The sequence below is a fragment of the Streptomyces sp. NPDC003011 genome (assembly GCF_053591515.1).
On the sequence record NZ_JBSFTY010000008.1, the window covers coordinates 55,267 to 111,636 of the forward strand.

Below are 56,370 nucleotides of genomic sequence, written 5' to 3' on the forward strand. Positions count from 1 at the left end.
CCGCCGACACCCGGGCCACTCAGACCGAGGGCGTCGACGTCGCCAGCTACCAGGGCGCCGTCGCCTGGTCCACCCTGTGGGACAGCGGGGTCCGCTGGGCCTACGCCAAGGCGACCGAGGGCACCTCCTACAAGAACCCCCGCTTCTCGCAGCAGTACGGCGGTTCGTACGCCGTGGGCATGGTCCGCGGGGCGTACCACTTCGCGACCCCGGACAGCTCCGGCGGCGCCGCCCAGGCCGACTACTTCGTCGACCAGGGCGGCGGCTGGTCCAAGGACGGCCGGACGCTGCCCGGCGCCCTCGACATCGAGTGGAACCCGTACGGCGCCGCCTGCTACGGCAAGACCCAGAGCGCGATGGTCGCCTGGATCCGTGACTTCCTGGACCGGTACAAGGCGCGTACCGGCCGTGACGCCGTCATCTACACGGCCACCAGCTGGTGGACCCAGTGCACCGGCAACTACGCCGGCTTCGCCTCCGCCAACCCCCTGTGGATCGCCCGCTACGCCTCGACCGCGGGCACCCTCCCGGCCGGCTGGAGCACGTACACGATGTGGCAGTACACCTCCACCGGACCGACCGTCGGCGACCACGACAAGTTCAACGGGTCCGTGGAGAAGCTGTGGGCGCTCGCCCATGGCTGAGCACCTGACGCACGTGTTCGAGGAACTGGTGGCGAAACAGCGTGCGGCGGACCAGGCACACAACCGGGTCGAGGAACTGCGGCACTCGTTCGGCCCGCCCACGGAGCACAAGTGGACCCAGCAGCAGACCGCCACGTACGAGACCGCGTGGCGCGCCTGGCGCGACCTGGACCGTGACGCCCGCTCCACGCTCGCGGAGTACGCGAAGGAGCGGGGCCGGCCGCGGCAGGAGGTCCAGGCGGACGTGGAGGCGGCCGTGCGGCGTCTGGCACCGGAGTAGCCCGGAGCGGGGCGCCCCTGTTGCGGTATCGGCAACTTTGATTGCTCCTGCGGTCTGTCCCGGCGGACGCTTCCTGTGACGAACCGTCGTGATCCGTGCAGGAGGCGCCATGAACCCCGTCCGTCCGACCCAGGCCGCCGAGTTCTGGGAGGCCCGTTACCAGGGCGGCGACCGTATCTGGAGCGGCCGCCCCAATCTGCTGCTCGTGCGCGAGGTGAGCGATCTCGCGCCGGGCAGCGCGCTCGATCTGGGATGCGGTGAGGGGGCGGACGCGGTGTGGCTGGCCTCGCGCGGCTGGCGGGTCACGGGCGTCGACGTCTCGCGTACGGCCCTGGACCGCGCGGCCGGACACGCCGCCGACGCCGGCGTCGGCGACCGCATCAGGTGGGAGCGGCACGAGCTGGGCGTGACGTTCCCCGAGGGGTCCTTCGACCTGGTGAGTGCCCAGTTCCTGCAGTCCCCGGTGCCGCTGGACCAGGACGCGGTCCTGGCGCGGGCGGCCGGCGCGGTGGCGCCGGGCGGCACGCTCCTGGTCGTCATGCACGCCGGATGGCCGTCCTGGCAGCGGGAGGCGCCCTTCGACGTGGACTTCCCCACGCTCGATGGTGTGCTGACGGCCCTCGCGCTGCCGGAGGCGGGCTGGACCGTGGAAACCCTGGAAGCGGTACGCAAGCCGAGCGTCTCCCCCGAGGGGATCGAGGGCCACCGCGACGACAACGTGTGGCGGATCCGACGCACCGGCAGCTGACGCGCCGACGCCTCGGCGTCCCGGCGGTGCGGCTCCCGGGAGCCGGACTTCCCGGTGGCGCGGCCCCCGGGAGCCCCGGCCTCCCCAGCGGCCCGGTGCCTCAGCCCCGCTCCGTCATCGCCTCGCCCAGGATGTCGCGGGCCGCCTCCAGTGCCGCCGTGCGGTCGGCGGGTACCAGCCCGATCCGGGTGCGGCGGTCGAGGAGGTCGGCCTCGTCGAGTGCTCCCTCGTGGCGTACCGCCCACAGCAGTTCGGCCCGGGTGACGGGATGGCCCGGCACCGCGGGTTCGCGCAGCCGGAGGTCGCTCGCGCCGAGCGCGTGGACGGCCGCGGCCTCGGTGCCGTAGCGCATGACCAGGTGCCGGGGTGCCGGCACGCCGCCGAGGACGTGCGGTGCCGCGGCGCCGACGAGCGGGAGCGAGGCGGTGGGGGAGGGACCGGCGGGGAGGCGGCGGACGGCGACGGCGGTGTCGACGGCGTCCTCGGCCATCCGCCGGTAGGTGGTGAGCTTGCCGCCGACCACGGTGACCACACCGTCCGGTGAGGTCAGCACCGCGTGCCGGCGGGAGATGTCGGCGGTCCGGGCCGCCGTACCGGAGTGCGCCGAGGTGTCCAGCAGCGGGCGCAGTCCGGCGAACGCCCCCACGACGTCGGCGCGTCGGACGGGGACGTCCAGGACGGAGCCGAGGACGTCCAGCAGGAAGCCGATGTCCGTCTCGGGGGCCTCGGGCACGTCCGGGACGTCGCCCTCGACGGGTTCGTCGGTGAGCCCGACGTAGACCCGGCCGTCGTCCTGGGGCAGGACGAGGACGAAACGGCTGGTCTCCCCGGGCACCGGGATGTGCAGGCCCGCGGGGAGCGGGCCGAGGCGCTCCGCGCGCAGGACGAGGTGGGTGCCGCGCGAGGGCCGTATCCGGATGCCGTCGACCAGGCCGCCCGCCCACACGCCGGCGGCGTTGATGACCGCGCGGGCGCGGATGTGGCCCTCCTGGCCGGTGAGCTCGTCGCGTGTCCGGGCGCCGGAACCGGTGAGTTCCAGGGCCCGGACGCGGGTCAGGACGCGGGCGCCGTGTGCGGCGGCGGTGCGGGCGAGCGCGGTCACCAGACGGGCGTCGTCGGTGAGCCGGCCGTCCCAGGACAGCAGGCCGCCGCGCAGGCCGCCGGTGCGCAGCGCCGGAGCCAGGTGGCGGGTCTCCACCGCGGACAGCCGGCGCGGCGCGGGCAGGGTGGCCCGGGCCGTGCGGGCCGCCAGGCGCAGGGCGTCACCGGCCCGGAAACCGGCCCACGCCAGGGCGGCCTGACCGCGCGGCACCAGCCCGGTCAGCGGCAGTACGAACGGCTGGGCGCGGACCAGGTGCGGCGCGGTGCGCTCCATCAGCACCCCGCGCTCGACCGCGCTCTCGTGCGCCACACCGAGCTGCGCGGAGGCGAGATAACGCAGCCCGCCGTGGATCAGTTTGGAGCTCCAGCGGGAGGTGCCGAACGCCAGGTCGTGGGCGTCGACGGCGACGACGTCCAGGCCGCGGGCGGCGGCGTCCAGGGCGGCTCCGGCACCGGTCGCGCCGAGGCCGACGACCAGGACGTCCACGACGGGCCCCTCGACGGTGGCGGCCAGTTCGCGCGAGCGCCGCGCGGCGGACAGGGACGACGACCGGTCCGGCGACCGCTTCGAGGACCGGGACGGCGGGCCGTACGGCAGGCTGCTGGTCGGGCTCATGGGGTGAGGGTCCTCTCCAGGACGGTCCGCAGCTCCCCGAGGAAGGCCGCGCCGGTCAGCTCGGTGTCGTCCTCGTCGGTCATGGTCCGCAGCGACAGGGTGAAGGACTGCACGATCAGCAGTACGGAACGTGCCTGGCGCTCCACGTGGCCCGGGCGTACCGACCCGTCGGCGTGGCCTTCCCGCAGCGCCTCGGCGAGCAGTCCCAGCAGGGCGATCTGACTGGCGCCGCGCCGGTCCAGCACGTAGGGCAGGAGCAGTTCGGGATCGACGTCGACGATCTTGCGGAACAGAGGATGGGCGCGGAAGGCGTCCACCCCGGCGACCAGCCCGTCGACGATCAGCGTCCGCGCGTCCGCTCCGGGGCGCCGCCCGGGCATGGCCCGGGTGGCCACGCCGACCCATTCCCGGGTCATCAGGTCGCCGACCAGGGTCCGGACGTCGGGCCAGCGCCGGTAGAGGGTCATCCGGGAGACCCCGGCGCGGCGGGCCACGTCGGTCAGGGTGGTGCGGCGGACCCCGACGGCCAGGACGCAGTCGCGCACCGCGTCGAGGACCGCGTCGTCCGAGCTGTTGTGACGAATAGGCGTCATGTGTCACAGTGTAACGCCTCGCGGCCTTGAGCAGACCGATCGGCTCCACCAGGGACGCGAGCGCAGGACGAGGGCGGGGTGTTCCCGTGCCGGACCGACCGTGAGGACGACAGTCATGGACATGCTGTGGAGTGGCTGGGGTGACCCGGCCAGGGCCCGGCCGTTGCCGGACACGGTGGCCGGGCTCTTGCGCGACCTGCTCGGCGTCGAGGCGCGCGGCACGCAGCCGGTCGCCCTCGGGGAGATCACCGTCCCGCCCTCGCCCCTGTCCCCGGCCGCACGCCGGTCCCTGTCGGCCGCGGTCGGCGGCGAGGAACACGTGCACACCGGCGCGGAGACCCGGATCCGGCACACCCGCGGCAAGTCCACCCCCGACCTGCTGCGGATGCGGGACGGTGACGTCGACGACGTTCCGGCGGCCGTCGTCCTCCCGGCGGGCCACGACGAGGTGCTCGCCGTGCTGCGGGCCTGTGCCGGACACGGCCTGGCGCTCGTCCCGTTCGGCGGCGGCACCTCCGTGGTCGGCGGTCTCGCCCCCGGCCGGCGGCGCCCCTTCGTCGCCCTGGACCTGCGGCGCATGGACCGCCTGCTCGCCCTCGACCCGGTCTCCCGCACCGCCACCCTGCAACCCGGCCTGCGCGCCCCGCGGGCCGAGGCGCTCCTGGCCGAACAGGGCTTCACGCTCGGCCACTTCCCCCAGTCCTACGAGTGGGCCACCATCGGCGGTTTCGCCGCCACCCGCTCCAGCGGACAGGCGTCCGCGGGCTACGGCCGCTTCGACGAGACGGTCCTCGGCCTCACCCTCGCCACCCCCGAGGGCTCCCTGGACACCGGCCGCGCCCCGCGTTCGGCCGCCGGACCCGACCTGCGCCAGCTGATCCTCGGCTCCGAGGGAGCGTTCGGTGTCATCACGTCCGTGACGGTCCGGGTCCGCCCGGTCCCCGAGGTCCGCCGCTACGAAGGCTGGCGCTTCGCCTCCTTCGCGGACGGCACCGCCGCCCTGCGCCGGCTCGCCCAGGACGGGCCGCGCCCCACGGTCCTGCGGCTGTCCGACGAGACCGAGACCCTGATCGGCCTCGCCCGGCCCGAGACCCTCGGCTCCTCCCCGACGCCGCAGCCGGACGGCTCCTCACCCGCACCGCGGTCCGACGGCTGTACGGCCGTCGTCGGCTTCGAGGGCACGACGCAGGACACCGCGTACCGCCGGGAACGGGCCGCCGAGGTCCTGCGCGACTGCGGCGGAACGCCCCTCGGTGAGGAACCGGGACGGCGCTGGGCCGACGGCCGCTACGCGGCGCCCTACCTGCGCGACTCCCTCCTCGACGCGGGGGCCTTCGTGGAGACCCTGGAGACGGCGGCCTTCTGGTCCGGTGTCCCCGCGCTGTACGCCTCGGTCCGGGAAGCCCTCACCGGAACGCTCACCGACGCGGGCACCCCGCCCCTGGTCATGTGCCACATCTCCCACGTCTACGAGAACGGCGCCTCGCTCTACTTCACCGTGGTCTCGGCCCAGGGCGACGATCCCCTGGCGCACTGGGCCCGGGCCAAGCACGCCGCGAACGACGCGATCCTCGCCGCGGGCGGCACCATCAGCCACCATCACGGCGTGGGCACCGACCACCGCGACTGGTACGTCCGGGAAGCGGGCGCTCTCGGTGTCGACGCCCTGCGCGCGGTCAAACGCCGCCTGGACCCGGCCGGACTGCTCAGCCCCGGGGTGCTGCTGCCCGCGGACTGACCCGCACCCTGCCCGCGCCATCGGCCCTGGCCCATCGCGCGGGACCGGCCCGCGCCCAGGGGCGCCCTACGATCCCAGGGCCCGCACGCCCACGCTCCGCCCCGCACCCCGGCTCCCACCGGCCCCCGACCCCGTCAGCCCCGGAGGCATCCGTATGCGACAGTTCACCGCCGTCGTCAACCCCACCGCCGGTGGCTCCGCCGGCGCCGCGGCCCTGCTCGCGGTGGCGCGGCTGCTGCGGGAGGCGGGGGCCGGGCTGGACACCGAGTACAGCCGCAGCCTCGGCCACGCCCAGGACCTCGCCCGGCAGGCGGGGGAGCGGGGGCGGGTGGTCCTCGCCGTCGGCGGCGACGGCATCACCGGCCGGGTCGGCGGAGCCCTCAGCGGCACCGACGCCCTGTTCGGGATCGTCCCGGCCGGCCGCGGCAACGACTTCGCGCGGGCGCTGGGACTGCCCGCCGACCCGGACGCCCTGGCCCGGATCCTGCTGCGCCACCAGCCACGTCCGGTGGACACCATCGAGGTGCGTTCGGCGTTCCACGACCGCGCGGTCGTGCTCGGCAGCGTGTACGCCGGCGTCGACGCGGTGGCCAACCGCCACGCCAACCACGCGAGACTCCTGCGCGGCACCGCCTCCTACTACGCGGGCGGCCTCAGGGCGGTCGCCACCTGGCGGCCGGTGCGCTACCGGGTCACCGTCGACGGCGAGGAACACCCGCACACCGGCTACACGGTGGTGGCCGCCAACTCCGGCTGCTACGGCTCCGGCCGCGTCATCGCCCCCGACGCCCGCCTCGACGACGGTCTGCTGGACGTCGTACTGATCCGCGAGGCACCGCGCCGGCTGTTCTTCGCCCTGATGAACGAGCTCAGGTCGGGCACCCACGTCCGCCGTCCCGAGGTGCGCGTCCTGCGGGGCAGGGAGATCCGTGTCGAGGCGGACCGCGCGGTGCCCTACGGCGCCGACGGCGAGGTCGACGCGGTCCTGCCCGTCACCGTGAAGGTGCTGCCCGGGGCGCTGCGCGTGCTGTGCTGAGCCGCCGGGCGGCCGGCGCCGGCCGCCCGAACCGGCGTGATCCGGTCACCGACGGCGGTTCAGACGGGGCGGTTCAGGCGGGGCGGTTCAGGCGGGCGGTTCAAGTGATCGTCTCGCCGTCGTGGGTCCCGCCCTGGCAGCGCACCGTGTACGAGTTCGTGCCCGCCCCGTCCGCCGTGACGATGATCATGCCGCCCCCCTGGACGCAGTCGCTCGCGGAGATGTCGGCCGGCCCGTGCGCGGCACCGCGGCCGGCGGGACCGTGCGCAGGCGGCCCGGCGGCCTGAGCGGAGCCGGCGGACAGCACCGCCACGGTCAGCGCCGCGGCCAGGACATGGGGCGACACGTTCATGGGGGTCTCCTTCTCGTCTCCTGCGCACCAGTGCCCTACCAGCGTCACCAGTGCGGCCGCTCGCCGCTACCGGCGGCGGGCCACGTGAGGGACCCCGAGCCGGCGCGGTGTCCGGCGTCACGGCGACGGGCGGCCGGCGACTCAGCCGGTGAAGAACTCCGCCAGGGCGTCGGCCAGCGGCCCCGGAGCCTGCTCCGCCACGTGGTGCCCGGAGTCGATCCCGTGACCGCGTACGTCGTCGGCCCAGTTGCGCCAGATGGCCACCGGATCGCCGTAGAGCTCCTCCAGGTCGTCCCGCAGCGACCACAGCACCAGTGCCGGGCACCGGATCCTGAGGCCCGCGACCCAGTCGGCCTCCTCGTCCCGCGCGTCGACGGTGAGACCGGCGCGATAGTCCTCCAGCATGGCCCGCACCACGTCGGGATCGCGGGTGGCGGCGCGCCATTCGTCATGGTTCTCCTGGCCCATCTCCTGCGGGTCACCCCGGTACCAGCTGTCGGGGTCGGCGGTGATGACCCGTTCCGGGATCTCCGGCTGGGCGAAGAAGAACCAGTGCCACCACCGCGTGGCGAACCGCGCGTCGACGCGCGCCAGGTGCTCCGTCAGCGGCAGCCCGTCCAGGAAGGCCACCCGTGACACGGCCTCGGAGTGGTCCAGGACCAGGCGCAGGGCGACCGGGGCGCCCCGGTCGTGTCCGGCCACCCCGAACCGGTCGTGCCCGAGCGCCCGCATCACCCGCACCATGTCCCCGGCGACGGCGCGCTTGGAGTGGGCGGAGTGGTCCGGGGTGGGCGCGGGCCCGCGCGAGCGGCCGTACCCCCGCAGGTCGGGGCAGACGACCGTGAAGCCGCGCGCGACCAGCCGCGGCGCGACGCGATGCCAGGTCGCCGACGTGCGCGGATGACCGTGGAGCAACAGGAGCGGCGGGCCCTGTCCGCCGTGCCGGACGAAGATCTCGGCCTCGCCGACGTCGATGGTCGTGGCACGGAAGCCGTCGAACATCATCCGGTCGCCTCCTGCTCGCTCGTGGGCCGCGTGGGCCCCGTGGGCCGAAAGGTACGGCTTCCGGCTTCCCGGAAAGACGAGCGGGATTCCTCGCCCCGGTTTGGACCTCGCGGACACGGTTACCCGCTGTGGTGACACCGAGGTCGACTACGACTTGGAGTGATTCAACGTGGCCGGAGACCAGAAGGCCAAGGCGAAGAAGGAACAGGCCAAGGGCAAGGCCAAGGAGGCGATCGGCCGCACGGTGGGCAACGAGCGGATGGAAGCCGAGGGCCGTGCCGAGCAGTCGAAGGGCGACGCACGTCAGACCAAGGAGAAGGCGAAGGACACCTTCAAGCACTGAGGGACGCCTTCGAGCACTGACGCCCTCGGGCACTGAGCGTTCCCTGGGCATGCGGCAGATCCTCGGCGGGACCCCGTCCATCGGACGGGGTCCCGCTGTTCTGTGTCGTCCGGTGACAAAGGGCGATCCGGAGAGCTGAATTCCTGTGAGCACCGCCTGAACGGACGCCGCCCGCCGCCCTACCGTCCCGCTATGAGAACGAGTCGCAGCAGGAAAAGAACGTGGCGAAGTGCCGCGCTGGCGGTGCTGCTGACCGCGGGGGCGCTGACAGCCGTCACCCCGGGGGCTCAGGCACAGGACGCGCGGACCGAGACGCCGGTGCGCACGACAGCGCCGGCCGATGGCGTGGTCGAGTCGATGGTGCGGGTGAAGGTGCCGCTGCCGGCGTCCTTCGGGGCGCGTCCGGCGGCGTGCGACTGGCTGTCGTACCTGCGCTACCGCTCCGCCGACGGCCCGGCCGCCTCGGCCGACGCCGACCGGGTCCTCGTCGCCCAGCCGGGCATCCTGGAGGGCGCCGGTGCCTTCGACAGCGTCGCCCGCTCCACCGTGGCCCGGGCGGCCGAGCAGGGCAGCCACATCGAGTTCTGGGCCCTGGACCGGCGGTCCAACTGTCTGGAGGACCGCACCGGCATCGCCTCCGGCGACCAGCACACCGCCGTCGACTACTACTACCGCGGCAAGCAGGTGGCCGGCCGCACGTTCGCCGGATACGTCGGCAACGACCGGCTGGGCTGGATGGCGAGGCTCGGCATCGAACAGACCGTCCGCGACGAGTACGACCTGCTCGCCGCCGAACTCCCCGACCCGTCCGTGCGGGGGGACAAGGTGCTGTGCGGCGGCCACTCGCTGGGCGGAGTGATCACCGGCTACTTCGCGGCCGCCGACTTCGACGCGGACCCCGCCACCACCGCGGACGCCGGGTACAACCAGTGCGCCGGCTACTTCGCCCTCGACACCACCGTGTCGACCTCACTGGGTGACCTCAGCGGCAGCATCCCGGACGACACCAACCTGCCCGACATCGGCCTCGGTCACGGTGCGGTGCAGGCGGGCCTCGACAGCGGTCTGCTGTCCCGCTCCCTGTCGGCGCCGGTGCTGCTCAACCCGGAGACCATGACCGTCCTCGCCATCGCGGGCCTGGGCGCGGTCCAGGCCCCCGGCGCCGAGGCCGACCTGCCCCGCTACCTGCCCGCCGGCGCCAACATCGAGACCACCAACCGTTTCCTGTTCTCCAAGGACGCCGCGGCCTTCCTCAGCGGCACACCCGCACTGGAGGACTTCCGGCTCACCAACGAGGCGCTCCTGGGCACCTTCATGGACGACCACTCCGTCCCCCTGGCCTTCCTGCAGAGCAGCGTGGGCTTCTTCGACGGCGGCCCGGTCACCGACAAGAACTTCCCCGCCGCCAACGGCGCCGACGACCGGCCGGGCCTGTTCGGCACCGAGTACAAGGCCATCCCCGCCCAGCCGGACGGTCCGCTGTACACCTGGCGCAATTACGACCGTGTCGGCGACCCGGACGACCCCGGACACCGCTCCGCCGACGGCACGCCGTTCACCTCGGCCGCCAAGGAGGTCACCGACATCCAGGAGCTGGCCCGCAGCATGGCCGAGCAGCCGCTGGACTTCACCGAGCAGTACTTCCCGACCAAGCTGGTCACCGACATCCAGCTGTCGACCTCACCGCAGGTGAAGCGGCTGGTGGTGCACCCCGAGGGGCTCACCGCGCATCCGACGCTCACCGTGCTCGCGGGCGACGGACTGCTGGCGGGCCGCGTCCCGGCTGACCTGGACCCGGTCGTCGCCGAGGGCTACCAGCACCTCGACGTCCTGACCGCCGCGCCCGTCCAGAACAACGGGCTGCCCGAGCCCGTCTCCGTCAACCTCGCGCGTTTCGCGCGCTCGCCCGAGTAGGAGCCCCGCACCACAAAGGTGGGCCCGGGAGGTGATCACCTCCCGGGCCCACCGGCGTGTACGGCTCGGACTCCGGCGGCCCGGACCGTGGCGGTTCAGACCCTGCCGGCGGCGAACGCGGCCGCCTCCACGGCGTTGTCGCGGTAGCCGAGGTGGGCCCCCGTGTCACCCCCGCCGTTCTCGCAGATGGGGTCGCCCTGCGCGCAGATGTCGAGGGTGCGGCTCTGGTAGACGCCGGTGACGCTCTTGCCGAGGGCGCGGATCGGGTTGCCGAACAGCAGTACGGCAGCGACCTTCGGTTCGACGGCGGCGGGGAGGGTCGCGACGATGGGACTGCCGACCACCGCGCCCGCGCTGCTGATGCCGATCGAGTTGTCGACGACGTTCGCGCCCTGCGAATATCCCACCAGAACGAACCGCTGGTTCGGGCACGAGGCCGCCTGGCTCGTGACGTGGTTGACGAGATCCAGGTTTCCCTGTGCGGCCGACGTCAGGGAAAGGTTCGCGGGATAGTCCACGCCGTAGCTGGACAGGGTTTTGCCGGGGATTTTCTTCCGGAGTTCGGAATACACCGGATCGCCGACGATGAAGCCGAGGGTGCCCGGCTCGAAGGTGCCGCGGGCCGAGACGACCTCGACATCGGTGCAGGGAGCGGCTGTTGCGGTGGGGGCCGAGACAGTCACCAGTCCGGCCCCGCCGGCCAGTGAGAGCGCGGCGAGGCACAAGCGGATACGCATGGGGAATCCTCCGCGTGCGGGGCGCGTGATTGCGCCTGCTCAGTGGAACGGTCCCGACCGTATTCGCTTCACTGGCGAAATGTTATGCAGTGGATTACCGAATTACCGCGGCTTTTTGTGCCCGCATGAGCATCGCCCTCGAAAGGAATTCCATCAGCTGTCCGGCACCTGCTCCCGTAATGCCTCGGCGCGCAATACCAGCACCAGGTCCAGGCGGGTGTCCGGCTCGTGCAGGGCGTCACCGAACAGCTTCTCCAGCTGCCGCAGGCGGTAGCGGACCGTCTGCGGGTGGACGTGCAGTCGCGCGGCGACGTCGGGGACGTTGCTGCCGCTGAGCAGCCAGGCCAGCAGGGTCTCCGCGAGCCGGGGACGCTGTCCCGCCGACACGGCGTCGAGGGGGGCCAGGACCCGCGCCTGCAACTGCGCCAGCAACGGTTCGTCACTGTGCAGCACCAGCGTCGACAGGTGGTCGGCGCAGTGCACCACTCCCTGCCGGGGCAGGATCCCGCGGCCCATGAGCCCGAGCGCCCGGGTGGCCCAGTGCAGCGACCGGGCCGCCTCGGTGAGCGGGACCGTCGGACCGATCGCGGCCGGCCGGCCGCGCAGCGCGAGGGCGAACGCCCGGCCGAACCGGCCGGAGCCGTCCGGATCGGGGACCAGCATGCGCGGCGGCCGGGACGTCATGTCCACCAGCGCGCCCGCCGCGGCCAGCGGCCGGTCCTCCTCGCGCTGTTCCTGGCCGGCCGCGAGCGCGACGACGGCGACCTGCCGCGGCACCGACCAGCGGGCGCCGTGCGCCAGGTCGTGCACCGCCTCCGGGGACACCGGACCCTCGCCCAGCAGCAGGTCGAGCAGACGCCGGCGACGCCGTTCCAGCTCGTCCGTGCTGCGCAGCCGGGCCTCCGCGTATCCGGCTGCCGCCGCCTCCGCGACCTCGTGCACGGTGCGGAAGGCCAGCTCGCCGAGCGCGGTCACGGCCGCCGAGTCCAGCCCGAGCGTCTCGGCCGTACGGCCCATCAGCCGCCAGGCGTGCAGCCCGCCGACCCGCAGCGCGGACTGCAACGCGTCCAGGCTGCGGCCCTCCAGTGCCTCGCCGCGCCCGAGTTCGTAGTACGTCGCGGCGATCGCGTCGTCCCGGCCGCGCGGATCGGCGATGTGGTCGACGAACAGGGTCAGCGCCTGCACCACGCCGGCTCTGATGTTCTCCCGGTAGGCCCCGTCGGCGGGACGCGCGTACTCGGGTACCTGCCGGCGGACCTCCTCCTCCACCGCGTCGGCGACCGTCGCCAGTTGCTCGCGCAGCAGTTTGGCCAGTTCGGGCGGTACCGGTGCGGCTTCTGGGCCGGCCAGGCCGCCGTGCGGGGCGGGAACAGCCATCGCGGACACTCCTTTCACCCGGAAGCGACTCACCCGCGGGTTGATTCCCGTGGGGCGAGTGGGACGTCCCGTCTTGGACGGACGTTCCCTGCGCTCCGTTCCGTGCCCCCGTGGCTCCGACATCACTCCGGCAGCCCCAGCGCACCGGCGAGCATCGGCCACGATGCCGTGAACTCCCGCTTCCAGTAAGGCCAGTCGTGGCCTCCGCCCGAGTAGAAGTTCGTGGTCACCGGAATGCGCAGGCGGGCCAGCGCGGCGGTGAACAGGTGCGCGGAGGGCCACAGCGCGCTCTCCAGCGCCTCGGGCAGCAGGTCACCGCTGCCGCCCGCGAGGCCGCTGCCGTTGGAGACGTACAGGGCGGTGCCCCGCAGTCCCTCGGCCCGGGCCCGCGGGTTGAAGTCGCGCCAGGTGAGGAGGTGGAACACCGGGTTGCCCCACAGAGTGGAGGGCGACAGGCTCTCGCGGGCCACGATGGCGTCCACGATCGGGGGGACACCGGGCGCGGTGGTGTCGAGGATGCCGCTGTAGGAGGCCGCGGCGCTGAACACGCCGGGGTGCCGGGCCGCGTGCGCCATCGCCCCGTAGCCGCCGGTCGAGACCCCGGCGATCGCCCGCACGCCGGAGGCCCGGTAGTCGCGGCGCAGCAGCGCGGGCACCTCCGTCAGCTGGAACGTCTCGTAGTCGGGCCCGTCGCGCCAGGCGGTCGGGATCCCGGTGGGCCCGCCGTCCGGCATCGCCACGATCAGGTCGCGGCCCTCGGTGAACGCCTCGATGCCGGTCTCGCGCGTCCAGGACGTGTAGTCGTCGTGGGCGCCGTGCAGCAGATACAACACGGGATACGTCCGGCCCGGCCGGGTGCCGAAACCCGACGGCAGGATGAGCCGCACGGGAGCGCTGCGGCCCAGCGCGGCGGAGGGCACGGACACGTCCAGCGTGCGCGGCCCGAGCCGGGTCGCGGCCCGGGCGCTGCCGGTGGCGGCCCCGGCTCCGAACAGGACGGCCAGACCGGCGGCGGCCGCCGCCTTGGTGACGGCGCGCCGGGACACGGGGGTGGGGCGGTGGTACATGGCGGCTCCTAGGGGGTTCCTGCTCGGGCTTCCCGTTGCGGCCGGGCTGCTCGCGGGCCCGCCTCAGCGGGCCGGCTCGGCGAGCGCCCGGCGCAGATGTGCGGCGATCTCGTCGACGTGCGGCGGATCGAGCAGCGACAGATGGTGTCCGCTCGTCGGGACGACCTCCAGACGCGGGCACACCTCGTCCCAGCCCAGCGCCTCGTCGTCCCGCTCGTACGCCGGGTCGCGCACGGTGTGCGGCGCGGGCTCGCCGGCCCGGTACAGGACCACGCGGCCGTCGTAGCGGCCCGGCCGGTGGGCCTCGCCGGTCCGCAGGTCGAGGTAGGAGGCCCGCTGGTGCTCCAGCGCGGCGGACGGCACGTCGACGGCCTCGCGCACGGCCCGCAGCACGGCGTCGATGCGCTCACCGTCGTCGTCCAGGGCCACGAGCTCGTCGTACGGCAGGTCCAGGCGGGCACCGTAGGTGTCGGCGACGTGCCGGGCGAAGCCCGTGAGGTGGGCGCGGATCCGGTCGGCCGGTGTGCGGCCGGGCTGGGGGAGGGGGCGTACGGAGTCGATGAGGGCCACCAGGCCGACGGACCGCCCGGCGGCCGTGAGCAGGCGTGCGGTCTCCTGGGCGACGAAGCCGCCGAAGGACCAGCCGCCCAGCAGGCAGGGCCCGTCGGAGTGCGTCGCGGTGATGGCCTCGGCACAACGGCGCGCCTTCTCCGACACCGTGCGCGCCTGCTCCATCCGCTCCAGCCCGTACACCGGGCGGTCGTCCCCGAGCCGTTCGGCGAGTCGCCGGTAGACGTCGGTGGAGCCGCCGGCGGCGTGGAAGAGGAACAGCGGGGGCTGCGAGCCGGTGGCGCGCAGCACCCGCACCGGAAAGTCCTCGTCCGTCGCCCGGGACGGCAGGGCCTGCCCGATCCGGTCGGCCGCCTCGTCGACGGTCGCGGTGGCCAGCAGGTCGCGCAGGGGCAGTTCGATGCCGAACTCGCGCTCCACGGCCGTGCGGATCCGGACGGCCATGAGCGAGTCCAGGCCGAGGTCCGCCCACGCCGTGGCGGGCGTGACGCGGGCCGGGGTGTGTCCGGTGACGGCGGCGATGTGGTGCGTCAGCCGGGCCAGGACGGAGCCGGGTGGCGCCGCGGCCGGCTCCGGGCGGGGCGTGGGGGCCTGCGCGGCCGTCGGCCCGGCGGGGCGGTCCCGGCCGCCGTCCGTCCACCAGTGCCGCGTGTGCCGCCAGCGCGGCGCGGGCACGTCGACCACCCGGCCGGCGGGGAGGGGCAGGTGGAGGCCCGCCGTGTACAGGGTGGCGAGCTGTGCCGCGAACGCGGCGGAGTCGTCCGCGTCCCGGCGCAGGGTGTGGACGACGAGCGCGTCCGGGACGGTGTCGGTGACGGCCCGCGTGAGGACCGGGTGGGGCGAGATCTCGACGAAGGCGGTGTGCCCGTCCGCCGCGGCGGCCGCGACCGCCCGGTCCAGGCGCACCGGCCGCCGCAGGTTGGCGGCCCAGTGGGCGGCGTCGAAGCGGCACTCCCCGCGCGGGTCGTCCAGGACGGTCGAGTAGACGGGAACGCGTGGCCGGCGGCCCCGCAGCCCGGCCAGCGCCCCGGTCAGCTCCGGCAGCAGCGGGTCGACCTGCGGCGAGTGCCCGGCGCCGGCCACCCGCATGGCGCGGGCGGCCCGCCCCCGCTCCTCCAGCCGCCGTACGAGCCGGGTCACCTCCGGCTCCTCACCGGTGACGACCTTGTGCCGGGGCGAGGAGTGCACGGCGACGTGCACACCGGGGAAGTCCCGTTCCAGGTCGTCCAGTTCGGCGTCCTCCAGGTCGACCACGGCCATCGCGCCGCCGCTCAGCCCGCTGAGCAGCCGGGCCCGTACGGCGACCACCCGGGCAGCGTCCGGCACGTCCAGGGCGCCCGCGCACACGGCGGCGGCCACCTCGCCCATGGAGTGCCCGATCACCGCCGCCGGTTCGGCCCCGCGGGAGCGCCACAGCTCGGCGAGCGCCACCTGGACGCCGAACAGGACGGGCTGGGCGACCTCCAGACGGTCCAGAGCGCCGCCGGCCGCCAGGTGGTCGTACAGCGACAGCCCGCATTCGGCGGCCAGTTGCGGATCGAGCTTCTCCACGGCGGTGGCGAACGCGGGCTCCTCGGCCAGCAGCCGTCTTCCCATGCCGGCCCACTGGCTGCCGTACCCGGAGAACACCCACACCGGGCCGCGTCCGACCCGGTCGCCCTCGCCCTCGACGACCCGCGGGTGGACCCGCTGCCCGGCCAGCGCGTCCAGCGCGTCCGCGAGTTCGCCGCGGTCGCGGGCCGTGACGGCGGCCCGTACCCGTCCGCGGCCGGTGCGTCCGGCGAGGGTGCGTGCCACGTCCGTGAGTCGAGCGGTGCGGCCCCTGCCCGTGCGCAGCCAGCCGGCGAGCCGGGCCGCGGTGTCGCGGACGCGTTCGGCGTCGACGTCGGACAGCGGGAACAGATGGGCGGCGGGCTCCCCGCCCGCGTCGGCAACGAGGTCTCCCGGCCGCCATTCCTCCAGTACCGCGTGGGCGTTGGTGCCGCCGAACCCGAAGCCGGACACCCCGGCGGTGGCCGTGCCGCCGTAGCGGGGCCACGGTTCGGCCTCCGTCACCACCCGCAGCCGCGCCTCGCCCAGCGCGCTGCCGTCCGCGCAGTGCAGGGAGGGCGGGAGGTGGTCGTGGTGGAGGGCCAGAACAGTCTTCACCAGGCCGGCGATGCCCGCGGCCGACTCCAGATGGCCGAGGTTGCCCTTCACGGAGCCGAGCAGCAGCGGCTGGTCGGGTTCGCGGCCCCGGCCGAGCACGGCGTCCAGGGCGCCCGCCTCGATCGGGTCGCCGAGCGGGGTGCCGGTGCCGTGGGCCTCGACGTAGTCGACGGATTCCGGAGCGAGGCCGGCCCGCGCGTACGCGGTGCTCAGCAGGGCCCGCTGGGCGGCCGGGTTGGGGGCCATCAGGCCGCCGGAACGACCGTCGGAGTTGACGGCGGTGGCCCGGACGACGGCGAGGACCCGGTCGCCGTCCCGCTCGGCGTCCGACAGCCGCTTCAGCAGCACGGCCGCGCACCCCTCGCCGCGGCCGATCCCGTCGGCCGCCGCCGAGAACGGCTTGCACCGCCCGTTGGGCGCGAGCGCCCCGGCCCGCTGGAACGCCATGGTGACGGTGGGGGAGAGCAGCACGTTGACCCCGGCGGCGATCGCCGTGTCGCACTCGCCGGTGCGCAGGCTGACGCAGGCGTGGTGCACGGCGACCAGCGAGGAGGAGCAGGCGGTGTCGACGGCCATGCTCGGCCCCCGCGTGTCCAGGACGTACGACAGCCGTCCCGCGGCCACGCTGAGGGCCGCCCCGGCCGGAGCCCAGGGGTCCACGGCGGCCGGGTCGGCGCCGGTGAGCTGCCCGTACTCCGGCGCGGAGATCCCGACGAAGACACCGGTGGCGGTACCGGCGAGGGAGGCGGCCGGGACGGCGGCGTGCGCGAGCGCCTCGTGCACCACCTCCAGGAGGATCCGCTGCTGCGGATCCATCACGGCGGCCTCGCGCGGGGTGATGTGGAAGAAGTCCGCGTCGAACCCGGCGACGTCGTCGAGATAGCCGCCGTACGCGGGCGCGTCGGCGGGCGGGAACGCGGTGAAGTCGCGCCACCGGTCCTCGGGCACCCGCCGGATCGCGTCGCCGCCCTCGCCCAGCAGCCGCCAGTAGTCGTCCGGGTCGTGCACCCCGCCGGGCAGCCGGCAGCCGACCCCGACGACCGCGACGGGCTCTGCGGGCGGCACGTCGGCGACCGGACGCAGCGGACGGCCCTCGTCCGCCGGACGGCTCTCCTGCGCCGCCGCGCACAGGTGCGCCACCAGGGCGTCGCCGGTCGGTGTCTCCCACAGCAGCGTCGACGGCAGTTCGCGGCCCAGGGCGTGCGACAGCTCCCCGGCCAGGGCGACCGCGTCCCGTGAGGCCATGCCGAGGTCGGCGAGCGGCCGGTCCATCGGGACGGACTCCACGGGCATGTCGTTCCAGGCGGCCACCCGCTCGGCGATCAGACGGCGCAGCGCGGCCTCGCCGACGGTCCTCATCCCGCGGCCCCCGGCGCCTCGGCGGCCCCGGTGTAGGCGCCCTCCAGATACCGGGCCCGGGTCAGCGCCCGGGACACCTTGCCGCTGGATGTACGCGGCACGGTCCCCGGCGGCACGAGCACCACGTCGGCGAGCCGCAGCCCGTGCCGCGAGGAGACGGCCCCGCGCACCGCCCGTACCAGCGCCGGTACGTCGAGGTCGGCCAGGCTGGTGGCACGTCCGTGCTCGGCCACCACCACGACCCGCTCGCCGGCCGTGCCCGGCACGGAGAACGCGGCGAGCCGGTCGCGGCGCACCGCCGGGTGCGTGTCCTGGACCGTGGCCTCGATGTCCTGCGGGTAGTGGTTGCGCCCGTCGACGACGATGAGGTCCTTCAGCCGCCCGGTGACGACCAGCTGCCCGTCCAGCACGGTCCCCAGGTCGCCGGTGCGCAGCCATCCGCCGTGGTGGTCCGTGTCGGCGGAGCCGGCCGTGGCGGTCTTGGCGGTCCCGGCGCGGAAGACGCGCCGGGTGTCGGCCTCCCGGTTCCAGTAGCCGCGGCCGACGTTGGGACCCTGGACCCGGATCTCCCCGATCTCCCCCTCGGACAGCACGGCACCGGTCGCGGGGTCGGTGACGCGCAGCCGCTGGCCCGCCGGGGCGCCGCAGCCGGCGAGCAGCACCGCCCTGGGGTCCTCGGGGCGTGCGGGCAGGGCCTTCCCGGAGGCGAGGGCGTCCCGGTCGAGCGCGAACCGGCGCAGCGGCTCACCGGGCCGGGCGGCACTGACGAAGACGGTGGCCTCGGCGAGCCCGTACGACGGGCAGTGGGTGTCCGGGGCGAGCCCCTGTTCGGCGAAGGCCTCGTGGAACCGGTCGGCGGTTCCGGGGCGGACCGGCTCGCTGCCGTTGATCAGCGCGGCGACGCCGTCGAGGCGCAGATCCGCCTTCTGCTCGGCGGTGACGGCGGAGGAGCAGTAGTCGTAGGCGAAGTTGGGCGCGGCGCTGAGCGCGCGCGGATGCGCGGCGAGCAGCCGCAGCCAGCGCACCGGCTGGTGCAGGAACGCGGCCGGGTCCATGAGCACCGACAGTGCCCCGCGCACGACGGGGGCGGCGATGCTCAGCACCAGCCCCATGTCGTGGTAGAGCGGCAGCCAGCCCACGAAGGTCACCGGGTGCGCGTCGGCGCCGTAGGCCGACAGGGCCTGCCGGGCGTTGGCGACGACGTTGCCGTGGGTGATCTCCACGCCGGCCGGGGCCCGCGTCGAGCCGGAGGTGTACTGGAGGTAGGCGGTCGCCCGCTCGTCCACGGTCACCGGCTGCCATGCGTCGGCGGCGGAGTCGGGGACGTCGTCGGCGGCGACGACCCGTACCGTGTCGCGGTCGCAGAAGTCCCGGACCTCCGCCCGGGCGCGGCTCGTGGTCACCACGACCTTCGGCGCCGCGTCGGCCAGCACGCCCGCCAGCCGGTCGGCGTGCCCGGGCAGACTCGGCGGGTACAGCGGTACGGCGATCAGACCGGCCGCCAGCGTCGCCAGGAACCCGGTGACGTACTCGGTGCCCTGCGGGCACAGCAGCGCGACGCGCGCTCCCGGTTCGGCCTCCTCGGCGAGCCGGGCGGCCAGCGCCCGTACGCGCACGTCCAGGCGCCGCCAGGTGAGGGTGCGGTGGACGCCGCGCGAGTGCGGGGCGGGGTGGTCGACGTAGGTGAACGCCCGGCGGTCGGGGGTGGTCTCGGCCCAGTGCCGCACGAGCTCCGGCAGGGTCCGGCACGGGGGCGCGAGCGGGGGACGGCGGCTGTCCATGGGGGGAGGGGCTCCTCACGTCGCGGGGAGGTGGCTTGCGGGGCGCGGGTCGGGGGCGGTCCGGTGGGGGCCTGGCGGGTCAGAGCGGGATGTTGCCGTGCCGGCGCTGCGGCATCGGGGCGCGTTTGCCGTGCAGGGAGCGCAGGGCGCGGCAGATCTGGTCGCGGGTCTCGCGGGGGGCGATGACGGCGTCGACGTATCCGCGTTCGGCGGCCAGGTAGGGGGTGCCGTAGGTGCTCTCGTAGCCGGTCACGAGCCGTGCGCGCAGGGCCTCGGGGTCGGCGGCGGCGGCCAGTTCGCGCCGGTGCAGCAGGCCCACCGCGCCCTCGGCGCCCATGACGGCGATCCGGGCGGTGGGCCAGGCGAGGTTGACGTCGGCGCCGAGGTGCTTGGAGCCCATCACGGCGTACCCGCCGCCGTACGCCTTGCGCACCACCACGGTGACCTTGGGCACGGTCGCCTCGGCGTACGCGTACAGCAGTTTGGCGCCGCGCCGGATGATGCCGCCGTGCTCCTGACGGACCCCGGAGAGATAGCCGGGGACGTCGGCGAAGGTGAGCAGCGGCAGGCCGAACGCGTCGCAGAACCGCACGAACCGCGCGGCCTTCTCGGAGGCGTCGATGTCGAGGACGCCGGCGGAGTGCAGCGGCTGGTTGGCGACGATGCCGACCGAGCGGCCCTCGACCCGGGCCAGGGCGCAGATGATGTTCGGCGCGAACAGCTCCTGCACCTCGAGGAGTTCACCGTCGTCGACGACCGCCCGCAGCACGTCCCGCATGTCGTACGCCTGCCCGAGCCGGTCGGGGACGACCTCGTCGAGCGGCACGCCGTCGGCGGCGGGCAGTGCGGGGGCGTACTCCGGTGGCCGCTCCAGGTTGTTGGCGGGCAGGTACGACAGCAGGTCGCGGACGGTGTCGAGGGCCTCCTCCTCGTCGGCGGCGAGGAAGTGGGCGTTGCCGTTGACGGAGTTGCTGGTGTGCGCGCCGCCCAGTTCCTCGGCGGTGGTGCGTTCGCCGGTGACCGTCTCGATGACGTCGGGGCCGGTGACGAACATGTGCGAGGCGCCGTCCACCATCACCGTGAAGTCGGTGATCGCCGGCGAGTAGGCGGCCCCGCCCGCGCACGGGCCGAGGACGACCGAGATCTGCGGGATGACCCCGGACGCCTGCACGTTGCGGCGCACGAGCTCGGCGTAGAGGGCGAGCGAGGCCACGCCCTCCTGGATGCGGGCGCCGCCGGAGTCGTTGAGTCCGACGACCGGGCAGCCGGTCTTGAGGGCGAGGTCCATGAGGGCGACGGTCTTCTCGCCGAACGCCTCGCCCATGCTGCCGCCGAAGACGGTGGAGTCCTGCGCGAACACACAGACGGGACGGCCGTCGACGGTGCCGGTCCCGGTGACCACCCCGTCGCCGTACGGTCGGCGGGCTCCGTCCCCGGCGGACCGGGCCCGGACGAACAGACCCGTCTCGGTGAACGAACCGGCGTCCAGCAGCCGTTCGATCCGCTCCCGTGCGCCGAACTCCCCCCGTCTCCTCGGTCCGCCCGGGGCCACCGCCGCCGCCCGGCGCCGTTCCAGGTCGGCGATCCGGTCGGTGGTGCGGTCGGCGGTGCGGTCGGTGGTGTGGTCGGGTGTGTAGGGCGCGGTCTGTCGTGCCTCGGACGTTGTCGCCTCAGTCGTCACAAGCACCTCCGAAATCGCCTTCGAATATGGCAGCGACGGAGGGGCGGTCCGGGTGGATCGGGGTGGCGTTTGCCTGAGGTGAGTACGCGGAGGCAGTGGTTCGTCACAGCGTGACAAGCGGCGGGAAGCGGCGGGAAGCCGCCGAAAGTTTCGCTCCCGAGAGCGAATGTCGCGGGTGCGAGGGCCTCTTGGAAGTCCGCCGGAGCGGTCCTGTGCGAAGCGTTGACGACGGGAACCGCCAGTCGTAACGTCTCCCGCACTCTTCGGAAGAAGGTTCGAAAGTTTCGAAGTGTCATGACCACAACAATCATGAGAAAGGGGACGAGATGGTCACCCGCACCTCCATCGCCGCCCTCGGTATGGCCGGCCTGCTCGCCACCACCGGCGTCGCCGCCCTGTCCGGGACGGCCCAGGCCGCGAGCACGCTGGGTTCCGCGGCGGCCGGCAAGGGCCGGTACTTCGGTGCCGCGGTCGCCGCCAACCACCTGGGCGAGGCCGCGTATGTCTCCACGCTGAACACCGAGTTCACCTCCGCGACGCCCGAGAACGAGATGAAGTGGGACGCCGTCGAGCGGACCCGGGGAGCCTTCACCTTCGGCTCCGCCGACCGGATCGTCAGCCACGCGCAGAGCAAGGGCATGAAGGTCCGCGGCCACACCCTGGTATGGCACTCCCAACTGCCCGGCTGGGTCGGCACGCTCGCCGCCGCCGACCTCAGAACGGCGATGAACCACCACATCACCCAGGTCATGGGCCACTACAAAGGCAAGATCCACTCCTGGGACGTCGTCAACGAGGCCTTCCAGGACGGCTCCAGCGGCGCCCGGCGCAGCTCACCGTTCCAGGACAAGCTCGGCAACGGCTTCATCGAGGAGGCGTTCCGCACGGCACGCGGCGCGGATCCGGCCGCCAAGCTCTGCTACAACGACTACAACACCGACGGCGTCAACGCGAAGAGCAATGCCGTCTACAACCTGGTCCGGGACTTCAAGGCGCGCGGCGTGCCGATCGACTGCGTGGGCTTCCAGTCCCACTTCAACAGCGCGTCCCCCGTTCCCGCCGACTACCGGGCCAATCTCCAGCGGTTCGCCGACCTCGGGGTCGACGTGCAGATCACCGAACTGGACATCGAGGGCTCCGGAACGGCCCAGGCGAACAGCTACAGCACCGTCGTGAAGGCCTGCCTGGCGGTCTCGCGGTGCACCGGCATCACGGTGTGGGGCGTCACCGACAAGTATTCGTGGCGGGCGAGCGGCACCCCGCTGCTGTTCGACGGCAACTACAACAAGAAGCCCGCCTACACGTCCGTCCTCGCGGCACTCGGCGGCTAGCCGGCGGGAGAGGGGGCGCGCCGTGCCGGACGGGGCGCCCTCCCTCACCTGGGCAGGCCGACCGGGAATCATGAGTACGCGTACTCATGAATGATCCGTCCGCCTCACGCAGGCTGGTGCCACAAGCCACTCAGGGGGAGCAACTGTGCGCAACACCGAGCGAGTTCACCGGATGTCCGCCGCGATGCGGCCGGTATGGGGCCTGGCGCTGGCCGGCGTGAGCGCCGCGCTGCTGGTCGGCTGCTCGACCGCGGACGCGAGCTGCGGCGGGGGAGAGTACCCGGTCCTGGCGGTGGGCAGCACCGGCAGCGCGTGCGTGTCCGACGGCGAGGAACCGCCGAAGGGGTACGTCCGCTACCCCGAGGGCAAGGTCCCCGAGCACGTCGGCGACACGTGGGACACCTACTGGAGCACCCGCACCATCGACGAGAACGGCAAGATCATCAAGGCGCCCGACGCCCAGTGAGACGGCCTGACCGGTGTCGCACGGCGCGGGCCTGTCAGGGCTCGTGCGACACCCGCACCGGATCGAACCGGATCCGCGTGCGTGTCCCGTCCTCGCCCCACACCACCTCGACGTCAGTGCCCTCGACGGCCACGGACGTCACTGCCCCGCCCGGGTCGCCCGCCACCGCCTCGCCGGTCAGCGTCGCGACACTGACGTGCACCGTGGTGCCCCCGGCCCGGCCCATCAGCCTCGGCACCCGCGCCCAGCGCGTGTACGCGGTGCCCTGCGGCGCGCGGGCCTGCTCGGCGGGCCCGCTCCAGCCGTGCAGGCCGTGCAGCGCCGACACCAGGTCCTCCTCGGGCCCGGTGGCCCACCCGGTCTGTGTCACCCGGGCGTCGGCCGGAGCCCCGACCACCCGGTGCACCCGCAGCTCCCAGGGCCCGTGCGCCACCGTCACGCTCTCCACCCGCAGCCCCGGCACCATCGGCGGCCCGCCGGCGAAGACGGGCCGGTGCCAGGACGCCGCCCAGCCCCAGCCGTCGCCGTGACCCGCGCCGAGGGGGTGGATCCGCCGCCGCACGCTGTGCCGGCCGCCGACTTCCAGGGACAGGTGGTTGTCGGCGACGTTCCCGGCCGCGGTCGGCCCGGTCCGGGTCGAGTACGCCTGACGCCCGTAGTGCGGATCGTCGCCCTCCGGCGCCTCCCCCTCGTGCGGGCGGACATGGTCGCTGCCGTGGTTGTGCAGCCGTACGATCCCGTCGGCGCGCGTGGCCTGCACGAGCAGCCCCGGGGACGGCAGGGCCAGCACCCGGTCGGCCTCCTCGACCGGCGCGGGCTCCTCCCGGGACGTCCACAGCGGATGGCCGGCGGGCGCCAGCAGCGACACGAACGCCTTCGACGCCCAGTAGGGGGACGCCGGGCCCGAGTACGACTGGAGCGTCGCCTGGTGCGGGCCGTGCCAGCCCAGGCTCAGCAGTCCGTCGTCGGTCAGCGCCCCGCGCTCCAGGAAGTAGCGCAGGCTCCCGCTCGCCAGCCGCCGTGAGGTGCCGGGGGACAGCGGCGTGTCCCCGGTCAGGGCGCCCAGGCCGACGGCCGCCGACGCGGCGAACCGGTACGACAGGGACCGGCCGAAGTGCAGGGGCGCCCCGTCCGCGCCGAACGTCAGCGCGAAGCCGTCGAGGTGGGCGCGCAGGCGGGGTCCGTAGCGGGCGGCGCGTTCGGTGTCGCCGGCGAGGTGCGCGTCGAGCACCGGGTACAGGTGCAGGGCCCAGCCGTTGTAGTGGTCGAAGGCGCGTCCGTCGCCGTCGGCGTACCAGCCGTCGCCCCGGTACCAGGTCTCCATGAGCTCCAGCGCGCGCTCCCGCACGGCCGCGGTCCGGGCGTCCCCCCGGCCGACCGACTCCAGGAACCCGGCCACCGTGTAGGGGAAGAGGTACCAGTTGTTCGGCGCGGGCGTGTGCCGCAGCGCCCCGCGCAGCCACTCCTCGGCCCGGTCCCGTACGCCGTCGTCGAGGTGCTTCCACAGCCAGGGCGCCGTCAGCCGCAGCCCGAGCGCGACGGACGCCGACTCGACCATGGGCTGGCCCTGCACGTCGTGGTCGAGGATCAGCGGCCAGGACTCGGTGTCGTCGCGGCCCGGGGTGCGGGTGCCCGCGGCGAGACCGCGCGCATAGCGCTCCAGCCAGCCGTGCGGATCGTCCCCGCCGGCCCCGGCCACCCGGAAGGCCGCCGCGAGGAACGTCCGGGCGTATCCCTCCAGCCCGTCGGAGCGCACCCCCGAACGTGAGGGCGGGCCGGGCAGGTCGAGCAGCGCGCCGCCGGGCGTGGCCCAGCGCCACGCCGCCGTCAGGAGCCCGTCCGCCACCGCTTCCCAGTGGGCTCGGGTGTAGCCGGTGTACGGGCTCGACTCGCGGTCGTCCGCGGGCAGTTCGAACGGGATGCTCATGCCAGGTACGCCAGCCTTTCGCGTCGTACGGGATGCAGGAACCCGGCGCCGGAGGCCCAGCGCGCGGTCTCGGCCACGGCGTGGTCGGCCAGCCGGCGCCACTCGTTGCCCTCGGATCCGGCCAGGTGAGGGGTGATGAGCGCGTTCTCGCAGGACCACAACGGATGCTCGGGCGGGAGCACTTCGGGGTCGGTGACGTCCAGCACGGCCCGGATCCGCGCCGATCGCGGCGTCCAGCACCGCGTACAGCAGGCTGTCGGCGTACCAGCGCCCGTACAGGCCACCGTCCATGGCGAACAGTCCCGCACGAGGGCCTCCCAGCACGCATATGTGCGTGTGATCGATGCGCGTCATCCTAACGATTGCCCGGAGAAGTCTCCCACTACGGCCTGCCCGGCATCGGGTTCATCGCCTGGCCGGACATGGTGGCCTTCGTCCAGCGGCTGCGCGGCGCGTTCCCGCGGCACGACCTGCTGGTGGACATCGACGACGGCTACGTCGACACCGAGGTCTCCGCCTTGGGCGGGGCCACGGCGGTGAGCGCAATGGCGCCCAGACCCGCGAGGACGTCGTCGTACGCCACCAGCGCGCTCGCCGACGGCGCGCGGGGCCTGCTCCTGGCGTCGCGAGGGCAGGTCGCGCCGCGGACACGGTGTCGTGCACTCGACGCTGTCCGCGCCGGAGGTGCCCGCGGGCGACCCACTGCGCACGGACGGGGACACGGTGGTCGTGGTGGTGCACCCGAGCGGCACTCGTACCTGTACGAGACCCTGCACGGCGTGCGGTCCGCGCTCGAGGAGGCCGAGATCCTGGAGCGGATCGGGGCCTGAGGAGTGGTCCTGGAGGACCAGAGGCGCCCGCGCCGCTGCGGACACGCGGACGGCAAGCGGGTGCTGCCGCCGGGGGAGTCCCTGGCCGCCACCGGCGCCGACGTGGTGCTGGCGGACGGGGTGCGCAGCGTGGAGCGGATCCGCCGGACCCGTGCGGTGGTCGGCGTCAAGCCCGTGCTGCTGTGTTCAACCACATCGCGGGCGGCAGGTCCCCCCCCGGATCTCGCTCGGCGAGCTGTCCGAGCCGGGCGTCGACGCGGCGATCTGCAGCACGCCGTGTCTGTCGCGGCACACCGGGCCTTCGACGCCGCGCCCACCGAACTCAAGTCGGCCGACGGACGGCTGGCGCCGGTGGAGGAGCACACAGGAGTGGGGGTCGCCGAGTCCGCGGCCCTGCTGGAGCGGAACCCGCCCCGCTCGCGCGGCGACGGCGGTGCCCCCACCACCCGTTGACCACGCCGGTCTCAGCTGAACGGGTCCAGCGTCAGATACGCCTGCTGCGGGCTGCCGTCGTGCACCAGCGACTCGTGGTGACCGACGTCGTCGAAGGCGAACGCGTAGGCCTTCCCGTCGGCCATCCGGTCATGGATGATCCGCGCGTAGTGGTTGGTCACGGCGTCCTGGTAGAAGTTCGCCGCGGAGGTGTCGGGCTGGTTGGGGTTGACCAGCAGCGTGGAGCGGTTGAATCCCGCGCACAGCGTGCGGGAGACGGGTCCGCGCACCGCGTCGTTCGGCGCGTCGAGCAGCTTGTGACAGCCGAAGACGCTGTCCGCGTCGGGCTTCTGGAAGCTGGTGACGACCGCGCCGGCGGTGTTGGTGAAGTTCATGACGTTGCCGGAGACCCGGCCGAAGTACCGGGTGCCGGGCTGGTCGGCGAACGGGGTCACCGTCAGCGTCTGCGTCGTGTACTTCTGCCAGACCCGGTCGATGTAACCGTTCATCACCGAGGCGGGAAGGGCGCCGGTCTGTACCCCGTGACCGGGCGAGAGTGCACGCAGCACCGTTCCGTCCGAGCGGGTCTGGACCAGCCCCGCCCAGCCGCCCGACTGCGCCCGCAGGGCGTTGAACACGGCGTTGTAGCCACCCGGCTTGAGGTGTCCGGTGTTCACCGTGGAGCCGTCGGCCCGCTGCACGCCGACCGCGTAGGGGGCGGAGAACATGTCGACCTGTGTGCTGTTGAGCCACAGACCGGAGTCGTTGAGTGTGTACTCCGACCAGTTGAACAGGATGTCGCGGTTGGGGTCGCTCGGATTCTGCACGGCCGGCTGCACCACGCCGCCGGTGGCCAGCTTGAAGACGAGCTTCTGCCCGTACGAGAAGTAGATCCGGCCGGAGAGCTTGGGGATCCGGATGGTCTTCGACTCTCCGGCGGCCGGTCCGGGGATGGACGCGTCGGGTGCCGGGACGGGCGGTATGCCGCCGGCGGGCCAGGCGTGGAACGTGCCGTTCGCGTCGGCCCAGCCCTGCCGGCCGTCGGTCAGTGACGTACCGATGGTGTAGACGTAGACCGGCCCGGAGCGGCCGGAGTTGTTGGTCAGCTTCAGCGGGATCGTGTCCGGCACCGCCGCCCGGGCGGGCGCCGGCGCCGCCAGCGTGAGCAGTGAGACCAGCAGCGCGGCCGCCGCCGTCGCGGACGTGAGCCGGGGTTTGAGTCTTCCTAGCACGCTCCACCTCCGTGCGGGTCCGGTACGGAGTCTGGTCCGTACCTTTCTGAGAGCGCTCTCAGCGTCGCGTCACGACGAGTGCATGTCAATGCGTGCGACGGCTGGAAACGGGTGCGGGCGGACGTCCGTCGACCCACGGGTGGCGTAGTGAGCCGTGTGATTGTCAGGATTTCGATCTTTGTCTCTTTAGTATCCGCACGTCCCTTGCATTCCGGTTCGGGCCTGTGGAGCCGGCATGTCTGCGCACCGCCGACCGTGAACCAGGACCGTATGAGCTCAGCAGACCGCGAACTGCGGGCCGCAGCCCGTCACTTCGGACGCCGCCGTTTCCTCTCCCTCACCGCCGCGGCCGCCGCCCTGGCCTTCACCACGAACGTCCCGGCCGCGGGCGCGGCCGGCAGGGGCGAGCTGGACACCGCCAAGATCGCCGACAACCCCTTCACCCTGGGCGTCGCCTCCGGGGATCCGCAGCCCGAATCCGTGGTGCTGTGGACCCGGTTGGCCCCCTCCCCATACGAGCCGGGCGGCGGAATGGCCGGGCTCGCCGCCGCGGTGCTCTGGGAGGTGGCCATGGACGAACGGTTCGCCGTCGTCGTCCGCAGCGGCGCCGAGATCGCCCACCCCGAGTACAACCACACCGTGCACCTGGAGGTGGACGGCCTCGACCCCGGCCGCGAGTACTACTACCGCTTCAGGGCGGGGTCGTGGATCAGCGAGACGGGCCGCACCCGTACGGCACCCGCCCGCACCTCCACCGCCGCCACCCTCACCTTCGCCGCCGTGTCCTGCCAGGCCTACCACGACGGCTACTTCACCGCCCACCGCCACCTCGCCCAGGACGACGTCGACGTGGTCTTCCACCTCGGTGACTACCTGTACGAGTACCCCGTCAACTCCGCAGGCGGCGCACGCGGCTACCCCAAAGGCACCCTTCCGGACATCTTCAACCAGGAGACCGTCACGCTGGAGGACTACCGGCTGCGGTACGCGCTGTACAAGAGCGACCCCGACCTGCGGGCGGTCCACGCGGCGCACCCCTTCATCGTCACCTGGGACGACCACGAGACCGAGAACAACTACGCGGGCGCCGTCGACGAGCACGGCAGCCCGCCCGAGGAGTTCCTGGTGCGCCGGGCCGCCGCCTACCGCGCCTACTGGGAGAACCAGCCGCTGCGCGGCGCCCAGAAGCCCGTCGGCCCCGACCTCCAGCTCTACCGGCGGCTCCACTGGGGCACCCTCGCCCAGTTCGACGTGCTCGACACCCGTCAGTACCGCTCCGACCAGGCGTACGGCGACGTCAAGCACGTGCCGGGGCCCGAGTCGGACGATCCGGCGCGCACCATGACCGGGCAGACGCAGGAGAACTGGCTGATCGAGGGCTGGCGGACCTCCGACGCGGTGTGGAACGTGATGCCCCAGCAGGTCTGCTTCTCGCAGCGCCGGCTCGACCTCAACGAGCAGGCGCTGATGTCCATGGACGCCTGGGACGGCTACCGCGCCTCACGCAACCGCATCCTCACCGGAGCGAAGTCGGCCGGGGTCGAGAACCTGATGGTGCTGACCGGCGACGTCCACGTGGCCTACGCCTTCGACATCAAGGACGTCTTCGACGATCCCGCGTCCCGGACCCTCGGCACGGAGATCGTCGCCACCTCCGTCGCGAGCGGCAAGGACGGCGCCGAGAAGCCCGCCAACTGGGACACCTACATGAAGGCCAACCCGCACCTGAAGTTCTACAACGGGCGGCGCGGCTACGTGCGGGTCGAACTCGGGCAGCAGGAGGCGCAGGCCGACTTCAGGACCGTCTCGGCGGTGACCACTCCCGGAGCGGCGGTCACGACGGCCGCCTCCTTCGTGGTCGAGGCGGGCAGCCCGGGGCTGCAACCCGCGTGAGCGGCACCCCGTTGCGCCGGGCGGGTCCCGTCCTGTCGTCCGATACGCGGAACCGCCGGGCGCCGGACATCTTCTGCCCGACCCGCGGCAAAACCTACTGATCCAGACCTCTTTCCGCTGCGACCGAGGAGACCTGCATGCCCAACAGACACATCGGTGCGGCCTGCGCCGCCATGACCACGCTCGGCACGCTCGTGCTGACGGGACTGCCCGAGGCGACGGCCGCCGTACCTTCCGCCCCGGCGGACGGACCCTCGGCCGCGCGGACCCTCGGCGCCGACTCCCCGTCGCCGGCGGTGCTGCGCGCGCTGCGGCGCGACCTGCGACTGACGGAGAGCCAGGCCAGGGCGCGGCTGGAGAACGAGGCCGAGGCGGGCACCCGCGCCGGACGGCTGCAACTCGCCCTGGGCAAGCACTTCGCGGGCGCCTGGGTGAAGGGCGCGACCTCCGCCGAGCTCACCGTCGCCACCACCGACGCCGCGGACGTCCCGATCATCGAGGCCGACGGGGCGAAAGCCGCCGTCGTCAAGACCGGCCTGGACGACCTCAAGGCGGCCAAGGCGAAGCTGGACGCCGCCGTCACCGCCGCCACCGCCCTGGAAGCGCCGGTACGGTACGTCGACGTGCGCACCAACCGTGTGACCGTCCAGGCCACGAGCCGTGCCGCGGGGGACGCCCTGGTCGCCGCCGCCAAGGTCGACGGCGTGCTGGTGGACGTCAAGGTCTCGGCGGACCGCCCGCGCGCCCTGCACGACATCCGTGGCGGCGACGCCTATTACATCGAGGAAACCGCCCGCTGCTCGATCGGGTTCGCCGTCACCAAGGCGGAGCAGCAGGGATTCGCCAGCGCGGGGCACTGCGGGAAGGCGGGGGAGAAGACCACCGGTTTCAACAAGGTGCCCCAGGGCACCTTCCAGGCCTCCGTGTTCCCCGCCCAGGACATGTCGTGGGTCGCTGCCAACAGCGACTGGTCCGCGACGCCCGACGTCAAGGGCGAAGGGGACACGAACGCCCAGGTCGGCGGCTCGGTGCAGGCCCTGGTCGGCGCCGCGATCTGCCGCTCCGGCTCCACCACCGGCTGGCACTGCGGCACGGTCGAGCAGCACGAGACCAGCGTCAGCTACGCGGAGGGCACCGTCGACGGCGTGACGCGTACGACGGTGTGCGCCGAGCCGGGCGACTCGGGCGGCCCGTACATCTCGGGCACGCAGGCGCAGGGTGTCACCTCGGGCGGCTCCGGCGACTGCAAGACCGGCGGCACCACCTTCTACCAGCCGATCAACCCGGTGCTCAGCAAGTTCGGCCTCGTGCTGAAGACGAACGCGGCGCAGACCGAGACCCCCGGCGCCCCCGCCGGGCAGTCCGGTACCTGGTCGAGCGGCCGGGTCTACGACACCGGAGCACAGGTGACGTACGACGGCATCACCTACCTGTGCCTCCAGGGCCACCAGTCGCAGGGCGTCTGGCAGCCCGCGGCGACGCCCGCGCTGTGGCAGCGCCTGTGACCTGATTCGACGGCCGGGCGGCACGCGCACCCGTTCCGGTGCGCGTGCCGCCCGGCCGCGGGTGCCGCCGCGCTCGCTACGGCTCGGCCACCAGGCCGTAGGCGGTGGGGACGAAGGTGTCGCGGGCGCGGAACCGGCGGGTGCACACGGCGGCCAGTGCCGTGCCCGTACCCGGGCAGAAACCCAGGAAGGCCTGCTGGCCGAGCGTCGCCCCGCAGTGGAAGTACATCGGTCCGTGCTCGGTCGGATGCTGGAACCAGCCGATCGTGTGCACGTGCCGGCGCCCGAGGCCGCGGCGCAGCACGGGGCGGCGCACCGTCCGCAGGGCGTCCGCCAACGGCGTGCGGGACGGCGTCAGATGCGCCTCGACGAAGGTGAGCAGGTCGTCCGGCGTGCCTCGGACGGCGCCGGCCGCCTGGAACCCGCCGACGTCCAGCGGGGGTGTGGGGGTGGTGCCGTCCCGGCGGTGACCGATGGCGTCGACGTCCGCACCGCCCGGGTGCAGGGCGATGCCGTCGAGACCCAGGGGGAGCAGCACGTGCCGGGCCAGCAGCACGTCCCAGGGCACGCCGGTGGCGGCCGTCAGGGCGTGCCCGAGCACCGCCACACCGAAGTTGGAGTAGCGCCAGTGCGTGCCCGGCCGGCGCCGTTGCCGGTGCGCCAGGAAGGCGTCGACGACCCGCTCGTCCGGATACCGCCCGTACGGGTTGGTGTGCCAGGCGGGCAGCGCCCGGCGGTAGAAGTCGGGGGGCAGGCCGGGCAGCCCGGAGGTGTGGGTGATGAGGTGCGCGAGCGTGATGGGATCACGCCCGCAGCGCCGGCCCGGGTCCAGCAGCGCGGCGGCGGGCTCGCCCCCCGACAGCGGACCGGACCGTGTCAGCCGCGCCAGCAGCAGTCCGGTGAACGTCTTGGAGGCCGAGCCCAGTTCGTAGCGCAGGCTGCTGCGGGGGACCGGCGGGGTCGGCGCGGTGCCGCCGCAGCGGACGGTGCGGTGCCCGTTCCGGGACAGGGCGAAGACGACGTCGGGTGCCTGGACGGCGTCGACGGCCGCGTCGAGCCGTCGTCCCAGCAGGTCGTCGTCCGCGTGCCGGATGTCCGCGTGCCGGATGTCCGCGCGGGGGATGTCCGCGCGGGGGATGTCCGCGTGCGGAACGGCAGGTTCGCCGTCGGGCGGTGTGCCGTCGTCCGGGAGCCGGCCGGCGGTGTCCAGTGCGTCGGCGGTGTCGAGGAGCTCGCCCGGCCAGGGCGCGTGCCGGGGCGTCATGCGGGTGCGTGCGCCAGTTGGGTCAGGGCGCGGGACGTGGCCATCACCGAGGCGAAGGCGGCGACGAGCGTGGGGTGGTAGACGACGTCGAACACCTGGTCCGGGTCGCCCTGCGGCATGGTGCGCAGGGCGGGCATCGCGCCGTCTGGTTGCTGGGCCGCGGCGAAGCCCTTCCAGGCCCGTTCGTCGAGGGTGGGGCGCGGCAGGCAGGCGTCGATGACGAGCAGCTCGCCGAGCAGGTCCCAGCGTTGCAGGTCGAGCCAGTCGTCCAGCCACACCGGCAGCCAGGTGGCCAGGTAGTCGGCGATGCGGGGCGGCAGGCCCTCGGGCCGCTCTCCCCAGTCGGTGAGGTGGAAGACGGTGTGGGTGATGTCGTAGGCGATGTGCCCTTCGACGGTCCAGGGCTCGGGTGTGCGTCCCAGCCAGGTGCGGCCCACGACGTCGGCCTCGGGCGGCTGGGGCGGCAGGCCGAAGCGGCGCTGGAACGCGGACAGGCCGAGGCGGCGTACGGGCGTCAGTTCGAAGGCGGCGTAGCCCTCCAGACGGTGGTTGAGCCGGGCCGCCCGCTCCACCTCGGGGTGGCTGTACCCGAGTTCCTTGAAGGGCAGGTACACCTCGAAGGGGATCGGGGAGATCGGCTCGGTGCGCTGCCCGCGGACCAGCATCCGGCCGCCGTCGAGCGTGTGCTGCCAGGCGTGGTCGAGCAGTTGCCGGGCGAGGTGGGCCTGACGTGAGCCCGCCACCCCCTCGCGGAACAGCACCTTGCAGATCAGGGCCAGTTCACCGACCGGTTTGAAGCGTTCCAGGAAACCGACTTCGGGGTCGACGTCCGGTTCCAGCCGGAATCCGTCGCGGTGGGCGTACAGCCATTCGATGGCGCCCACGCCGACGCTGTGGATGAGACGAGTGCTGGTCATAGGAGTGCTCCCTGCGCGCGGCCGGCCTCCCGCAGCCGGGCCACGGTCACGGCGGCGGCGAAGGCCGTCATCAACGTGGAGTGGTAGCAGCCGGCGAAGGACCGCTCCGGTTCCCGGCCGCTGCGTCCGGGGCCCACTTCCGGCACGGCACCGGAGTCGTCCTGCGCCTTGGCGATCCGGTCCCAGGCGTCCGCGAGCACCGTGGACTCCGGGAGGCGGGGCAGGCTGCCCGCCACGGCCAGCAGTTCGCAGGCCAGGTCCCACTGTTCGTCCTCCAGGCAGGTGTCGAGCCAGGGCGGAAGCCAGTGCCGGAGGTACGTCGCCACGTCCGGCGGCAGCCCGCGGGTGTCCAGGCCCCAGTCGGTGAGGTGGAAGACGACATGGGTGAGCGTGTAGCCGGCATTGCGTTCGAAGGTCCAGGGTTCCGGCAGGCCGCCCAGCCAGGTGCGCCGCAGGGCTTCGGGCGGGTTCCCGTGCAGGGGGAGACGGCTGCGGCGTTCGGAGTTGAGCACGCTCAGGCGCCGGTTCGGTTCCTGCTCGGTCGATCGCCAGCCGCGGGTGCGGGCCACCGTCGCGGCGGCGTGTTCGTAGCCCGCGTGCCGCAGGCCGGCCGACGCGAACGCGGCGTAGACCTCCAGGGGGTACGTCGCGAAGGGTTCGAGGCGTTGCAGGTCGTGGAAGAGCGCGCCCTCCCCGGTCTGTTGCCAGGCGAACGTCAGCAGGTCGGACGCGGCGACGTGCCACGGGTCGGCCGGGTCGGTGTGCCGGCGGACGCATACGCACACCTGTGCGAGTTCGCCGAGGGGTTTCCAGCTGGCGTTCACATCGCCGTCGGCGGCGAGCGCGTCCTCTCCGAGCCGGAACGCGTCGCGGTGCGCGGAGATCCAGCCCAGTGCCGCCACTCCCCGTTCCTGGACATCGTGGGCCGTCACCCCGGCGCTCCGGTGCGCAGGAGCCGCGCGGCCTCCACCTGCAGGGCCACCCGCGGGTCGTCGGCCCCCATCAGGGCCACGAACTCCAGCCCGGCCTCCAGGCCCAGCGTCTCGGGCACACCGTCGAGAACGGTCAGCCAGCGCCCCGCGCCGGCCGCCTGCAGCCAGTCGCGGCGGCGCACCGCGCGGACGAACCCCCGCGCGACGTCGACCGGGCGACCGTGTGCCGCACGGGCCACCGCGCAGTCGCCCGCGGGGAGCGCGAGCGGTGCGAGGACCGCCAGCTGGTGGGTCAGGAACTGCCAGGGGGCGTCGTCGAGCCAGCCGGCCGCCGGCTCCGTGCCGCCGGCCCGCGCCCCGTCGAGGGGTGCCTCCAGCCGCAGCAGTGCCTGATGCATGGCCCAATGGCTCCACAGTGAGGTGGGCGAGGCGCCCGCGGAGGGCGGGAACGCCTCCACCGCCTTCCTGACGACCGCGAGGTCGTCCGGGTGCGGAGGGAGGGGACGCAGGACGTTCGGCAGGAGGACATCCGCTCCGAGTACCCGTACGGCGGCGAGCGTGAGGTCGCCGGACGGTCCGGTCTCGTCGGGCCCCGAAGGGCTGTCGACGAGGGGGAGGTGGTCCCCACCCCGTAGGGCGGAGACCACCTCCGAAGCGAGGTCCTGCACTGCGCCCGTCAAGCGGGTCGAAGTGCCTGACTGCTTCATGCGTTCCTCCCGTCAGCCCTTCTTCGGCCGCGGCGTCGGAGGCGACAGCAGGAGGGTGGTCGAGCCGGACGACAGGGCGAGCGCCGCACATTCGCGGCTGTCGCGGAAGATGCCGTCGGCCTCGGCCGGGTCGAGTGCTGCTTCGACGTCGGCGTCGTGGATCTCGGTGACGTCGGTGACGCGAGCTTCGGTGGGAGTCATATGACCATCCCCTTCAGGAGCTTCGGTTGGGACTACATTCCGGTTCTCCTAATTCCGGCCTCTTATGCCGACAAATTAGGATAAAAGTAACTACATTGTTCAACTGTCCGCCGATGGGAAGTTCGAGGACGGAAAGTTGAACGGCGCAACTTGGCGCTGCGGGGCAGCCGCAGCACGGGCTGACCGGCACGGGCTGACCGGCGGTCAGTACCAAGCGGTCCAGGCGAGGTCGTGGCCGTCGCACACGAGCAGTGCGCGCGGGACACGGCCGTTCAGGTTGTTGCCGAGCTTCGTGCAGGCGTAGTCGATGCAGGATGGCCACACCACTTCAGGGCCCTGCCCGAGGCGCGGCGGCATATGAGGAGCGAGCGTCGTACGTCCGGCCACTCCGGCCGCCGCTCCCTCGCTCGGCGACCCTGGGAGACCCCGGCGTTCACCGGTGCCTGACACCGGTCAGGATGCGGACGCGCGGCGAGGGTCAGACCAGGTGCGCGAAGACCACCAGGTTCTCCGTGTAGTCCTGCGCCGAACGGTCGTAGTCACCCGCACAGGTGATGAGCCGGACCTGAGCCTGCGGAGTGTCTCCGTACACGCGCCGGTCCGGGAAGTCGTCCTTGTCGAACGTCTCCACACTGTCGACCACGAAGGCCGCCTTGCGCCGGTCGGCCCGCACGACCCGGAAGGTGTCGCCCTTCTCCAGCTCGCCGAGCTCGGCGAACACCGCGGGGGAGGTGGCCGTGTCGACATGCCCGGCGATGATCGCGGTGCCCGCTTCGCCGGGCGAGGACCCCTTGGCGTGCCAGCCCACGAGGTTGACGTCGTCGGCGGGCGGCGCTTCGAGCTGCCCGGTCCGGCCGACGGAGAGGTCCGTGAAGGGGGCGTCGACCGAGATCTTCGGAATGATCAGGCGCAGTGGCTTCGACCGGGGCAGGTGCTTGCCCGGCCGGAGGCCGGCGGAGGCGGCCGACGGGCTGACGGGCGCGGCGGCCTGCGCGCCCTGCGGCGGGCGGGAGGCATCTGACGGCGTGTCTCCTCCGCCGAACAGGCTCACCGCCAGTACCAGGGCGGCCACGGCACACAGCACTGCCAGCCCGACGCGGGAGCTCCGCTCGGCCGGCACCGGCTCGCTCTCGGTCGGGGAAGAAGGACCGGCTGCCATCGGACAGCACCTCACTCTCACTCGGGCACGGCAGCACAGGGGGGGGAACACACGAAAGCGGGCCGGGCCGCCGCCGTCCGCGCGGGGCGGCGGCCCGGACTGCTATCGCGTCAGGCATGGCTCAGGCCGCGTTGTGGGCCGACCTGTTGCGGCGCACCGCGTACAGACCGGTCCCGGCGACCGCCAGGACGGCGAGACCGCCCGCGGTCACCCCCGGAGAGGCGAGCGCGCCGCCACCGGTGTGCACGCCGCCGCGGGGCTTGTCGTGGTCACCGCCGTACCCGTCCTTCTCGTGGTCACCGCTGTACGAGTCCTTCTCGTGCTCGCCGTTGTAGGAGTCCTTCTCGTGCTCGCTGTCCTTGTAGCTCTCGGAGTCGTGCTTGGGGTCCTTGGCTCCCGGCTCCTGCTTGGGGTCCTTGTAGGTCTCCGGGTCGTGCTTCGGGTCCCGTGCGGTGCCCCACTCGTCCTCGTTCACCGCGGTCAGCGCACCACCACCGGTGTGCATGCCGCCGCGCGGCGTGTCGTGCTTGCCGTACTTGTCGTGCTCCTTGCTGTAGGAGGAGTCCTCGTGGTCCCAGTCGCCCGCGTAGGCGCCGGGCGCGGTGATCGCGAGAACGGCGGAGGCGGCCGCTGTGGCCAGGAGCATGCGTGTGGAGCGCATCCGGAATTCCTTCCGTCTCGGCGCGGGCAGCTGGCGTCACGTCAGCTGGACTGACCCGGCCTCGACGTGATCCACCGTCAGTCAGACCCCGGGATCCCACCACTCAAGGCGCTCACACGGGCGAACGTGCGCCCTTTCGGGGCGGGATCTCGCGCGATGGCGCCCAGCCCGGCCGGGCGACCGGCCTGCCCGTCCGCGGCCTGCCCATACGACCCTCAAGGTCCAGCGGAACCACCGCCGAGGGCGGCGACCGCCTGGGTCGCGGCGCGAGCGAGGGGCCACCGGCCGGACGGGGCGTCCGCGCCGCGTCCGAGGTGCCGCAGGCGTGCAGGGCGGGTCGCGTCGGGGAACCACAGGTGCCGTACGGCTGAATGCCGCTCGCCATCCCAACGGCGGTCGGAACCGACTGGGTTGAGTGGGGGAGGCGGACGCCGGGCCGGTCTACCCGGCTGGTCCGTTGCTCGTGTGCTCGTGCGTCAGGGGACATCGCCCGCCTCGGCGGCGGTCGAGGCCGCGTCACCATGGATGCCGGCCTGTCGTCGCGCGGGCATCCGGCTCCCGCGCCGGCGGAGCACCGTTCGGCTCGTCGGTGTCGGTGTCGGTGTCGGTGTCGGCGTCGGTGTCGGTGTCGGCGACGTTCGGCGACGTCCGGTGGCGGAAGCCGGCCACGCCGTCCCGTGCGACCGGTCCCACGGTCGCGTCGAGGGCATGCGCCCGTACGCGTGCCCTACGCCCACCCGGCCGCCGTCGAGCCACAGTGCACGCAGCCCACGCAGCCCACGCAGCCCATGTATGCCGTACCCACCTGCGCCCGGCCCTGACGGACTTTCTCGACCCGCACGGCGGGAAGCCCGAGCACGCTGGGCGGGCGGGCCGACCGGGCGGGCCGACTGGGCGGGCTGGGGCGCGCATCGGGACGGTCCGACCGGGCCGGACCGGCGCGTGAGGACCGCGTCGGCCGCGCGGACGGACAGGGCGGCTGCCGTCGGTCCACGCCGGTCTCCTCGCGCGGCGCTGCCCGGTCCGCGGCCCTTCCGCCACGACCGGCCGCGATCCTCGCCTGCGCCTGCGCCTACGCCCATGCCCCCCGCCTGCGCCTGCGCCTGCGCCTGCGCCTGCGCCCACGCGCGGCGCGTCGTCGCCGTCGTCCTCGTCGGTGCCGGGCCGGCAGAGCCGCACAGCACGAGGCCCGCGACCGCGGCGGGCCGGGGATTCCAGGGGAGGCCCCGACATCGCTATCATCCGATAAGGACCATTTGGGGATATCGCCCCCGAACGGGTCAACATCCTCCCCGGAGCGATCAATGTCCCGCACGCGCCCCACGGACGACGGCGACGAGCTGCTGACCAGGCTCGGATCGCTGACCGCGCAGGCGCGCGAGCACGCGGAACTGCAACGTTCCCGGGTCGAGCTGGCCATCGCCCTGCAGCGCGGCATGCTGCCCACGGACATGCCCACGGCGCCCCGCTACCACCTCGCGGTCCGCTACGCCCCGGCCTGTCACGGCCTGAACGTGGGCGGTGACTGGTACGACGCCTTCACGATGCCCGACGGCCGCATCGGACTGTCGATCGGCGACGTCCAGGGCCACAACATCGAGGCCGCCGCCTTCATGGGGCAGGTGCGGGTCGGACTGCGCGCACTCGCCTCCGTCACGAGCGAGCCCGGCGAACTCCTCGCCCGGACCAACGACCTGCTCCTGTCCCTCGGCACGGAACTGTTCGCCACCTGCACCTTCATGCGCCTCGACCCGTCCACCGGCGTGCTGGAGAGCGCGCGGGCCGGACACATCCCGTGTGTCTGGGCCACCGCGGACGGACGGTCCGGCATCGCCGGCGGGGGAGCGGGCCCGCCCCTGGGCATCCAGGAGGGGATGACCTACCCGGTGACCCGGCACCGGCTCACCACGGGCGGAGTGTTCGTGCTGCTCACGGACGGCGTGGTGGAAGGCCCCCTGCTGGAGGTCGACGAAGGGCTGGACCAGGTGGTCCGGCTCGCGGGCGTCGCCGCGGTGGCGGGCATGACGGCGGACTCGCTCGCCGCCGCCGTGCTCAAGGGCGCCGACCGCGTGGGCCACGAGGACGACGCCGCGGTGCTGGTCCTCGGCTACGACGGGCCCGAGGATCAGCCGTAGGGCGGGGCCCGAAGGTCAGCCATAGAGCGGCACGCCACGTCTCCCGCCTCGCCGGGAGCGCGGCACCGGTGTCTTATGGCTGGTGTGGTGAGTACCCAGGATCTGCGCCGGCCTGGCGTCTTCGCCCTCCGGACGCTGGCGGTCGCCGCCTGCTACTACGCGGCGGGGCGGCTGGGACTTCTGCGGAACCTGGCCGTCGAGGGCGCTGTCTTCACCCCCATCTGGCCGCCCACAGGCGTCGCGGTGGCCTGCCTGCTGATCTTCGGGCTGCGCGCCTGGCCCGGCATCGCCCTCGGTGTCCTGCTCATCATCGGGCACCTCACCTCGCTGCGGCCCGAGGTGCTCGGCAACCTGCTGGGCAACACCGCTGCCCCCGTCTGCGCCTACCTGATGCTGCGCAGAGTGGGCTTCCGTACGGATCTCAGCCGGCTGCGGGACGGCCTCGCCCTGGTGTTCCTGGGCGCCCTGACCGGCATGCTGATCAGCGCCACCGTCGGCGTCGGCATGCTCGTGATCACGGACCAGATCGCCATGGACAGCTTCTGGCCGGTGTGGCTGGCCTGGTGGGTGGGCGACGCGATGGGCGTCCTGATCGTCACCCCGCTCCTGCTGTTGCTGCACGGGGCCCGCCTGCCGCTGCGGATGTCCCGGTGGAAGGAGGCCGCGGGGCTGACCGTCATCGCCTGTGGTGTCGTCCCGCTGGCCACGCACAACGAGGCCAGTCTGCTGTTCCTCGTCTACCCGCTGCTGATCTGGGCGGCGCTGCGCTTCCAGCTGGCCGGGAGCATGCTCTGTGCCCTGTTCACGTCCGTCATGGCCACCGTCGCCGCGACGGACGAGGTCGGGCCTTTCGACCGGCTGAGCCGCATCGAGGTGATGATCAAACTGCAGGCCTTCAACGGCTCCATGGCCCTGACCGCCCTGCTCCTGTCGGCCGTGATCACTGAGCAGCGCAACACCCGGCGTTCGGTCGAGCGGGCCTGCCAGGAACTGGTCGAAGTCCTGGAGCACCTCACCGCGAACGACACCCCCCGCACGCAGCCGCCACGAGAGATCCAAGAGATCCAAGAGATCCAAGAGATCCAAGAGATCCAAGAGACCCGGGAGAGCCGAGACACCGACGACCCCCGGCACCGGCCGGGGGAGAACTGATCATCGTGGGCCGGCAGGGGCGGCACGTCACCCCTGCCGGCCGAGAGGCCGGGGTGCGGCCTCGACGGCGACCAGTCGCCGTGGGCCCGCGCGCGTGCCGCCCCGCCTTCAGGCCAGACCCGCAGGTACACGGGCCCGCGGGTACGCGGGTACGTACGCAGGCCAAGGACGCAGGCCAAGGACGCAGGCCAAGGACGCCGGCCTTCGGGCCCTCCGCCCCTCAGTGCTTGATCGCCTCGCGCAGCGCCGGCTCCGAGGCGCGTTCCCACACCCCTGGCAGCTCTCGCTGCCGATCGCCGGCCACCGCCTGCTCGCGTCCGTACAGAAGCCCCCACGTGAAGCTCGCCTCACCCACCACGCCGGCCGCTACGGCCAGGCGCCGCAGCTCGTGGCGGGCCACCACGCTGTCCTGGTGTTCGCCGAGCACCTTCTGCACGGCCTGGACGCGCTTCCCGAGACGCTTGACGGGCTTGCCGAGCGCGGCGCGGGCCGGTTCCGTCGCGTACCGGGCCTTCTTGGCCGCCTTGCGCGCCTGGTGCAGGTCCGTGTCCCGGTCCGCCTCTGCCGGCAGCTCCAGAGCGGCCGCGACCCTGGCGGCGAACCGGTCGTACTCCTTGAGGACCGCCCTGGCGGCCACGGCCTCCGGCTTCCGGGCGGCCTTGGGGCGCAGCGCAGGCCGCGCGACCAGTTCGGCCAGCGCGTCCAGCAGGGCCAGATAGCGCGCCGAGGCGAGGGCGTCCTGCGTGCGGGTCCGGGCCTCGGAGCTCTTGGTGACGTGCCACGCCTGGAGCCGGGCGGTGACGGGACCCAGGACCAGTTCCCGCGGCAGGGCCCCGACCCGTGTGCTGAGCCGCTCCTGGAGCACCTCGTGGTCGCGTTCCGCGCCGAGCTCGCCGGCCAGCCACCTGAGCTCCTCGCGGACGGGATCGGTGGCCTCGCGGTCCAGGACCGAACGGTAGGACCGCAGCACACCGCGCAGCCGACGGCAGGCGACCCGCATCTGGTGCACCGAGTCCGGCAGGTTCCGGCGGACCGAGGGATCGAGGTCCACCAAGGTCCGCACCTGCTTCTCCACGTACCCGAGGAGCAGGTCGCCGGCCGAGCCGGGCACCACGTCCTCGGCGCGGGCGTCCGGCAGGCGGGGCGCGCCCACCGCCGTCTCCTCCAGCGCCCGGGCCAGCTTGGAGGGACCGGACAGCCGCTCGACGCCGTGCTTGCGCAGCCTCTTGTCCAGGGCCCGCAGCAGCGCGGGGTCGGCGTCCCCGGCGAGTTCGACCTCCAGCTCCGTCCACGAGGCCCGGGTGGCGCCGGCCAGCAGGGACTCGGCGTCGACCGCGTCGATGCTCAGCTCGGCCAGCACGGTGCCCTCGTCGTCGATCAGTTCGCGCCTGCGGCGCTCGGTGCGGATGCGGACGACGGGCCGCACGTCCGCGCCCCGGGTGCGGGAGACCATCAGCTCACGCAGCTCGTCCGGGACCGCGTCGGACAGCGGGGCGCGCACCTCCTCCCGGCTGTCGCCGGACAGGGGCAGCTTGAGGTGCCAGCCCGCATCGGCCCCGCCGGTCCTGCGGCGCAGGGTGGCCGAGGCGCCGGCCAGCCGCAGATCCACGGTGTCGTAATACACGGCGTCGAGATCGTCGGTGCCGCGGTCCTCGACGGACGCGACGCCGTCCACGTCGGTGAGGTCGGGCAGCCAGGAGGTGTCGTCGGCCGCCGGGGCCGCGTACTTGCGTTCGGTCTCACGTATCGACTGGGCCATATTCTGTGCGTACTCGTATCAGCACGGATCAAACCCCGCAGAGCTCCCCACCCTGCCCGGACGACGTGCGGCGGCGAGGTCGTGTCGCCGGTCCTGCCCACGGCCCCAGGGCGCGCGAGGCGGGAGGGCGAGGCCGCGCAGCTCCGTGCGCCGCAGCGGCCGGCCCGCCTCAGCCCGCCGCCCACCCGGCGTAGAACAGGCCGAGGCCGACGATCACGCACATGCCCTGGATGGTCCAGAAACGGACCACGACCAGTACTTCGGACCAGCCTTTGAGTTCGAAGTGATGCTGAAGCGGCGCCATCTTGAAGACCCGCTTGCCGGTCATCTTGAACGAGCCGACCTGGATGACCACGGACAGCGTGATCAGTACGAACAGGCCGCCCAGCAGGACGAGCAGCAGCTGGGTGCGGGAGCAGATCGCCAGTCCGGCCAGGGCGCCGCCGAGGGCGAGCGAGCCGGTGTCCCCCATGAAGATCTTGGCGGGTGAGGTGTTCCACCACAGGAACCCGAAGCAGGCTCCCATCAGCGCGGAGGCGATGACGGCGAGGTCCAGCGGGTCGCGGACCTCCATGCAGGCGGCGGGGTCGGTGAGGTTCATCGCGTTGGCGCAGGAGTTCTGGAACTGCCACAGGCCGATGAAGGTGTATCCGCCGAAGACCATGACCGAGGCGCCGGTCGCCAGCCCGTCCAGCCCGTCCGTCAGGTTCACCCCGTTCGACATGGCCAGGATCATGAACAGGGCCCACACGACGAACAGCACGGGCCCGAGGGTCCAGCCGAAGTCGGTGACGAACGACAGCCTCATGGAGGCCGGGGTCTGACCGCGTTCGTCCGCGAACTGGATGGCCAGGACGGCGAACACGATGCCGACGATCAGCTGCCCGGCCATCTTCGCGCCGGCCCGCAGCCCCAGCGAACGCCGCTTGACGATCTTGATGTAGTCGTCCAGGAATCCGACCACGCCCATGCCCGCCATCAGGAACAGCACCAGCAGACCCGGGTAGGTCACGCTCTCGCCGGTGATGATCTTGGTCAGGGCGTACGCGACGAGGGTGGCCAGGATGAAGGCGATGCCGCCCATCGTCGGCGTGCCGCGCTTGCCGTGGTGGCCGCGGGGCCCGTCGTCCCGGATGAACTGCCCGTACCCCTTGCGGGCCAGCAGTTTGATCAGCAGCGGGGTGCCGAGCAGGGTCAGAAAGAGGCCGACGGCCCCGGCGAACAGGATCTGATTCATCGGACGGCTGTCTTCCCCTCGGCTACGTTCCCGCACGGGGCGCCTCACCGGCCTCACCGGCGACCCCGCCCACACCTTATGCACAGGCGCGATCCCGGCAGCGGGCGGGTACTTGACCTCTCACCGGCCTCTGCGCGTGCCGCCGAACCCGCTGTCCCGTCCCGGTGCGGCCCTCCGCCCGGCTGTGCCGAAGGCCGTCCGCGCGGCCCGGCGACCGGTGAACCGGGGGCGGACTCGCGGAACGCGGCCGTGACGAGGAAAGATGGGGGCGTCAGCGTAGGTCGAACGATGTGTGGGAGCGGGCATGCAGCACGAGCGAGCGGGCAAGCCGGCCGATCCGGCGGACCTCGTCGATGTCGCCCAACTGGTCACCGCGTACTACGCGTTGCACCCCGATCCGGCCGAGCCGGGGCAACGCGTCGCGTTCGGGACGTCCGGACACCGCGGATCGTCGCTGTCGGTCTCGTTCAACGAGGCCCACATCGCGGCGACCAGTCAGGCCATCTGCGAGTACCGCGCCGGCCAGGGCACCGACGGTCCCCTGTTCCTGGGAGCCGACACCCATGCCCTGTCGGAGCCGGCGAGGGTCACCGCCCTGGAGGTGTTCGCGGCCAACGAGGTGACCGTGCTCATCGACAGTGCGGACGGCTACACGCCCACCCCCGCGGTCTCGCACGCCATCCTCACCCACAACCGCGGACGGACCTCGGGCCTCGCCGACGGCGTCGTGGTCACGCCCTCCCACAACCCGCCCGCCGACGGCGGCTTCAAGTACAACCCGCCGAGCGGCGGCCCGGCCGCCTCCCAGGCGACGACCTGGATCCAGGACCGGGCCAACGAGATCATCGCGAACGGCCTCAAGGACGTCCGGCGCGTCCCCTACGCGCGGGCGCTCGCCGCCGAGGGCACGGGCCGCCACGACTTCCTCGGCGCCTACGTCGCCGACCTGCCGAGCGTCCTGGACCTGGACGCGGTCCGCGCGGCCGGTGTCCGGATCGGCGCCGACCCGCTGGGCGGCGCGTCGGTCGCCTACTGGGGCCGGATCGCCGAGGAGCACCGGCTCGACCTGACCGTGGTCAACCCGCTCGCGGACCCCACCTGGCGGTTCATGACGCTGGACTGGGACGGCAAGATCCGGATGGACTGCTCGTCGCCGTTCGCCATGGCCTCGCTCATCGAGCAGCGCGACCGTTTCCAGATCGCCACCGGCAACGACGCCGACGCCGACCGGCACGGCATCGTCACGCCCGACGCGGGGCTGATGAACCCCAACCACTACCTGGCCGCGGCGATCTCCTACCTGTACGCGCACCGCACGGGGTGGCCCGCCGACGCGGGGATCGGCAAGACGCTGGTGTCGTCCGGGATGATCGACCGGGTCGCCGCCGACCTGGGACGCCGGCTGGTCGAAGTGCCCGTCGGGTTCAAGTGGTTCGTGGACGGGCTCGTCGACGGGTCGCTCGGTTTCGGCGGCGAGGAGTCGGCCGGCGCGTCGTTCCTGCGCCGCGACGGCTCGGTGTGGACCACCGACAAGGACGGCATCATCCTGGCGCTGCTCGCCTCCGAGATCCTCGCGGTCACCGGGAAGACGCCGTCGGAGCACTACACCGCGATGACCGCCCGTTTCGGCGAGCCCGCGTACGCGCGCATCGACGCACCCGCGACGCGCGAGGAGAAGGCCCTGCTCGGCAAGCTCTCGCCCGCCCAGGTCAGCGCGGACACCCTGGCCGGCGAAGCGGTCACCGCCGTACTCACCGAGGCGCCCGGCAACCAGGCGGCCATCGGCGGCATCAAGGTGACCACCGCCAACGCCTGGTTCGCGGCACGCCCTTCGGGCACCGAGGACGTCTACAAGATCTACGCCGAGTCGTTCCTCGGCCCCGACCACCTCGGTCAGGTGCAGGAGGAGGCCAAGGCGGTGGTCCGCTCGACGCTGGCCGGCTGAGCACACCGGACCGGCACCCGGCACCGGCGGTCGTCGACCTCGCCGGGCGACGGTGGGTCGTGCGGTGCGCGGAGACCGTCCGGTGCCGGGCCACGGCGTGTGCGGAGATCCCCGCGTAGCCGCTGGGGCCCGTGGCCGCAGGCGACACCGGCCGACTGCGGCGGGCCCTCGCCGCGGTGCCGCTGTCGTGGGCTGCTGACCACCGGCTCGTCCCGGCCATCGCATCACCTGCTGGCTGCGGCCCGACGGCCACACCTCACCACAGCGGATCCTGTGCCATACCTGCGGCCGGGTCGAAGCCCAGGGTCGGAATGGAGATCGTCGCTCTGAGCGCTGTCGGGCAGTGGGACGACCTATGCTTTCGGCATGTCATCAGCCAGAGGCCATGCGGACCGTGTGCGAGTGACGTGCGGGCTGCCGGCCGGACGCCCTCCGCGTCAGACCGGGTGATCACAGGGTTGTCGTGGTGGTGGATGACCACTCCGCTTATCTTGCTGACCCCTGTGATCGCATCTGCGATGGGAGCTCCGGAGGTACGGGAGGAGTTCGGCGAATTGTTCGCGCTGGTTGCTGTGATCAGTGCGGTGGCCGCGTCGGCCACGGGGTTCACTCTGGCGCTCGGAGGCCATCGACGGCAAGCTCGCCGGCGCTTCGCGATCATGGGAGTCGTGTCCAGCGTGTCGGTTCTCCTCTTCTGGGTCTTCGGAGTGCTGCTCGCGGAGTGTTCTGATGGTTATCACTGCTAGAAGGTCGATGAAGATCTTGGTGAGGGGCTGTCCGGCCGTCAGGCCGGACAGCCCCTGCGGTCATGTACCGGCTGGTGCGATGTGCCAGGTGCCGCTGGTGTGGGTGAGTCCGAGGTTGATCAGTCGGCGGAGGTTGAGGGCGGCGGCCCGGGTGTGGAGCCAGGTGTCGTTCTTGATGGTGCCGCGGTAGCGCAGTGGACGATCTAGGCGACGGCGCGTTCGACCGGTGGCCGCCAGCGGCGGTAGTCGGCCTGCCAGCCGGGGTCGGTGGCGGCCTGGTGGCGGGCGGCTGTCTGGAGGTCGTGGTGGGGCCGGATGGTCAGGATGCGTCCGGGCTTGGCTTTGGTGCACCGCTCGCGCAGGTGGCATCCGGTGCAAAAGTCCCCGAAAGAGGCTTTGCGTTGGTGGTGCTGCCCACCGGGGTCGGACAGGGCCACGGCGTGTCCGGCCGGGCAGGAAGATCAGATCCTGGACTTACCTGCCGGGTAAGGGATCTGGCGTTCTCGTAGACCCCCTTCAGCCGCAACGCCGGAAAGCTGCTGACCGGCTCGCCGCCCAACAGGCATAGAGCTCCTGGCCTCGGCATTGGTTGAGGCCGATGGTTTCGGCCCCGGTTGCGGCTTGCGTCCCCCGGCAAGCGGGCCGGAGCTGACCTCGGCACGACTGGCCCGACCCGGGCGGAACCCGGGGGGCCACCCGGTGCTCGCATCGCCGCAGGGAACGCGCGGGGCGAGCCCCGGGCAGGTGAGCCGAACGTCTCGGACCGCCCGGGTGCCCGTGCGGGTGCGGGGTGGCGCTGGGCCGTATGCAGCAGTCCGAGGGGCGGGCGGCAGGTGCCGCCGGTGAGGCTGAACCGCAGTACCGCCCACTCCCAGGAGCCCCAATGCCTCTGCGTTCCGCGCCGCGCCCGCGCCGCGCCGCCCTCCGGCCGAGGCTGTGGACGACGGCCGTCCTCGCCGCCTGTCTCGCCGCGCTGGCCCCGGCCGCCGTGAGCACGGCCGCCGACGCCGCCCCCGGCACGTCCCACGACCAGGAGCTGCGCGGTCAGCTCGCCCGGCTGGTGCGCGCCCCCGGCGGCCCGCCCGGCGCCATCGCCCTGCTGCGGAACGGCAAGGACGTCCGCGTACTGCGCGCCGGTGTCGCCGACCTTCGTACGGGACGCCCGCCCCGCCCGGACGACCATATGCGCGTCGCGAGCACGGCCAAAGCCTTCAGCGGAGCGGTGGCGCTGTCCCTGGTCGACCGTCGCGACCTGCGGCTGGGCGACACCCTGCGCAAGCGCCTGCCCCGCCTGCCCGCTGCCTGGGGCTCCGTGACACTGCGCCAGCTGCTCAACCACACGAGCGGCCTGCCGGATTACACCGAGGACCCGGCGTTCCGGGCCGAGATCGCGGCCGACCCCCGGCACCGCTTCGACTCCCGTCGCCTCCTCCGCTACGTGGCCGACGAGCCGCTTCGGTTCCGGCCGGGTTCGCGCTACCGGTACTCCAACTCCGACAACATCGCCGTGGCGCTGATGGCGGAAGCGGTCACCGGCAAGCCGTACGAGCGACTGCTGCGCGAGCTGGTCAACCGGCCGTTGGGCCTGCGCGCCACCAGCCTCCCGCACGGGTACCGGATGCGTGAGCCGTACCTGCACGGCTACGACGTGAGCCCGTCGGCGCTCCCGGAGGACGTCAGCGAGGTCCTCAGTACCTCCGGGGTCTGGGCCTCGGGCGGCATCGTCTCCACCCCGGCCGACATGACCCGCTTCATCAGCGGCTACGCCGGGGGAGCGCTGTACGGCGGGAAGGTGGTGCGCGAGCAGCGGCGCTGGATCGCCGGCGCGTCCGAGCCTGCGGGCCCGGGACGCAACACCGCGGGACTGGCGATCTTCCGCTATGCGACGCGGTGCGGTGTGGTGCTGGGCCACACCGGGAACTTCCCCGGCTACACCCAACTGGTGGCCGCCACCCCCGACGGCCGCCGCTCGCTGACGTTCTCCGTCACCACCCAGATCAACCAGTCCTCGGACCCGGAGGGGTTGCTGCGGCTGCGCGCCGTCCAGGAGAACTTCGTCTGCGCCCTGCTGAAGGACCGACGCTGAGTCGCCCATCCGGACACCAGGCTACGTAGAGTACGAGTATGGGTGCGCCGCGTATGACTCTGCGGACCCAACTGGTCCTGCGGGTCTCACCCTGAACAGCCGACAATGGTCAGCGCCCCGGCGTACCGCAGACTCCCGACACCAACTGGCTGCCTCGACTGGCTGACGCGACTCGACGCGAGCGGCGCCGCCTCGGGCGACGCCGCTCGTTCCCCGTTTCAGCCGTCGGTCCGCAGCCGAAGGGTGTCCCGCCCGACCGCGCCCGTCACGTCCGTTCCCGGCGCTACGGCGTCCACTTGATGTTCGGGTTCACCTGGCCGGTCCAGTTGAAGATGGCCATGTTGTCCCAGCCGTTGCCGCTGTTGTTGATGTCGGCCGGATCCCACCCGTTGCCGGGCACCGCGTACCAGGTGGGCTCCCAGTAGAAGACGCCGATCGCGCCGGCGGTGCGGGCCGTGTTCTGGACGGCGGTGAAGTTGTCGGCCTGCCCCTGCCAGCTGAGCGGGTAGCCCGAGCAGCCGGTGGTGATGGAGTTGCCGGTGCCGTCCGCGTTCGCCGAGGTGAACGGGTAGGCCGTCTCGGCGATGACGACGTCCTTGCCGTACCGCGACTTCATGTCGGACACCACGCTGCCCATGTTGGCCAGTGTGCCGTGCCACGGGCAGTAGTAGGACAGCCCGGTGATGTCCCAGCTGACGCCCTTGGCCTTGATGCCGTCATAGAACCAGCGGGCGTGCGCGTCGCTGTCCGAGTTGGCGGTGTGAATGATCACCTTGGTGGCGCTGTTGCACGCCTTGGTCGCGTTGTACCCCGACTTGAGCAGCAGGCTGAGGTTGGTGAAGTCGTTGTTGACCACCTTGCCTTCGTCCCACAGCATGCCGACGTTGATCTCGTTGCCGATCTGCACGCTGTCCGGGGTGGTGCCCTGGGACTTGAGGCTGTTGCAGACGTCGTAGGTGTAGTTGTAGACGTCCGTCTGCAGCTGGTTGATGCCATGGCTCGCCCACGCCGCGGGCTTGTACTGCTTGCCCGGGTCCGCCCAGGTGTCCGAGTAGTGGAAGTCGACCAGCAGCTTGAGGCCCTTGGCCTTGACCTGCTTGGCGTACGCCAGCACCTTGGCCTTGTTGTTGTAGCCGCTGGCGGGGTTGTTCCAGACCCGCAGGCGGACGTAGTTCACGCCGAGGCCCTTGAGGACGTCGAGCGGGTCCCTGGCGGTGCCGCTCGCGTCGTAGTACTTGGCACCGAGGTCGAGGGCGCGTTGCGCGGTCGAGACGTCGGCGCCGAGCATGCTCAGCGAGTTCGCGGCAGAGGCGCTCGTGGGCGTGGTGAGCAGGGACGCGGGCAGGGCGACTGCCGCCAAGAACAAGGCGAGCTTCACGGTGCGGCCTGGACCGTTCACGGTCATCCCGACCTCCTTTGATCAGACGGGGCGAAGCCGGGCCGACAGGCCTGACATGCGCATGTAGGGGTGTCCGTGAACGTTCACAGTAAGGGAGGTAACAGGCACTGTAAATATGTGTGTCACCTGGATTTCCACCTGTTGGCGGGCGTTCCGGCGAGGTGTCCTGACTGGGTACGTGCACAGTCCATGACCAGCGCTCCCGCAGCCGAGCCGGTCGGCCACCGCATACGGGAAGACGGGTGCGCCCGCGACGGGGAGGCGATCCCGGGCCGCGGGGGAGAGGCCGCGCCGCCCAGGGTTACCTGGGAAGCGGTAACCCGGCGCCGCTCCGGCCGTCGGGGCCGCAGTCTCGTCGTATGCGACGCGTGAGGCGTGTCGCTCGGTCTCGTCCGACGGGAGCCCCATGTCCGCCATGCCTGCCAAGTCCGCCATGCCTGCCACGTCACCCTTGCTGGAGAAGCTGGTCACCGAACTCACCGCGCTGCGGCCCCGGATGGAGGCGGTGAGCCTGGCCGTCCACGGGCGGCCGGAGCTGAAGTTCGCCGAGTTCCACGCCCGGGACGTGCTGACCGGCTGGCTCGCGGAGGCGGGCTTCTCGGTGACGGCCCCGGTGGGCGGGCTCGACACCGCCTTCGTGGCGGTGCACGGGAGCGGGCGGCCCGGGCCGTACGTCGCCGTTCTCGCGGAGTACGACGCCCTGCCCGGGGTCGGGCACGGCTGCGGGCACAATCTCATCGCGGCCGGCGGGGCGGCGGCCGCGATCGGTGTCGTACGCGCCCTGCCCCGGCATCCGGGCACGGTCGCCGTGATCGGCACGCCCGGAGAGGAGATGGGCGGCGCGGGCAAGGTGCGGCTGGCCGAGGCCGGGGTGTTCGAGGGCGTCGACGCCGCGGTGATGTTCCACCCGGGCGACCGTTCGCTGACCGCCGCGCACGCGCTGGCGGCGGCGCATCTGCGGATCGCCTTCACCGGTGTGAGCGCGCACGCCGCGAAGTCGCCCTGGGAGGGACGCAGCGCGCTGGCCGCCGCCCAGCTGTTCCTCAACGCACTCGACGCCATGCGGCAGTTCGTGGAGCCGAGCGCCCGGATCCATGGGATCGTCTCGGACGGCGGGCAGGCCCCGAACGTCGTACCGGCCCGCGCCGCCGTGGACCTGTACGTACGGGACCGTACGGCGGCCTCGGCCCGTGCCCTGGTGGAGCGGGTGCGCGCGGCCGCGGTGGGCGTGGCGCTCGCCACCGAGACGCGGGCGGAGCTCTCCGAGACCGGTCCGCTGTACGCGGAGCGCCGCAACAACACCGTGCTCGCGGAGCGGTTCGGGGAGGCGGTGCGGGCGCTCGGCGTGGACATCGCGCCCGGCGACCAGGACAGCCCGGCCGGCTCCTCCGACATCGGCAACCTCTCGCAGCTGCTGCCGGTCATCCATCCGTACGTCCAGGTCGCCCCGGCCGGGACGCCGAGTCACTCGGAGGCGATGTGCGCGGCGGCCGCGACCCCCTTCGCCCACGACCGCACGCAGATCGCGGCGGCGGGCCTGGGTGCGGTCGTCGCCGGCCTGCTCACCGAGCCCGGACTGCCGGAGGCGGCGTGGGCGGAGTTCGTGGCGGGAGCCGAGGTGCTGACGTGAGCGGGCCGCGGACCTACACTCCCGGTCATGCCGGTCGTGATCGTCCTGGAAGGGGCCGCCCCCGACCGCTTCGCCGTCACCGTGTCGCCGCTCGCGGAGCTCGCGGCGAGTCTGCACGTGCTGACCGGGCACGCGCACCACACCGAACACGCACCCTGGGCCGAAGAGGTCGCGCGGTCCGCCCCGCCCGCCTTCCGGGCCGGCCTGCGACGGTTCGCACCGCTGTGGACGGCGCTGCGCTGGCGGGGCTTCTACCCGGGGCTCGACGTCTCCCTGGACCGGTTGTCGCTGGACACCTTCGCCGAACTCACCGCCTACACCTGCGCCAGCGGCTACCGCGGCTTCGGCTTCGACCGTGTCCGCCACGACCCCGCGCAGGCCGCCGCACTGCGGCAGGCCGCCTCCGGCCTGCCGGAACCGCATCCGGCCCTCGCCGAGGACCTGTTGCGCGACCCCGAGGCGCTGCGCGGGGACGTCCTCGACTTCCTCGGTCTGTGCCGGGTGGTCTTCTTCGGTTCCCTGTGGCGGGAGACCGAGCCGACGCTCACTCTCGCCGCGCGCCGCGTGCGGCAACGGCTCGCGGACGAGGGGCCCGCGGCGGCCCTGCTCTCGCTCAGCACCTCCAGCGCCCGGCTGGACGGACCCGCACGCGTCGTTTTCGACAAGGTGCACCACGCGGTGATCAGTCCGGTCCGTACGCCCGTACTGCTGATCCCCACCAGGTACGGAGCCCCGCACCTGCTCGTGAAGGACGAGCCGGGCCTGCCGCCGGTCGTGCACTTCCCGGTCGACGCACCGGAGGTGGGCGTCACCCTGGCCCGCAGCCGCATGCTCGCGCTCACCGATCCGCGCCGGGTACGGCTGTGCCGGCTGATCGCCCGGCAGGCCATGACCACCGCCGACCTCGCGGACCGGCTGCGGATGACCCGCCCTCAGGTCTCCCGCCATCTGCGCACCCTGCGCGACCTGGGCCTCGTACGCGTGGAACGCAACGGCCGCTACGTCCACTACTGCCTCGACCTCACCGCTGTCGAGCGCCTCGGCCGGGACGTGGCGACGGCGCTCCAGTACTGACCGCGCCGACGCCCGTCGCAAGGGTCTTCCTCAACCCGGGAGTTCAGTCATGACCGGCTCTATGACACGCCGTTACCCGATCGTCCGGCATCGCGAGCTGTGGCCGTCCCTCCCGTGGAGCGCGCTGCGCCGGCGGCCCCTGGTCGCCGGGGCGGACGAGATCCTCGTGTACCGGACCGGCCGGGACACGTACACGGCCGGCACGGTCGACGCCTCCCTGGCGGCGCGCGCCACCGCCGTGAGCGTCGTCGACCTCAGGCGCGACGTGACGCTGGTCGTCGCGTGGACGCTGGCGGCGCGCGACTCGGCGCTGGACTTCCCGGTCCTGGTGACCTACCGCTGCACGGTCGTCGATCCGGTCGCGGTCGTGCGGGCCGGAGGCAGTGACGCCGTCCGGAACACCCGCCGCTTCCTCACCCGGGACCGCGCGCCGTCCGGGTTCCGCGGTGCCTACGCGCCCGGTGACGAGCGGGGCCTGCGCGAGGCCCTGACCGCGCGGCTCGCGGCGCGGCCGGCCCGAGGGACCGTCCCCGGAGTGCGGGTGCTCGCCGACGTGCAGGTGGGGCCCGCGGACCTGCACGCCATGGAGGCCTGAACCCGGGCCGCGGGGCGGGGCGCCTGCCCTTCGAAGCACCCATGGAACTTGCTGAGCACCGACCCCTTGCCCCTTGCCGAGCCCTCGGTTTACCGTTCCTGCGTTCGCATGTGATTGAAACGATTCAATTAACTTGGGGCGACACATGCAGAAGTTCATCTCGCGGCGCGGCGGGGTCTCTCGGCGCGCGGTCCTGGCGGCCTCGCTGGCCACCGGAACCGCCGCGGCGCTCGCGGCGGCCGGCCCGACGGGCGCCGTCGCCGCTCCCCTGACCGGGCGTCAGGACCTGTCCGGCGACTGGTTCGCGCGGGCGCCGCGCTCGGTACGGCCCAAGGTCCGCTGGTGGTGGCCGGACGGCCTGGTCGAACCGGCCGAGATCGCCCGCGAGATCGACCAGATCGCCGATGCCGGCTTCGGCGGGGCCGAGATCGCCGCCGTCCACCACAGCATCAAGGACAAGTCCGTCCTGGACACCGCGCACCACGGCTGGGGCAGCACCCCCTGGCGCGAGGGCGTCGAGGCGGCCCTGCGCCAGGCGGCCCGGCGCGGTCTCACCGTCGACCTCACGCTCGGCCCCAGCTGGCCCGTCGCCGTCCCCGGCGTCACCCCCGACGACGACGCGGCGGCCCAGGAACTCGCCCACGGCCGCGTGGAGGTGGCCGCCGGCACGACCTACCGGGGTCCCGTTCCCGAGCCGGTGCACGAGGCCGCCGCCGGTGTCACCCGGCGGCGTCTGCTCGCCGTCCAGGCCGCCCGCGTCGAGCCCGCCAACGCCACCCGCAAGGAGACCGGTCTCGATCTCGCGAGCGTCCGCGACCTCACCGCGACCGTCCGCGACGGCGCCCTGACCTGGACCGCCCCCGCGGAAGGCGACTGGGTGCTGATCTCCTACTGGCAGCGCGGCACCGGCCAACAGCCCGAGTCGGGCCCGCACTCCGCCCCGGCCGCCCACGTCGTCGACCACTTCGGTTCCGCCGGAACCGCCGCCGTCACCGGCTTCTGGGAGCGCACCGTCCTCACCGGCACCGTCCGGCGGCTGCTCAAGGCCGCGGGCGGCGCCTTCTTCGAGGACTCCATCGAGCTGGAGACCGACTCCCTCGTGTGGACCACCGCGCTGCCCGACGCCTTCGAACGGCACACCGGGCATTGCCTCCTGCCGTACCTGCCCGCCCTCGTCCTCGACAGGAGCAACCAGGTCTTCGCCTTCGAGGCCCAGGTCACCCGGCAGATCCGGCACGACTTCTGGGAGACCGTCACCGGCCTGTTCCACACCCACCACGTCACCGCCCTGCGCGACTGGGCGCACCCGCTCGGCATGGAGCTGCGGGCACAGCCGTACGGCCTGCAGACCGACGCGATCGCCTCCGCCGCGCTCCTGGACATCGCCGAGGGCGAGTCGCTCGGCTTCAAGAACCTGGACGACTACCGCAGCCTGGCCGGCGGGCGGGACATGGCCGGGCACACGGTGCTGTCCTGCGAAGCGGGCGCGTACAACGGCTCCGCGTACAGCACGACCTGGGACAGGTTCCTGCGCACGATGGGCGGCGCCTACGCGGCCGGCGTCAACCAGACGGTCGTGCACGGCTTCTCGTACGCGACCGCCCCCGGCGTGAGCTGGCCCGGCTTCGCCGCCTTCAGTCCGTACAACGGCGCCTCCGGCTACGGCGAGTCCTGGGGGCCCCGGCAGCCCACCTGGCGGCACGTCGAGGACATCGCCGGCTACCTCGGCCGCGTCCACCAGGTCCTGCAGACCGGCACCCCGCGCGCCGACGTGGCCGTCTTCCGGCAGACCGGCTACACCGCCACCGGCATCGGCGCCTCCTGGTTCACCTCGACCGGCGTACCGCTCGGCTGGACCCACCAGTTCCTCAGCGGCCCGCTCCTCGACCTGCCCGGCGCCCGCGTCTTTGACGGCCGCCTCGCCCCGGACGGCCCCGCCTACAAGGCCCTGTTCGTCGAGGGCGACTTCTTCTACGGCTCCACCCCGACCGTCGCGCTCGCCGACGCCCGCAAGCTGCTGAAGCTGGCCCGGGCGGGGCTGCCGATGGTGCTGCTCGGTGCCTTCGGCCAGGCGCTCACGCCGGGCGTGCCCGGCCAGGACGAGACGGACCGGCTGCGGGACGTCCTCGCCCGCCTCCTCGCCCTGCCGCACGTCAGAGCCGTCACCGACAAGGCCGCCGTCGGCGCCGCCCTCACCGCCCTCGGCGTCACCCCCGACGCCCGCTACGCCACCTCCTCCACCCTCCTGAACTTCCACCGCGTCAGCGGCGACACCGACTTCTACTACCTCTGCAACGGCAAGCACGCCGAGACCGTCAAGCCGCCCGTCGCGGCCATCGACCACGACGTCACCCTGCGCCGCACCCGGCGCGGCCCCACCGTCCCCTACCTCCTCGACCCGTGGACGGGAGCGGTGAGGCGCATCGGGCGTTACACCGAGGACGGCGACGGCGTCACCGTGCGCGTCACCCTCGACCCCGGCCAGGCCACGGTCGTCGCGCTCGGCCGGCCCGGACTCTTCGGGGACCGCGCCGGCACCCTCCCGCACGCGGTGGCCGGCGACGCCGACCGCCTGCTGTTCACCGACCGCGGCCTCGCCGTGCGCGTCTCGGCCCCGGGCACGTACACCACCCGCCTCTCGCAGGGCCGTACGGTGACCACCACCGTGCGCTCGGTGCCCGCGCCCGTCACACCGCAGCGCTGGCAGCTCGACGTCGAGGACTGGTGCCCCGGCTCCCAGCCGACGCGCACCGACATCGTCCGGCGCACGCTCACCCTCGACACCCTGCTGCCCTGGTCGCAGATCCCCGAACTGGCCGACTCCGCGGGGGTGGGCCGCTACCGGACCACCGTCGGGCTGCCTTCCGGCTGGACCTCGGCGCACGGCGCGTACCTCGAACTGGGCCAGGTCGGCGACACCTTCCGGGTCACCGTCAACGGCACCCGGCTGCCGCCCGCCGACCGGCTCCGCCCGGTCGTCGACCTCGGCGGACACCTGCGGCCCGGCGACAACGTGATCGAGGTCGAGGTGGCGACCCCGCTCATCAACCGGCTCCGGGCGGCCCAGCCGGGCGTCTTCGGCGCCGTCGCCCGCCAGGCGTACGGGCTCATGGGCCCCGTCCGCCTGGTGCCGTACGCCCAGCACACCGTGGGCTGACCGCTCCGCCTCACGGACAGGGGACGCATCCGGGCCATGCCACGGATGCGTCCCCCGTCCCGGCGAGCCGGACGGGTCAGGGCCTGACGCCCACCCCGGTCCACAGGCTGACCTCGGCGTCCGTGGGCGCCCGGGCCGCGGCTGTTCCGCGCGGCCGGGCGGGTTTGCGCGCGGCCTCGCCGGAGCCCGGACGCGGGACCACGGCGAGCCGGTGGCCGCAGGAGCACGCCGGATGCCCGGCGGACCCTTTGGCCGTCGCCGGTTCAGGCGGTGTGCAGCGTGAGCCCGTAGCGGGCGAGGATCTCGTTGACCGGCTGGTACCAGGTCTCCCCGCCGCCGGAGCAGTTGCCCCAGCCTCCGGAGGTGACGCCTTGCGCCTGGTCACCGCTGATGAAGGAGCCGCCCGAGTCGCCGGGTTCGGCGCAGACGCTGGTCTTCGTCATCTGGTGCACCGCGCCCTGGCTGTAGTTGACCGTCTCGTTCTTGGCCAGCACCGTGCCGCAGTGCCAGTGCGTGGTGGAACCGGAGCGGCAGATCGAGGCGCCCACCGGGGCCTCGGCCGAGCCGCGCACGAGCTGGTCCGGGACCGTGCCCCAGCCGAGGACGACCGGCACCGTCCACCAGCCGCTGCCCACGCTGACCCACGCGTAGTCGTTGTCGGGGAACGAGGAGCCCTGGAAGGTCCCGACGTAGGAGCGGTCCCAGCCGCTGACCCCGGCGCCCGCCCCGCCGCAGTGCCCGGCGGTGACGAACCCGCCGTGGACCGAGAAGCCTATGGAGCAGCGGACGTTGCCGGTGTAGTAGGGGTCACCGCCCACTGTCCCGGCGGCGAACGTCTCGGGCGCGTGGGACACCGTCCGGACCGTGACCGGGCCGGCTTCGCGGGCCCGGGCGAGGAACCGCTGGAC

The 56,370-nt window shown here is 73.2% G+C and carries 45 protein-coding genes and 6 pseudogenes (2 of these 51 cut by a window edge); 24 read left to right on the forward strand and 27 right to left on the reverse strand.

Going from position 1 to position 56,370, the window contains the following annotated elements; translation table 11 throughout:
- From ACWD0J_RS06250 to ACWD0J_RS06260, 3 genes are all read left to right on the forward strand, one after another.
- Window positions 1-644, forward strand: partial view of a lysozyme gene (locus tag ACWD0J_RS06250; protein WP_451494582.1) — the 3' portion only. Its footprint begins 193 nt before the window's first position; 644 of the gene's 837 nt are visible here — the last part of the coding sequence; the start codon falls outside the window, past its left edge; its stop codon occupies window positions 642-644.
- A gap of 4 nt (window positions 645-648) precedes the next feature.
- Window positions 649-924, forward strand: a complete 276-nt coding sequence (locus ACWD0J_RS06255) for a hypothetical protein (RefSeq protein WP_451494660.1) — start codon at window positions 649-651, stop codon at window positions 922-924.
- Between the two features lie 109 nt (window positions 925-1,033).
- Window positions 1,034-1,672, forward strand: coding sequence for a class I SAM-dependent methyltransferase (locus ACWD0J_RS06260; protein WP_451494583.1), 639 nt, complete (start codon window positions 1,034-1,036; stop codon window positions 1,670-1,672).
- A gap of 100 nt (window positions 1,673-1,772) precedes the next feature.
- Here the strand turns inward: ACWD0J_RS06260 and ACWD0J_RS06265 are convergent, their stop codons facing one another.
- Window positions 1,773-3,389 (reverse strand): glycerol-3-phosphate dehydrogenase/oxidase, encoded by a 1,617-nt coding sequence (locus ACWD0J_RS06265; RefSeq protein WP_451494584.1) that lies wholly within the window; start codon window positions 3,387-3,389, stop codon window positions 1,773-1,775.
- Window positions 3,386-3,982 carry a TetR/AcrR family transcriptional regulator gene (locus tag ACWD0J_RS06270; RefSeq protein ID WP_451494585.1) on the reverse strand — a complete coding sequence of 199 codons (597 nt, stop codon included), beginning with the start codon at window positions 3,980-3,982 and terminating at the stop codon, window positions 3,386-3,388. Before ACWD0J_RS06270 ends, ACWD0J_RS06265 begins: the two co-directional genes overlap by 4 nt.
- 115 nt (window positions 3,983-4,097) lie before the next feature.
- On the opposite strand from ACWD0J_RS06270, the gene ACWD0J_RS06275 reads away from it, so the two are divergent.
- Window positions 4,098-5,720 (forward strand): FAD-binding oxidoreductase, encoded by a 1,623-nt coding sequence (locus ACWD0J_RS06275; RefSeq protein ID WP_451494586.1) that lies wholly within the window; start codon window positions 4,098-4,100, stop codon window positions 5,718-5,720.
- Between the two features lie 154 nt (window positions 5,721-5,874).
- Window positions 5,875-6,756 (forward strand): diacylglycerol/lipid kinase family protein, encoded by an 882-nt coding sequence (locus ACWD0J_RS06280; protein ID WP_451494587.1) that lies wholly within the window; start codon window positions 5,875-5,877, stop codon window positions 6,754-6,756.
- Window positions 6,757-6,856: 100 nt separating this feature from the next.
- Here ACWD0J_RS06280 and ACWD0J_RS06285 read toward each other — a convergent pair whose 3' ends face one another.
- Both ACWD0J_RS06285 and ACWD0J_RS06290 read right to left on the reverse strand, forming a co-directional pair.
- Entirely contained in the window at window positions 6,857-7,108 is a 252-nt protein-coding gene (locus ACWD0J_RS06285) for a hypothetical protein (RefSeq protein ID WP_451494588.1), read from the reverse strand.
- A gap of 141 nt (window positions 7,109-7,249) precedes the next feature.
- The gene (locus ACWD0J_RS06290) at window positions 7,250-8,110 is read right to left on the reverse strand and encodes an alpha/beta fold hydrolase (RefSeq protein ID WP_451494661.1); all 861 of its coding nucleotides are present in this window, start codon (window positions 8,108-8,110) and stop codon (window positions 7,250-7,252) included.
- A 172-nt stretch (window positions 8,111-8,282) separates the two neighbouring features.
- Between ACWD0J_RS06290 and ACWD0J_RS06295 the strand changes: the two genes are divergently transcribed.
- Both ACWD0J_RS06295 and ACWD0J_RS06300 read left to right on the forward strand, forming a co-directional pair.
- Complete coding sequence (locus ACWD0J_RS06295; RefSeq protein ID WP_451494589.1) at window positions 8,283-8,456, forward strand: CsbD family protein; 174 nt, start codon at window positions 8,283-8,285, stop codon at window positions 8,454-8,456.
- A 192-nt stretch (window positions 8,457-8,648) separates the two neighbouring features.
- The gene (locus ACWD0J_RS06300) at window positions 8,649-10,370 is read left to right on the forward strand and encodes a hypothetical protein (RefSeq protein WP_451494590.1); all 1,722 of its coding nucleotides are present in this window, start codon (window positions 8,649-8,651) and stop codon (window positions 10,368-10,370) included.
- Window positions 10,371-10,465: 95 nt separating this feature from the next.
- Here ACWD0J_RS06300 and ACWD0J_RS06305 read toward each other — a convergent pair whose 3' ends face one another.
- The 6 genes from ACWD0J_RS06305 to ACWD0J_RS06330 form a co-directional block, all read right to left on the reverse strand.
- The gene (locus ACWD0J_RS06305; protein WP_451494591.1) at window positions 10,466-11,107 is read right to left on the reverse strand and encodes a cutinase family protein; all 642 of its coding nucleotides are present in this window, start codon (window positions 11,105-11,107) and stop codon (window positions 10,466-10,468) included.
- A gap of 153 nt (window positions 11,108-11,260) precedes the next feature.
- Window positions 11,261-12,484: a PucR family transcriptional regulator gene (locus ACWD0J_RS06310; protein WP_451494592.1), complete on the reverse strand. Its 1,224-nt coding sequence runs from the start codon at window positions 12,482-12,484 to the stop codon at window positions 11,261-11,263.
- A 122-nt stretch (window positions 12,485-12,606) separates the two neighbouring features.
- Window positions 12,607-13,551, reverse strand: a complete 945-nt coding sequence (locus tag ACWD0J_RS06315; protein WP_451494593.1) for an alpha/beta hydrolase — start codon at window positions 13,549-13,551, stop codon at window positions 12,607-12,609.
- A gap of 63 nt (window positions 13,552-13,614) precedes the next feature.
- The gene (locus ACWD0J_RS06320) at window positions 13,615-17,628 is read right to left on the reverse strand and encodes a beta-ketoacyl synthase N-terminal-like domain-containing protein (RefSeq protein ID WP_451494594.1); all 4,014 of its coding nucleotides are present in this window, start codon (window positions 17,626-17,628) and stop codon (window positions 13,615-13,617) included.
- Window positions 17,625-19,409: a fatty acyl-AMP ligase gene (locus ACWD0J_RS06325; protein WP_451494595.1), complete on the reverse strand. Its 1,785-nt coding sequence runs from the start codon at window positions 19,407-19,409 to the stop codon at window positions 17,625-17,627. Before ACWD0J_RS06325 ends, ACWD0J_RS06320 begins: the two co-directional genes overlap by 4 nt.
- Window positions 19,410-19,488: 79 nt before the next feature.
- Window positions 19,489-21,090: an acyl-CoA carboxylase subunit beta gene (locus tag ACWD0J_RS06330; protein ID WP_451494596.1), complete on the reverse strand. Its 1,602-nt coding sequence runs from the start codon at window positions 21,088-21,090 to the stop codon at window positions 19,489-19,491.
- Window positions 21,091-21,449: 359 nt separating this feature from the next.
- On the opposite strand from ACWD0J_RS06330, the pseudogene ACWD0J_RS06335 reads away from it, so the two are divergent.
- Together ACWD0J_RS06335 and ACWD0J_RS06340 are read left to right on the forward strand one after the other, a co-directional pair.
- Window positions 21,450-22,418 (forward strand): annotated as a pseudogene (locus ACWD0J_RS06335) (endo-1,4-beta-xylanase); the annotation flags it as partial.
- Window positions 22,419-22,593: 175 nt separating this feature from the next.
- A complete protein-coding gene (locus ACWD0J_RS06340) occupies window positions 22,594-22,887 on the forward strand; it encodes an SCO0607 family lipoprotein (RefSeq protein ID WP_451494662.1) in 294 nt (97 codons plus the stop codon).
- A 34-nt stretch (window positions 22,888-22,921) separates the two neighbouring features.
- On the opposite strand, the gene ACWD0J_RS06345 is transcribed toward ACWD0J_RS06340, so the two are convergent.
- Window positions 22,922-24,814 carry a DUF2264 domain-containing protein gene (locus ACWD0J_RS06345; RefSeq protein ID WP_451494597.1) on the reverse strand — a complete coding sequence of 631 codons (1,893 nt, stop codon included), beginning with the start codon at window positions 24,812-24,814 and terminating at the stop codon, window positions 22,922-22,924.
- A pseudogene (locus tag ACWD0J_RS06350) lies at window positions 24,811-25,038 on the reverse strand (NAD(P)-dependent oxidoreductase); the annotation flags it as partial. The gene ACWD0J_RS06345 and the pseudogene ACWD0J_RS06350, both read right to left, overlap by 4 nt.
- 153 nt (window positions 25,039-25,191) lie before the next feature.
- Between ACWD0J_RS06350 and ACWD0J_RS06355 the strand changes: the two are divergent.
- The 3 genes and pseudogenes from ACWD0J_RS06355 to ACWD0J_RS06365 form a co-directional block, all read left to right on the forward strand.
- Window positions 25,192-25,326 (forward strand): annotated as a pseudogene (locus tag ACWD0J_RS06355) (isocitrate lyase/PEP mutase family protein); the annotation flags it as partial.
- 291 nt (window positions 25,327-25,617) lie between these two features.
- Window positions 25,618-25,815, forward strand: a pseudogene (locus ACWD0J_RS06360) (isocitrate lyase/PEP mutase family protein); the annotation flags it as partial.
- Between the two features lie 105 nt (window positions 25,816-25,920).
- Window positions 25,921-26,097, forward strand: coding sequence for a hypothetical protein (locus ACWD0J_RS06365; RefSeq protein WP_451494665.1), 177 nt, complete (start codon window positions 25,921-25,923; stop codon window positions 26,095-26,097).
- A gap of 11 nt (window positions 26,098-26,108) precedes the next feature.
- On the opposite strand, the gene ACWD0J_RS06370 is transcribed toward ACWD0J_RS06365, so the two are convergent.
- Window positions 26,109-27,308, reverse strand: coding sequence for a glycoside hydrolase family 64 protein (locus ACWD0J_RS06370; RefSeq protein WP_451494598.1), 1,200 nt, complete (start codon window positions 27,306-27,308; stop codon window positions 26,109-26,111).
- Between the two features lie 270 nt (window positions 27,309-27,578).
- On the opposite strand from ACWD0J_RS06370, the gene ACWD0J_RS06375 reads away from it, so the two are divergent.
- Together ACWD0J_RS06375 and ACWD0J_RS06380 are read left to right on the forward strand one after the other, a co-directional pair.
- Complete coding sequence (locus ACWD0J_RS06375; RefSeq protein ID WP_451494599.1) at window positions 27,579-29,201, forward strand: alkaline phosphatase D family protein; 1,623 nt, start codon at window positions 27,579-27,581, stop codon at window positions 29,199-29,201.
- 137 nt (window positions 29,202-29,338) lie between these two features.
- Complete coding sequence (locus tag ACWD0J_RS06380) at window positions 29,339-30,706, forward strand: carbohydrate-binding protein (RefSeq protein WP_451494600.1); 1,368 nt, start codon at window positions 29,339-29,341, stop codon at window positions 30,704-30,706.
- 76 nt (window positions 30,707-30,782) lie between these two features.
- Here ACWD0J_RS06380 and ACWD0J_RS06385 read toward each other — a convergent pair whose 3' ends face one another.
- From ACWD0J_RS06385 to ACWD0J_RS06425, 9 genes are all read right to left on the reverse strand, one after another.
- Window positions 30,783-31,970, reverse strand: a complete 1,188-nt coding sequence (locus ACWD0J_RS06385) for a serine hydrolase domain-containing protein (RefSeq protein WP_451494601.1) — start codon at window positions 31,968-31,970, stop codon at window positions 30,783-30,785.
- Window positions 31,967-32,887: a DUF6895 family protein gene (locus ACWD0J_RS06390; protein WP_451494602.1), complete on the reverse strand. Its 921-nt coding sequence runs from the start codon at window positions 32,885-32,887 to the stop codon at window positions 31,967-31,969. Before ACWD0J_RS06390 ends, ACWD0J_RS06385 begins: the two co-directional genes overlap by 4 nt.
- Window positions 32,884-33,819 (reverse strand): DUF6895 family protein, encoded by a 936-nt coding sequence (locus tag ACWD0J_RS06395; RefSeq protein WP_451494603.1) that lies wholly within the window; start codon window positions 33,817-33,819, stop codon window positions 32,884-32,886. Before ACWD0J_RS06395 ends, ACWD0J_RS06390 begins: the two co-directional genes overlap by 4 nt.
- On the reverse strand, window positions 33,816-34,526 hold the full coding sequence (locus ACWD0J_RS06400) for a hypothetical protein (RefSeq protein ID WP_451494604.1): 711 nt from the start codon (window positions 34,524-34,526) through the stop codon (window positions 33,816-33,818). The genes ACWD0J_RS06395 and ACWD0J_RS06400 overlap by 4 nt, the downstream gene beginning before the upstream one ends.
- 12 nt (window positions 34,527-34,538) lie before the next feature.
- Window positions 34,539-34,727, reverse strand: a complete 189-nt coding sequence (locus ACWD0J_RS06405; RefSeq protein WP_451494605.1) for a hypothetical protein — start codon at window positions 34,725-34,727, stop codon at window positions 34,539-34,541.
- A gap of 204 nt (window positions 34,728-34,931) precedes the next feature.
- Entirely contained in the window at window positions 34,932-35,114 is a 183-nt protein-coding gene (locus ACWD0J_RS06410; RefSeq protein ID WP_451494606.1) for a hypothetical protein, read from the reverse strand.
- Between the two features lie 91 nt (window positions 35,115-35,205).
- On the reverse strand, window positions 35,206-35,886 hold the full coding sequence (locus tag ACWD0J_RS06415; RefSeq protein WP_451494607.1) for a class F sortase: 681 nt from the start codon (window positions 35,884-35,886) through the stop codon (window positions 35,206-35,208).
- Window positions 35,887-36,007: 121 nt separating this feature from the next.
- Window positions 36,008-36,547 carry a hypothetical protein gene (locus ACWD0J_RS06420; RefSeq protein WP_451494608.1) on the reverse strand — a complete coding sequence of 180 codons (540 nt, stop codon included), beginning with the start codon at window positions 36,545-36,547 and terminating at the stop codon, window positions 36,008-36,010.
- A 516-nt stretch (window positions 36,548-37,063) separates the two neighbouring features.
- Complete coding sequence (locus ACWD0J_RS06425) at window positions 37,064-37,240, reverse strand: hypothetical protein (protein ID WP_451494609.1); 177 nt, start codon at window positions 37,238-37,240, stop codon at window positions 37,064-37,066.
- 611 nt (window positions 37,241-37,851) lie between these two features.
- Here ACWD0J_RS06425 and ACWD0J_RS06430 point away from each other — a divergent pair.
- Both ACWD0J_RS06430 and ACWD0J_RS06435 read left to right on the forward strand, forming a co-directional pair.
- A complete protein-coding gene (locus ACWD0J_RS06430) occupies window positions 37,852-38,682 on the forward strand; it encodes a PP2C family protein-serine/threonine phosphatase (RefSeq protein ID WP_451494610.1) in 831 nt (276 codons plus the stop codon).
- Window positions 38,683-38,757: 75 nt separating this feature from the next.
- Window positions 38,758-39,834: an MASE1 domain-containing protein gene (locus tag ACWD0J_RS06435; protein WP_451494611.1), complete on the forward strand. Its 1,077-nt coding sequence runs from the start codon at window positions 38,758-38,760 to the stop codon at window positions 39,832-39,834.
- Between the two features lie 220 nt (window positions 39,835-40,054).
- Here ACWD0J_RS06435 and ACWD0J_RS06440 read toward each other — a convergent pair whose 3' ends face one another.
- Window positions 40,055-41,593 (reverse strand): CYTH and CHAD domain-containing protein, encoded by a 1,539-nt coding sequence (locus ACWD0J_RS06440; protein WP_451494612.1) that lies wholly within the window; start codon window positions 41,591-41,593, stop codon window positions 40,055-40,057.
- 169 nt (window positions 41,594-41,762) lie between these two features.
- Complete coding sequence (gene mraY, locus ACWD0J_RS06445; RefSeq protein ID WP_451494613.1) at window positions 41,763-42,830, reverse strand: phospho-N-acetylmuramoyl-pentapeptide-transferase; 1,068 nt, start codon at window positions 42,828-42,830, stop codon at window positions 41,763-41,765.
- A 304-nt stretch (window positions 42,831-43,134) separates the two neighbouring features.
- Here mraY and pgm point away from each other — a divergent pair, with 304 nt between their 5' ends.
- The 3 genes and pseudogenes from pgm (at window position 43,135) to ACWD0J_RS06460 (ending at window position 45,521) form a co-directional block, all read left to right on the forward strand.
- On the forward strand, window positions 43,135-44,775 hold the full coding sequence (gene pgm / locus ACWD0J_RS06450) for a phosphoglucomutase (alpha-D-glucose-1,6-bisphosphate-dependent) (RefSeq protein WP_451494614.1): 1,641 nt from the start codon (window positions 43,135-43,137) through the stop codon (window positions 44,773-44,775).
- A 143-nt stretch (window positions 44,776-44,918) separates the two neighbouring features.
- Window positions 44,919-45,079, forward strand: a pseudogene (locus ACWD0J_RS06455) (transposase); the annotation flags it as partial.
- Window positions 45,080-45,248: 169 nt separating this feature from the next.
- A complete protein-coding gene (locus tag ACWD0J_RS06460; RefSeq protein ID WP_451494615.1) occupies window positions 45,249-45,521 on the forward strand; it encodes a hypothetical protein in 273 nt (90 codons plus the stop codon).
- 203 nt (window positions 45,522-45,724) lie between these two features.
- Here the strand turns inward: ACWD0J_RS06460 and ACWD0J_RS06465 are convergent.
- A pseudogene (locus ACWD0J_RS06465) lies at window positions 45,725-45,967 on the reverse strand (transposase); the annotation flags it as partial.
- Between the two features lie 437 nt (window positions 45,968-46,404).
- Here ACWD0J_RS06465 and ACWD0J_RS06470 point away from each other — a divergent pair.
- A complete protein-coding gene (locus ACWD0J_RS06470; protein ID WP_451494616.1) occupies window positions 46,405-47,607 on the forward strand; it encodes a serine hydrolase domain-containing protein in 1,203 nt (400 codons plus the stop codon).
- Window positions 47,608-47,890: 283 nt separating this feature from the next.
- Here the strand turns inward: ACWD0J_RS06470 and ACWD0J_RS06475 are convergent, their stop codons facing one another.
- Window positions 47,891-49,012 (reverse strand): glycoside hydrolase family 53 protein, encoded by a 1,122-nt coding sequence (locus ACWD0J_RS06475; RefSeq protein ID WP_451494617.1) that lies wholly within the window; start codon window positions 49,010-49,012, stop codon window positions 47,891-47,893.
- Window positions 49,013-49,439: 427 nt separating this feature from the next.
- On the opposite strand from ACWD0J_RS06475, the gene ACWD0J_RS06480 reads away from it, so the two are divergent.
- From ACWD0J_RS06480 to ACWD0J_RS06495, 4 genes are all read left to right on the forward strand, one after another.
- Window positions 49,440-50,636, forward strand: coding sequence for a M20 family metallopeptidase (locus tag ACWD0J_RS06480; RefSeq protein ID WP_451494618.1), 1,197 nt, complete (start codon window positions 49,440-49,442; stop codon window positions 50,634-50,636).
- Between the two features lie 27 nt (window positions 50,637-50,663).
- Window positions 50,664-51,710 carry a DUF5937 family protein gene (locus ACWD0J_RS06485; RefSeq protein WP_451494619.1) on the forward strand — a complete coding sequence of 349 codons (1,047 nt, stop codon included), beginning with the start codon at window positions 50,664-50,666 and terminating at the stop codon, window positions 51,708-51,710.
- 49 nt (window positions 51,711-51,759) lie between these two features.
- A complete protein-coding gene (locus tag ACWD0J_RS06490) occupies window positions 51,760-52,305 on the forward strand; it encodes a hypothetical protein (protein ID WP_451494620.1) in 546 nt (181 codons plus the stop codon).
- Between the two features lie 145 nt (window positions 52,306-52,450).
- Complete coding sequence (locus ACWD0J_RS06495) at window positions 52,451-55,462, forward strand: glycosyl hydrolase (protein WP_451494621.1); 3,012 nt, start codon at window positions 52,451-52,453, stop codon at window positions 55,460-55,462.
- A 263-nt stretch (window positions 55,463-55,725) separates the two neighbouring features.
- On the opposite strand, the gene ACWD0J_RS06500 is transcribed toward ACWD0J_RS06495, so the two are convergent.
- Window positions 55,726-56,370, reverse strand: the 3' portion of a protein-coding gene (locus ACWD0J_RS06500) for a S1 family peptidase (protein ID WP_451494622.1). 537 nt of this gene lie beyond the right edge of the window; only the last 645 of its 1,182 coding nucleotides appear in the window; the start codon falls outside the window, past its right edge; it ends in the stop codon at window positions 55,726-55,728.

What these genes read in the sequence shown, in the direction of transcription:
- ACWD0J_RS06495 (WP_451494621.1), top strand. Translation starts at nt 52,451, where the DNA reads ATGCAGAAGTTCATCTCGCGGCGCGGCGGGGTCTCTCGGCGCGCGGTC.
- ACWD0J_RS06315 (WP_451494593.1), bottom strand. Translation starts at nt 13,551, where the DNA reads ATGTACCACCGCCCCACCCCCGTGTCCCGGCGCGCCGTCACCAAGGCG.
- ACWD0J_RS06390 (WP_451494602.1), bottom strand. Translation starts at nt 32,887, where the DNA reads ATGACCAGCACTCGTCTCATCCACAGCGTCGGCGTGGGCGCCATCGAA.
- ACWD0J_RS06490 (WP_451494620.1), top strand. Translation starts at nt 51,760, where the DNA reads ATGACCGGCTCTATGACACGCCGTTACCCGATCGTCCGGCATCGCGAG.
- ACWD0J_RS06470 (WP_451494616.1), top strand. Translation starts at nt 46,405, where the DNA reads ATGCCTCTGCGTTCCGCGCCGCGCCCGCGCCGCGCCGCCCTCCGGCCG.
- ACWD0J_RS06435 (WP_451494611.1), top strand. Translation starts at nt 38,758, where the DNA reads ATGGCTGGTGTGGTGAGTACCCAGGATCTGCGCCGGCCTGGCGTCTTC.
- ACWD0J_RS06380 (WP_451494600.1), top strand. Translation starts at nt 29,339, where the DNA reads ATGCCCAACAGACACATCGGTGCGGCCTGCGCCGCCATGACCACGCTC.
- ACWD0J_RS06415 (WP_451494607.1), bottom strand. Translation starts at nt 35,886, where the DNA reads ATGGCAGCCGGTCCTTCTTCCCCGACCGAGAGCGAGCCGGTGCCGGCC.
- ACWD0J_RS06260 (WP_451494583.1), top strand. Translation starts at nt 1,034, where the DNA reads ATGAACCCCGTCCGTCCGACCCAGGCCGCCGAGTTCTGGGAGGCCCGT.
- ACWD0J_RS06440 (WP_451494612.1), bottom strand. Translation starts at nt 41,593, where the DNA reads ATGGCCCAGTCGATACGTGAGACCGAACGCAAGTACGCGGCCCCGGCG.
- ACWD0J_RS06480 (WP_451494618.1), top strand. Translation starts at nt 49,440, where the DNA reads ATGCCTGCCACGTCACCCTTGCTGGAGAAGCTGGTCACCGAACTCACC.
- mraY (WP_451494613.1), bottom strand. Translation starts at nt 42,830, where the DNA reads ATGAATCAGATCCTGTTCGCCGGGGCCGTCGGCCTCTTTCTGACCCTG.
- pgm (WP_451494614.1), top strand. Translation starts at nt 43,135, where the DNA reads ATGCAGCACGAGCGAGCGGGCAAGCCGGCCGATCCGGCGGACCTCGTC.
- ACWD0J_RS06290 (WP_451494661.1), bottom strand. Translation starts at nt 8,110, where the DNA reads ATGTTCGACGGCTTCCGTGCCACGACCATCGACGTCGGCGAGGCCGAG.
- ACWD0J_RS06310 (WP_451494592.1), bottom strand. Translation starts at nt 12,484, where the DNA reads ATGGCTGTTCCCGCCCCGCACGGCGGCCTGGCCGGCCCAGAAGCCGCA.
- ACWD0J_RS06420 (WP_451494608.1), bottom strand. Translation starts at nt 36,547, where the DNA reads ATGCGCTCCACACGCATGCTCCTGGCCACAGCGGCCGCCTCCGCCGTT.
- ACWD0J_RS06375 (WP_451494599.1), top strand. Translation starts at nt 27,579, where the DNA reads ATGAGCTCAGCAGACCGCGAACTGCGGGCCGCAGCCCGTCACTTCGGA.
- ACWD0J_RS06430 (WP_451494610.1), top strand. Translation starts at nt 37,852, where the DNA reads ATGTCCCGCACGCGCCCCACGGACGACGGCGACGAGCTGCTGACCAGG.
- ACWD0J_RS06475 (WP_451494617.1), bottom strand. Translation starts at nt 49,012, where the DNA reads ATGACCGTGAACGGTCCAGGCCGCACCGTGAAGCTCGCCTTGTTCTTG.
- ACWD0J_RS06400 (WP_451494604.1), bottom strand. Translation starts at nt 34,526, where the DNA reads ATGAAGCAGTCAGGCACTTCGACCCGCTTGACGGGCGCAGTGCAGGAC.
- ACWD0J_RS06265 (WP_451494584.1), bottom strand. Translation starts at nt 3,389, where the DNA reads ATGAGCCCGACCAGCAGCCTGCCGTACGGCCCGCCGTCCCGGTCCTCG.
- ACWD0J_RS06270 (WP_451494585.1), bottom strand. Translation starts at nt 3,982, where the DNA reads ATGACGCCTATTCGTCACAACAGCTCGGACGACGCGGTCCTCGACGCG.
- ACWD0J_RS06325 (WP_451494595.1), bottom strand. Translation starts at nt 19,409, where the DNA reads ATGGACAGCCGCCGTCCCCCGCTCGCGCCCCCGTGCCGGACCCTGCCG.
- ACWD0J_RS06280 (WP_451494587.1), top strand. Translation starts at nt 5,875, where the DNA reads ATGCGACAGTTCACCGCCGTCGTCAACCCCACCGCCGGTGGCTCCGCC.
- ACWD0J_RS06320 (WP_451494594.1), bottom strand. Translation starts at nt 17,628, where the DNA reads ATGAGGACCGTCGGCGAGGCCGCGCTGCGCCGTCTGATCGCCGAGCGG.
- ACWD0J_RS06340 (WP_451494662.1), top strand. Translation starts at nt 22,594, where the DNA reads ATGTCCGCCGCGATGCGGCCGGTATGGGGCCTGGCGCTGGCCGGCGTG.
- ACWD0J_RS06285 (WP_451494588.1), bottom strand. Translation starts at nt 7,108, where the DNA reads ATGAACGTGTCGCCCCATGTCCTGGCCGCGGCGCTGACCGTGGCGGTG.
- ACWD0J_RS06460 (WP_451494615.1), top strand. Translation starts at nt 45,249, where the DNA reads ATGACCACTCCGCTTATCTTGCTGACCCCTGTGATCGCATCTGCGATG.
- ACWD0J_RS06385 (WP_451494601.1), bottom strand. Translation starts at nt 31,970, where the DNA reads ATGACGCCCCGGCACGCGCCCTGGCCGGGCGAGCTCCTCGACACCGCC.
- ACWD0J_RS06345 (WP_451494597.1), bottom strand. Translation starts at nt 24,814, where the DNA reads ATGAGCATCCCGTTCGAACTGCCCGCGGACGACCGCGAGTCGAGCCCG.
- ACWD0J_RS06485 (WP_451494619.1), top strand. Translation starts at nt 50,664, where the DNA reads ATGCCGGTCGTGATCGTCCTGGAAGGGGCCGCCCCCGACCGCTTCGCC.
- ACWD0J_RS06275 (WP_451494586.1), top strand. Translation starts at nt 4,098, where the DNA reads ATGGACATGCTGTGGAGTGGCTGGGGTGACCCGGCCAGGGCCCGGCCG.
- ACWD0J_RS06300 (WP_451494590.1), top strand. Translation starts at nt 8,649, where the DNA reads ATGAGAACGAGTCGCAGCAGGAAAAGAACGTGGCGAAGTGCCGCGCTG.
- ACWD0J_RS06405 (WP_451494605.1), bottom strand. Translation starts at nt 34,727, where the DNA reads ATGACTCCCACCGAAGCTCGCGTCACCGACGTCACCGAGATCCACGAC.
- ACWD0J_RS06305 (WP_451494591.1), bottom strand. Translation starts at nt 11,107, where the DNA reads ATGCGTATCCGCTTGTGCCTCGCCGCGCTCTCACTGGCCGGCGGGGCC.